Genomic DNA, 41,450 nt, shown 5'->3' on the forward strand with positions numbered 1-41,450 from the left:
AGTAGGTCATCGCCAGGCATCTAATTACGCTCATGTAGCTCAGTTGGTAGAGCACACCCTTGGTAAGGGTGAGGTCGGCAGTTCGAGTCTGCTCATGAGCTCCATATAGAATGAAGCCCTTGATGAAAATCAGGGGCTTTTTCTTTTTCTACTCCGACTACACTTCTACTGGTAATCTGCAGTCAGCTCTCAGGAGGTGAAACATGAAGCAGATGCTGCTGGACTGGTGGCGTATTGTCCGGAGTGTTCTCTCCGCATTTCTCGGCGTGCAGAATGAGCATAGTCGTCAGAGAGACTTTGCCTCCGATAGCCCTTGGCCATTCATTATTGCTGGTGTTGTTCTGGCCTTGATACTGGTTATTGCGCTGGTTCTGATAGTCCATGTTGTTCTTGCATCTGGCTGATGTATAGAAATTGGACAACTATTGATCACTGTCTATACTCCAAAAATACTAGCACTGAGCTGAATGTTGTGGTCGGCCGTTGCTAGTTCAACGGACGCTAGCCTGCGCCTGTTTATAACAAGAACAAGATCAGAGTAGGTGACATATGGTGGAGCTCAATCTTACGAAGGGCTATTGGCTCTTTATTGCTCTTTACCTTGTTGTACCTCAGGTATCAGCTGACTTGAAGTACAACATGCCTGTCGGAGTAACAGAGGTCAGCCACGCAGTTCACAGTCTCCACATGACTATATTCTGGATATGTGTTGCGATTGCTGTAATTGTGTTTGGTGTGATGTTCTGGTCTATTTTTCATCATCGTAAATCCAGAGGCGCGAAAGCGGCTCAGTTTCATGAAAATACCCTAGTAGAAATTATTTGGACGCTAATTCCATTAGTGATTCTTGTTGCTATGGCGGTACCCGCCACGGCGACGTTAATAAAAATGTACGATACTTCTGATGCTGATGTTGATATCCAAATAACGGGTTATCAATGGAAGTGGCATTACAAATACGTCAACGACGATATTGAATTCTTTTCTACTTTATCCACTCCAGCAGATCAGATTAAAAACGAAGCACCTAAAGATACCAACTATCTGTTAGAAGTGGATCAGCCACTAGTATTGCCTGTAGGTAAAAAGGTGCGCTTTCTGGTGACCTCTAATGATGTTATCCACTCTTGGTGGGTACCTGATCTGGCAGTAAAAAGAGATGCCATTCCTGGGTTTATTAACGAAGCCTGGACTAAGATCGAACGGTCGGGTACTTACCGTGGGCAATGTGCTGAACTTTGCGGTAAAGACCATGGTTTTATGCCTATTGTGGTCGAGGCAAAGTCAGAGCAGGAGTACAGCGCTTGGGTTGCTAACAAGCAGGCAGAGAAGGAGGCTGCAAAGCAAGCTGCTGCTGCCTCGGCAACAAAAGAATGGAGTCATGATGAGCTGATGGCAGAGGGGGAAAAGGTTTATGCCCGAATCTGCGCAGCGTGTCATCAGCCGACCGGAATGGGAATCCCCTCGGTGTTCCCTGCACTGAAGGGCAGCCCGGTAGCCACTGGGAATGTGCAGGAGCATATCAACATTGTTCTGCATGGACGACCGGGTACGGCAATGCAGGCCTTTGCCCAGCAGCTCAGTACAACAGAGCTGGCAGCAGTCATAACATATGAGCGGAACGCCTGGGACAATAACACCGGCGACACCGTATTACCGCAAGCCATTCAAGCCGTGTTGGACAAACAATAACAGGAGACCATCATGGATGTAGCGAGCGAACACAGTACTGATCACGACGCCCATCATGGTCCGGCTAAAGGCTTCACCCGCTGGGTTTATACAACTAACCACAAAGATATTGGCACGATGTATCTGTGGTTGGCGTTTGCCATGTTCCTTATCGGTGGCTCAATGGCAATGGTCATTCGGGCAGAGTTGTTCCAACCGGGACTGCAATTAGTCCAGCCAGGCTTCTTTAACCAGATGACGACCATGCATGGTCTGATCATGGTTTTCGGTGCGGTGATGCCTGCTTTTGTCGGACTGGCCAACTGGCTGATTCCCATGATGATCGGTGCGCCTGACATGGCGTTGCCAAGGATGAACAACCTGAGCTTCTGGATCCTGCCATTTGCTTTCGGACTGCTGTTGCTGACGTTGTTTATGGATGGGGGAGGGCCAAACTTCGGCTGGACATTCTATGCGCCTCTTTCTACTCAGTATGCGCCGCCCAGTGTGACGTTCTTCATATTCTCAATTCACCTGATGGGTCTGTCATCGATCATGGGGGCAATCAATGTCATTGCTACCATCATCAACATGCGTGCGCCGGGGATGACCTTGATGAAAATGCCGCTGTTTGTATGGACCTGGTTGATTACCGCTTTCTTATTGCTTGCTGCCATGCCAGTGCTGGCTGGCGTGGTGACGATGATGCTCATGGATATCAACTTTGGCACCAGCTATTTCAGTGCAGCGGGCGGTGGCGACCCGGTACTCTTCCAGCATTTGTTCTGGTTCTTCGGGCATCCCGAAGTTTACATAATGATATTGCCCGCGTTCGGAATTATTTCTCATATTGTTCCTGCCTTCAGTCGCAAGCGGCTATTTGGCTATTCCTCGATGGTTTATGCCACTGCCTCAATTGCCATTCTGTCTTTCATGGTATGGGCCCACCATATGTTTACCGTGGGATTGCCGCTGGCGGGTGAATTGTTCTTCATGTACGCGACCATGATGATCGCCGTACCCACCGGGGTGAAAGTATTCAACTGGATTAGCACCATGTTCCGTGGTTCCCTGACATTAGAAACGCCAATGCTGTTCGCTATCGCATTTATTGTGTTATTTACTATCGGTGGTTTTTCTGGACTGATGCTGGCTATTTCACCTGCAGACTTTCAATATCAGGACACCTATTTTGTTGTGGCGCATTTTCATTATGTATTGGTGCCAGGTGCCATATTCTCCATTATTGCCGCTGCCTACTTCTGGCTACCTAAATGGTGTGGCCGAATGTATGACGAGAAGCTGGGCAAGATTCATTTCTGGTGGTCTTTCGTCGGTTTGAATCTGACATTCTTTCCCATGCATTTCGTAGGGCTGGCTGGAATGCCAAGGCGTATACCAGACTATGCACTGCAATTTGCTGACTTCAATATGATTTCTTCTATAGGTGCTTTCATATTTGGTACAGCTCAATTGTTTTTTCTTTATATCGTAGTGAAGTGCATATTGACGGGTGAGAAAGCGCCAGCGTGCCCATGGGAGGGAGCTGAAGGTCTGGAATGGACGCTGCCATCACCCGCGCCTTATCACAGCTTCACTGTTCCTCCGAAGTTTGAGGATTGACTGGTGGACGCCCGCACTCAGAGGTCTCTGGTATGGCTGGTGTTACTGCCGGTTGCCATGTTTGGTTTCGGCTTTGCGTTGGTGCCGTTGTATGACGTGTTTTGCCGGGTGACGGGATTGAACGGCAAGGTGAATACCAGCCCTCTGGCAATGCCCGTGTCGGCAAAGGTTGATTTGTCTCGCAGTATCAATATCCAGTTTGTTACCCAGAATAATGCCAACATGCCGTGGACCTTTCAGCCTCTGAGTACAGAAATGGAGATTCACCCCGGAGCGGACAGCCGGGCGGTATTCAGGGTGAAAAATGTCACAGACCATCCAATGAGTGCCCAGGCTATACCCAGTATCAGCCCGGCAGAGGCCGCACAGTATTTTCACAAGATTCAGTGCTTTTGCTTTAACCAGCAGCACTTAGCGGCCAGAGAGTCGCTGGATATGCCAGTCATTTTCTATGTTGACCCAGAGCTACCGGACTACATTCATACCATTACGTTGGGCTATACCCTATTCGATGTAACCAAATTAGCGGCCAGAGCCAACTAGTTTGAAAGAGATGTAAAACAATCAGTCAGGATGACATTTACAAGCCGGGATGACTTCAACAGGCCAGCAGCTCATGCTGACCGGAGGGCTTGGATATGAATCACCAGCACTACTACGTTCCTGAGCAAAGTCACTGGCCCATAGTCGCTGCCTTTGCCCTGTTTTTCCTCGCTGCGGGTACCGCACACACCATTATTCACGGCCAGCCACTGCTTCTCATTATTGGTCTGGGGGCGATTGCCTATCTGTTCGTCGGCTGGTTTGGCGAGGTGATCAGAGAGAATCAGGCAGGCCTGCTTGATAACGATCAGGTTGATCGTTCATTCCGGTTAGGCATGGGCTGGTTCATCTTTTCGGAAGTGATGTTCTTTGCCGCCTTTTTCGGCGCCCTGTTTTATATTCGCCACTTTTCTGTGCCGTGGCTGGCTGGGGAAGGAGCAAAAGGGATATCCCATATGCTGTGGCCTGCTTTCGAGGCTAGCTGGCCAGTCATGTCACCCCCTGACAGTGCACGCTTTCCGGGCCCTGAGGAAACGGTAGATCCCTGGCACCTGCCCTTCATCAATACCCTGCTGCTGGTGTCTTCCAGTATCACACTGACGATTGCTCACCATGCCTTGAAAAAAGGCCATCGTGCGGTGGTCATTGCCTGGATGTTTGTCACCGTAGCCCTGGGGGTATCGTTCCTGGTTGTGCAAGGCTACGAGTATCACGAAGCCTATACCCAGATGGGCTTGACCCTGCATGCCGGAGTCTATGGCGCCACGTTCTTCATTCTTACCGGGTTTCACGGGATGCATGTCACGTTGGGGACCATCATCCTCATCGTGATGCTGAGCCGGATTCTGCGTGGCCATTTCTCTGCGCGACGTCACTTTGGCTTCGAGGCCAGTGCCTGGTACTGGCACTTTGTCGATGTCGTGTGGCTGGGGTTGTTTATCTTTGTCTATGTGCTCTGAAGCCAAAGTAAAGTGATTCTGCTTGTGGTTACCATGGCGCCTGACTGTGCAACTGGCCGGTGTAGAAACCGTAAAAGATAAGCAGCAGAAGCAGGGCTGCAAGCGTGACGCGTAATGTAAGGGAGGTCAGCAGGCGCTTTTGGTGAGCCTTACCCTGATCAACCATCAGAAAGTACAGGCCGCTACCCAGACTGATCAGCATGAGCACTACCAGCAGGATAATAAGAGACTTCAGGAACATGGCTGCTACCTCGTTACGATCCTGGGGTGATAGAGCATGAGTATAGCCGGGGACAGGAGACTTAACCTGTGGCTGTTAGGGTTGCTGCTGTTAGGTGCTGCCGGTGTGGCTCTGGGCAGATGGCAATGGCATCGGGCTGAGCAGAAGTTGCTGTGGGAGCACACACTGACTTTGCCGATCATGTCGTTTGAGACCCTTAAGACTGACTGGCAGGGCGCCGATCAGTGGCTGGGCCGACAGGTAAGGGTAGAAGGGGAGTTGATGCCACACATCGTCGCTTTCATTGACAACCAGTTGCTCAAGGGGCGGCCCGGTCTGGATGTGCTTGGGGTGATGCGGCTGAGTGATGGCCGTTATGTACTGGTCAACCGGGGGTGGTTAGCCTGGTCGGAACGTAACACACTCCCCAGCGTAGTAGTGCCTGCAGGACGCGTTGCAATAAGTGCCAGGGTTTACCCGTTTAGCCGACCGGGTCTGGAGCTGGGGGATTACCCTGATGTGAGCCGCGGACTGCACGTTCGCCTGCCGTGGGTGGATGGTGACAAGCTGGGAGCTGCACTGGGAGTCTCCCTGCTACCGGTTGAGCTGAGAGTTGAAGACAACCAGCCAGGTATGTTTCAGGCGCATTGGAAGATATCGGCAATGTCGTCTGCCACTCACCGTGCTTATGCCTGGCAGTGGTGGGGATTAACAACAATGACGTGGAGTTATGCGCTATGGCTGTTTCTACGACGTACAAAGCAGACCCGCAGGCAGCACGAGGCAGAAGTAAACTCTTCATCCTCTTACTGATAGGGTTTGCCCCGGTGGTCATGGCCTGGGCACTGTTTTTGAGTGGTTGGCGACCAGTACATACGGTTGCCAATGGGCAGCTGCTGACGTCTCCTCTCACCATTGATCAATGGTGGCGGGGAGGCGCAGAAAAGTCGGAGTGGATGGGGCACTGGTCTCTGGTCATGGTGTTACCTGAGCAGTGCAGCAGTGAGTGTCGTCAGCGGCTGGATGTGTTAACCCGTATGCATATGGCGCTTGGCAAGGATGCCAGTCGGGTGCGCAGGGTCTGGCTTGGTCAGGTCAGCTGGCAGGCAGATCCGTATCTCTCTATCTATCCGGAATACCAGCTTGGTGTTAACGGGGAGCCGACCTGCTTTGTTGTCGACCCGCTGGGTAACTTGATTTTGGTGTACCAGAAGGAGCAGCCAGCCAGGGATATTTTGAAAGATCTGAAGAAACTGTTGGCAGCTTCAAACATCGGTTAGCGGGATTCTGCTATTCGGACCCGGTACTAACTGCTCTGCAACTCTCCACTCATAACAATAATGAATGATGGAGGTGGCCGATGACCGCGAAACAAGTCATCCCGTATCGAGCCTGCTGGTTGGCTGTGGTGCTGGCATCTATTGTCGTTGCACTCGGCGCCTATACCCGTTTGTCAGATGCCGGGCTGGGGTGCCCTGACTGGCCTGGATGTTATGGCTTCGCCATTGTTCCGCACAGCTATGAGCACATGGTGCTGGCTGCCGAGCGTTTCCCGGGCGTGCCTGTCGAGTCGGCAAAAGGTTGGGCAGAAATGGTTCATCGCTATGCCGCAGGTGGCTTAGGAGTACTGATTTGCTATCTGGCGGCGGTCGGTTTGTCTCGTAATGATCCTCGTTACCCACGCTGGCACAGCCTGATGCTGCTTTGCATGGTGTTGCTGCAGGCGATGTTTGGCATGTGGACGGTGACACTCAAACTCTGGCCCCAGGTAGTGACAATGCACCTGCTTGGAGGCATCTCGTTACTGACGTTGCTGTTTCTGCTGTTATTGCGGCTTCGCACGCTGATGCATGTCAGGACTGCGCTGTCTGCACAGGTGGCCTCGCCGCTGCTGGAGTCGGATATTTCGCTGCGCTGGTTACGTGGCCTCGCCTGGGCCGCCTTGTTCATGTTGATCTTTCAGGTCGCCCTTGGGGGGTGGACCAGCTCCAATTATGCCGCCATGGCCTGCCCTGATTTTCCTACCTGTCAACAGCAATGGTGGCCAGCCACGATGGACATTGGCCACGGGATGAATGTGCTGCAGCATGTGGGCCCCAATTATCTGGGAGGCCAGCTGACAGGGCCCGGTCGTGTGGCAATCCATGTGCTGCACCGGGTGGGAGCGCTGCTTGTCAGTGGCGGCGTCATTGTGCTGGTGGTGTTGCTGTGGCGGGCACGGGTGCAGGCCATGGCAGTTACACTCGGTGCCATGCTAGTCATGCAGGTGTGTCTGGGTGTCGCGAATGTGTTCTGGCAGTTCCCGATTTTTCTTGCGCTGGCTCATAACACCGGGGCGGCCCTGTTGATGCTGACGCTGGTGTCAGTGCTTTATCACCTCTACCGTCTACGCCAGTTATAGGGGGATGTCATGAAGGAGACTGTACATGGAGGGGCTTCTGCCATAGGCGTACCGCTTGCTACGCTCTGGCATGATTACTACGCCTTGACCAAGCCCAGAGTCGTGGCAGTGATGCTGCTGACGGCGGTGGTGGGGATGCTGCTGGCGACTCAGGATGGCAATATACCCTGGCATGCGCTGTGCTGGGGAACGCTGGGTATCGGACTGGCTGCCAGCTCAGCCGCTGCGATCAATCAGATTGTGGATCGTCGTTTGGATGCGCTGATGGCTCGTACCCGCCAGCGGCCTATCCCTCAGGGACATATTCCAGCCCATCATGCTTTGCTGTTTGCGGCAGTGTTAGGTATAGCGGGCATCGGTATTCTGGCCATTCTGGTCAACTCTCTGACTGCCTGGCTCACTCTGGGTTCGCTGCTTGGGTATGCGGTTGTCTATACGGCTTTTCTGAAACGTGCCACTCCGCAAAATATCACTATTGGTGGCCTGGCGGGTGCGGCGCCCCCACTACTTGGCTGGACCTCAGTCAGCAATCAGATCGTGCCGGAAAGTTTGCTGCTGGTACTGATCATTTTTGCCTGGACGCCACCCCATTTCTGGGCGCTGGCGATTCATAAGAAGACTGAATATGCCAAAGTAGGGATACCCATGCTGCCGGTCACCCATGGTGAAGCGTTCACCCGCCTGCACATCCTGCTTTATACCCTGCTGATGGTGCTGTGTACCTTGTTGCCTTATCTCTACGGTTGCAGCGGCGTAGTGTATTTGGTCGGGGTGCTGATCCTGAATGGCCTGTTCCTGCAGAAGGCGCTGTGGCTGTGGTTATATCGCCGTCCTGCTGATCCCTATGGGCTTTTCCGTTATTCGATTAACTACATCATGCTGCTGTTCGTGGTCCTCTTGCTGGATCACTATCTGGCCCTATAAGAACCGAAAGGTCTCAGCTGTACCTGACAAGACTGAGGAGGTCGCCACAAAGGTAAGCATGTACCAAGACGCCGGTTGGGGCCGAAGAAGACGTACCGACAGAGACATTGGCGCAGGACTGGTCGTCAAGTTGTCGGACGGTTATCACTCTGGGACGAAAGAAGTGGGGAAGTAACTGACGATGAGAACATCCGGAGGCGCCTATGTTCTTTCAACACATGTTCGGGCTGATCTATCACCCGAAGCAGGAGTGGGATTCCATCCGTGAAGAGAAATACACGCTTGGTTATCTCTATAAGCATCACATACTCTGGCTGGCTGCGATTCCAGCATTGTCTTTGTTCATTGGCACCACTCAGATGGGGTGGAGCATTGCAGGTACCAACTACGTCAAGCTGACCGTATTGAGCGCCATCCCTATTGCGGCGGCATTTTATATCGCCCTGATGGTTGGCGTGGGGCTGATGGCCTGGGGTGTCTTCTGGATGGAGAAGACCTACGGGGCCGATGCCAGCTTTGACCGCTGTATGGTGCTTACCACCTTTACCGCTACCCCCTTGTTTATGGCGGGTCTGGCGGGGTTGTTGCCCATCCTCTGGTTTGACGTCTTTGTGGTGCTGGGCGCTGTGTCCTACACCGTCTATCTGCTGTACGTTGGCGTGCCTATCGTCATGCGTATCCCGGAAGAGCGCGGCTTCATGTTTTCCACCTCGGTGCTGACGGTTGGGCTGTGCCTGTTGGTGGGAGGATTAGCGATGACTGCAGTGCTGTGGGGGAGTGGGCTAGGGCCGGTATTTACCCGCTAGTTCTGTTGTTAGTAGATTCAAGGTTGAACACAGGAGCCTGACCTTCACTGTAATGAATATGCTTCACTGACTGCAGTGAAGGTTGTGAATTGAGCCCGGTATGCGCGAGTATAGCGGGCTTTTTATTTCCGTCGTTTGGAGCAGCAACATGGTAAGGCAGCTATTGATGCCGCAATTGACAGGTGAAAGGGTCCGGTTGTCTGCCGTCCAGCGTGCCGATGTTCAGCAGGTGCAGGACTACTACCAGCGTAATCGCCAGTTTCTGCAACCCTGGGAGCCTCTGCGTGATGCGCATTTCTATACCCATGAATTCTGGATGACAGAGCTGGCCGCGCGTGAGCAACGCCTGGCTGAAGGCGCAGGTATCAGTTTTGGGGTGTTTCATCAGCACAGCAATGAGCTGATCGGGTTCTGCAATTTCTCCAACATAGTGCGTGGTGTGTTTCAGGCATGCCATCTGGGTTATGCCCTGGATCAGCGCTTTGAAGGGCAGGGGTTCATGTCGGAAGCGCTGGCACTGGGGATTGGCTATGTATTTGAGCAGCTGCACCTGCATCGGGTAATGGCCAGTTACATGCCCGCCAACCTGCGCAGTGCAGCCGTGCTGGCGAGGCTGGGGTTTGTCAGAGAGGGCTATGCCAGTCGCTATCTGAAGATCAATGGTGTCTGGGAGGATCATATTCTCACGGCATTGATCAATCCTGATTCGACCCTGTGACACGTAATCAGCTATGCAGGCCAAGCTCCTTCAAGCGTTTATAGAGTGTGGTACGACTGATGCCGAGATGGCGAGCCAGCATGGAAATGTTGCCCTCATAATGCTGGTACAGCTTAGGGAGTGACTGCTCTGGGAATAACTGTTCCGGGAATGACTGCCCGTTGGCAGGTGTGGCTTCTGCCTCAGACGTTTCACCCATTTCTACAGCTTCTGCAGCCGTCTCCGCAGCCAGTGTGGTGGGTACTGTTACATGAGGCTGTTCCTGCAGGTCGGCGAAAAAGTCATCGGGCAGGTGCTCGGCGGTAATCAGGTCAGTATCCGCCATCGCCAGAGCAATCTGCAGTACGCTGACCAGTTGGCGGACATTGCCGGGCCAGGGGTGGCGATGAAACAGTGCCAGCACTTCTTCGCTCAGACCTGCTTCCTGATCGGCTTCGCGGTAACGATCCCAGAGCGCATGGAACAATGCGGTCTTGTCCTGGCGCTCACGCAATGGTGGCAACTCCAGGTTGAGGCCGGTTACCCGGTAGTAAAGATCCTGGCGGAACAGCCCCTGTTCGACATCCGTCTTCAGCGACCGGTTCGTGGCTGACACCAGCCGGATATCTACCGGGTAAGACTCTGTGCTGCCCAGTGGCGTGACCTTGCGCTCCTGTAATACCCGCAGCAGACGCGCCTGTACCTTTAGCGGCATATCTCCCAGTTCATCGAGAAACAAGGTGCCTTTGTGGGCTTTGCGAATAAGCCCCATGCTGCCTTTCTGACTGGCACCGGTGAAGGCGCCTTTCTCATAGCCAAACAGCTCTGACTCCACCAGATCTCCCGGAATGGCTGCACAGTTAACGGCGACCAGCGGATAGGCCGCACGGTCACTGGTTTCATGCAGAGCCTTGACGAAAACCTCCTTGCCCACCCCGGTTTCGCCATGAATCAGAATGGGAATGTCTTTATCGAGAATACGCTTGGCCTGCCGCACAGCCTTGCTGATGCGCGGATCTCCGAGATCAATGGCATCCAGAGTAAAGGGCTGATTGGCTGGCAGGCGTTTGTGCTGGGCAAGCAGGTTGGGCAGAGGTACTTCCCTTAGAGGTAAGGATGGTTTGGCGGGCTCCGTGGCTGCAGCCCGGTGATTCTGGCGGAAGTCGCGAGGGATCACTCTGACATGGACCGGCCGTTTGACGGTGGCATAGAAACGGTACTTACCACTGGCAGTCAGTTGCATCGGTAAGCCTTCAGGGTGGTTGATGAGATTACGCAGGGTCGTGTCGAACAGACTTTCAATGTTGACCATCGACAGTTCCAGGCCAAGCAGGATATCTGCGCGCCGGTTGGCGGAAATGACCTGCCCCTGCTCGGTGAACACCAGGATGCCTGCCCATTGACTGTCCAGACTGTCCAGATTGGTGTTAAAGGTCAGGAAAAAGTGTTCACCCTTGAACAGGTTGATGATCAGACGGTTCTCCACCGACTGGGTCATCATCTTCACCATGCCGAGTGTATGGGTCTGTGGCAGATAGGTATCGCTCGATACGTCCAGCACGCCAATCAGGCTGCGGCTGGCATCGAAGATCGGTGCCGCAGAGCCGGTCATAAAGCGATTGGCCTTGAGAAAGTGTTCATCGCGGTGAATCTGGATAGCCTGCCCCGTTGCCAGTGCCGTACCTATGGCATTGGTGCCGGTATAGCGCTCGATCCAGCTGGTACCCGCCTCGAAGCCCTGGGTGTATCCCGGCTCCAGAAAACGCTGGTCACCCCATGATTGCAGCAGCTGTCCACGGCCATCTGCCAGCATGATCAGGCAGTGGGAGTTGGACAGAATGTGCTCATAGTAGGGCAGCACCTCATGATAGGTGGTTTGCACCAGAAACTGATGGGCTTCCAGCAGCACGCCGACATCACCGGCAGAAGGGCGGTGCAGCTCCGGTTGCGTACTGGGGGTCAGGCCGTAGTCACGGCAGCGTGCCCAGGAGTCGAGAATCAATTTTTCATGGTTGGCGCCGTCGGAATGCGGAGCCACTGAATTGCTGTTACTCACGTCGTGCCATCGCCTCTGTACAGCATATGCCTGTGTTTATTGTTGTGTTGGCGGTTGTCCATCCGTGTTCAGCCTGAAGTGACAGCTGAACAGCATCCATGGGCAGATGAACAACTGGACAGATTCTGTAAAGAGATGTGTGCAGTGTCAATGTGTTTCTGTGCTGGCTGTTGTAAAGCGAACATCAAATTTACGCATGTGAAAATTTTAGAATTCTTATAACTTATTGAAAATAAATAATTTTTAATTTTTTATCAGAAAATAGCCGATGACTGGTCACATTTGGCATGGCGTTCGCTTTCGTATAGGTACATTTGTCTTCTGGACAGTCGGTGTGGGCACAGTCTGACTGTGTTGATGCCGGTGCGATAACAACAATAAGGACACGCCATGTCGTTAGTACTTGAGCATGTCAGTCGGAGGGTGGATCGCACTCTCTATATTGACGATGCAAACCTGACCTTTGAGCCAGGGTCTTTCAATGTTCTGCTGGGGCGTACTCTGGCAGGAAAAACCTCACTGATGCGTCTCATGGCTGGCCTGGACCGGCCAACCGCCGGACGCATTCTGATGAATGGCGCTGATGTGACGGGCGTTCCGGTGCGTCAGCGCAACGTCTCCATGGTCTATCAGCAGTTTATCAACTACCCCAACATGACGGTGTTCGAGAATATCGCCTCGCCGCTGCGTCTGTCGGGGGAGTCCAATGCCGTGATCGACCGCAAGGTACGAGAAACCGCCGAAATGCTGCGTATCGACCCCTTCCTCAGCCGCCTGCCGCTGGAGTTGTCGGGTGGTCAGCAGCAGCGCACGGCCATGGCGCGGGCACTGGTCAAAGAGGCGGACATCATTTTATTTGACGAGCCGCTGGTCAACCTCGATTACAAGCTGCGCGAAGAGCTGCGTCAGGAAATGCGCGAGCTGTTCAAAGCACGCCGCACGATTGCCATTTATGCCACCACGGAGCCCAATGAGGCGCTGGCGCTGGGCGGTACCACCACGGTATTGCATGAAGGTCGCATCGTGCAGAGCGGCCCCACTGCCGAGGTTTATCACCGGCCTAACTCTGTGCTGGCCGCTGAACTGTTTTCAGAGCCTCCCATCAACTTACTTGAAGGGCGCATTACTGACAGTGAAGTGACCTTTGATGAAACCGTGCACTTTCCCCTGAATCAGGATCTGCAGGGCATCGGCGCTGGCCAGTATCGTTTTGGCGTACGGCCAAGCCATCTGGGGCTGGTGCCTTCCAATGATGATGATCTGGAGCTGTCGGTACTGGTCGAGCTGGCGGAAATCAGTGGCTCGGAGACCTTCCTGCATGTCCGTAATGATCATTTCTCCCTGGTGCTGCATTTGTCCGGTGTTCACGAGTATGACGTCGATGAACCCATCCGGGTCTATGTGCCGACCCACAAGCTGTTTGTCTTTGCACAGGACGGACGCTTGATTCAGGCACCACAGCGGCAGCGATAAGGAGGCACCATGGCAGAAATACGTTTACAGGCGCTGGCGCACAGCTATAGCCGCACCCCTCAGGGGCCGCAGGATTACGCCATTCGGCAGATGACCCATGTCTGGGAACAGGGGGGCGCGTTTGCGCTGCTGGGCCCCTCCGGCTGTGGCAAGTCGACACTGCTCAACATCATTTCCGGTTTGCTCAGCCCGTCCGAAGGCAAGATTTTATTTGATGGCCGTGAGGTCAACCGCCTGTCGCCGGAGCAACGCAACATTGCTCAGGTGTTTCAGTTCCCGGTGGTGTACGACACCATGACGGTGTTCGAGAACCTGGCATTTCCTCTGCGCAACCAGGGGCTGGCAGAGGGCAAGATTCGCTCCAAGGTCAATGAGATTGCAGATGTGCTGGAGTTGCATCCGGTGCTGCACAAGCGCGCCAAAAACCTGACTGCGGATGAAAAGCAAAAGGTATCCATGGGGCGTGGTCTGGTACGCGATGATGTGTCCGCCATTCTGTTCGATGAGCCGCTGACGGTCATCGATCCCCATCTCAAATGGAAGCTGCGTCGCAAGCTCAAGCAGATCCATGAGCAGTTCAACATCACCATGGTGTATGTCACCCATGATCAGCTGGAGGCATCGACCTTCGCTGACAAGATTGCGGTGATGTACGGCGGCCAGATTGTCCAGTTCGGAACGCCCCGGGAGCTGTTCGAAAAGCCGGCGCATACCTTTGTGGGATTCTTCATTGGCAGCCCCGGGATGAACCTGATTCCGGTGCAACGCTGTTCCGGCGGAGTGCAGTTCGACACCATCAAGGTGCCACTGAGCCCGCGCCTGCAGGAGCAGCTGGAGCAACTGCCGTCCAGTCAGATCAAGATCGGTATCCGGCCTGAGTTTGTTCACGTCTGGGACGTGCCTTTTGAAGAAGGCTACGAATGCGACGTGCTGCACGTTGAAGACCTGGGCACCTACAAGATCCTCACTTTGCGTCTGGGCGAGCATACCCTGAAGGCGCGCTTGCAGGAGGATCAGAAAGTGCCGCAGCGACGGGTGCATATCAGCTTCCCTGAGCAGTGGCTGAAGGTGTACGTGGACGAGTTTCTGGTGGAGTAAGGACCATGAGCAATAAAGTCGAAAATAATAAGGCCTGGTTCCTGGTATTGCCGGTGTTCGTGCTGGTGGCCTTCAGTGCCATCGTGCCAATGATGACGGTAGTGAACTACTCGGTGCAGGACATCTTCGATCAGTACACCCGCGTTTTCGTGGGGACTGACTGGTTCCGTGACATTCTGCGTGATGATCGTCTGCACGATGCCCTGCTGCGGCAGGTGATCTACTCCCTCTGTGTACTGCTGATCGAAATCCCGCTGGGTATCGGTGTGGCGCTGTGCATGCCGAAGAAAGGGATATGGTCATCAGCCTGTCTGATCCTGCTGGCGTTGCCGCTCCTGATCCCATGGAACGTGGTCGGTACTATCTGGCAGATTTTCGGTCGTGCTGACATCGGCCTGCTGGGCTGGTCACTGAATGCCATGGGGTTGGAGTACAACTATGCCGGTAATCCGGTGGATGCCTGGCTAACGGTATTACTGATTGATGTCTGGCACTGGACATCACTGGTGGCGCTGCTGTGCTATTCCGGTCTGCGCGCCATTCCCGATGTCTATTATCAGGCGGCACGCATTGACCGGGCCTCATCCTGGGCGGTGTTCCGCTACATCCAGCTGCCCAAGCTCAAGAGTGTGCTGCTGATCGGCGTCATGCTGCGCTTTATGGACAGCTTCATGATCTACACCGAGCCCTTTGTACTGACCGGCGGCGGTCCGGGCAATGCCACCACCTTCATGAGCCAGACGCTGACCACGATGGCGGTGGGGCAGTTCGATATCGGCCCTGCAGCTGCCTTCTCTCTGGTGTACTTCCTTATCATTCTGCTGGTGTCCTTCGTGTTCTATACCGCGATGACCCACGCGGACAAAGACGCCTGAGGTGTGACATGACTACAAGAAAAAGCGTCCTGCTAGCGTTGTTTATTCTGTTCCTGCTGCTGCCGATCTACTGGTTGCTGAACATGTCGTTCAAGACCAACACGGAAATCCTGAGTGGGCTGACACTGTGGCCGGAAAACTTCACTCTGCATAACTACAAGGTGATTTTTACTGACCCCAGCTGGTACAGCGGTTACATCAATTCGCTGTACTACGTGTCCATGAACATGGTGATTTCCCTGCTGGTAGCCTTGCCTGCGGCCTATGCCTTTTCCCGCTATCGCTTTCTGGGGGACAAGCATCTGTTTTTCTGGCTGCTGACTAACCGCATGGCTCCACCCGCTGTCTTCCTGCTGCCGTTCTTCCAGCTGTATTCCTCCGTGGGGTTGTTCGATACCCATATAGCGGTGGCGCTGGCGCACTGTCTGTTCAACGTACCGCTGGCGGTATGGATTCTTGAAGGCTTTATGTCCGGGGTGCCGAAGGAAATAGATGAAACCGCTTATATCGACGGTTACAGCTTTCCGCGTTTCTTCCTGAAGATCTTCGTGCCCCTGATCGCTCCGGGGATCGGTGTGACGGCGTTCTTCTGCTTCATGTTCTCCTGGGTTGAGCTGTTGCTGGCGCGCACGCTTACTTCCGTAGAAGCCAAACCTATCGTGGCAGTGATGACCCGTACCGTTTCTGCGTCGGGTATTGACTGGGGAGTGCTGGCGGCAGCCGGAGTGTTGACCATTCTGCCGGGCATTCTGGTGATCTGGTTTGTGCGTAACCACGTTGCCAAGGGCTTTGCCCTGGGCCGGGTATAAGGAGCAGCGATATGAACTGGATGGCGTGGACTCTGCCTACTGTAGCTTTCTTTTCCATCATTGCCGTAATTCTGGTGTGCATGACGGTATGGGAGGTGCGTTCTCCCTGTGTGGATCGTCGTGGCTTTCTGCCCATCAGCACCACCCGTGGTGATCGGCTGTTTATCGGTTTACTGGTGAGCGCCTATATCCATCTGGCGGTTATAGGGCTGACTGAATGGAGCATCTGGATCGCCTTTGGCGTGTCTCTGGTGTGGATGTTTATCGTGATGAAATGGGGGTAACTGACGGTCGGAAAACAGGCAGATAGCCTGGTAGTGCAGTCGCCGCAGGAAGGGTTGCGGTACTGATGGTGAACGAGGGTGCGGCTGTCGTCCCTGAGGCGTGCGCTGGCACCGAGAGAGAAGTGTTTTCCTAGACAAACAACGAGATGAGGTGCATATGCACGACAATAAAAACAAAATGAAGCGCGCCGTTGTACTGAGCGCGATGTTGGTGATGTCAGGTATCAGCTGGGATGCGCTGGCAGACCAGTATCAGGATGCGGCGAAGAAGTGGGTTGGCTCTGAATTCAGTCCTTCGACCTTGTCCAAGGATGACCAGATGAAAGAGATGCAGTGGTTTATCGATGCCGCCAAGAAATTCCGCGGCATGGAAATCAATGTGGCCTCCGAAACTCTGACCACCCACGAGTACGAGTCCAAGGTGCTGGCGAAAGCCTTCACCGAAATCACCGGGATCAAGATTCATCATGATCTGATTCAGGAAGGTGATGTGGTTGAGAAACTGCAGACCCAGATGCAGTCAGGCAAGAACATCTATGATGGCTACATCAACGACTCTGACTTCATTGGTACTCATTTCCGCTACGGTAAAGTCGTCCCCATCAGCGATATGATCGCCGGTGATGGCAAGGATTACACCCTGCCAACCCTGGATCTGAAAGACTTTATCGGCCTGTCATTTACCACCGGTCCTGATGGCAAACTCTACCAGCTACCTGATCAGCAGTTTGCCAACCTGTACTGGTTCCGTGCTGACTGGTTTGCCCGTCCTGATCTGCAGGCCAAGTTCAAGGAAATCTACGGTTATGACCTGGGTGTACCCAAGAACTGGTCAGCCTATGAAGACATCGCTGAGTTCTTCACTGATAAGGTGAAAGAGATCGATGGTCAGCGTGTCTATGGTCACATGGATTACGGCAAGAAAGATCCCTCACTGGGCTGGCGCTTCACTGATGCGTGGTTCTCCATGGCCGGTGAAGGCGACAAAGGCCTGCCCAATGGCTTGCCTGTGGATGAGTGGGGTATTCGTGTAGAAGGTTGCCGTCCCGTTGGCTCCAGCGTTTCTCGTGGCGGTGCGACCAATGGCCCGGCTGCGGTATACGCCACCACCAAATATGTTGACTGGCTGCGTAAGTATGCGCCACCAGAAGCGCCCGGGATGACTTTCTCTGAAGCAGGTCCTGTTCCTGCGCAGGGTAACGTTGCCCAGCAGATTTTCTGGTACACCGCCTTTACCGCCGATATGACCAAACCAGGCTTGCCTGTGGTCAATGCCGACGGTACGCCCAAGTGGCGCATGGCACCTTCACCTGTCGGCCCATACTGGGAAGAGGGGATGAAGAAAGGGTATCAGGACGTAGGTTCATGGACCTTCATGAAGTCCACACCGGATGATCGTCGTCTGGCGGCGTGGTTGTATGCCCAGTTCGTGGTGTCCAAAACCGTATCCCTGAAGAAAACGCTGGTGGGTCTGACACCGATTCGTGAATCGGATATTACCTCACAGGCGATGACTGAAGTGGCGCCAAAGCTGGGTGGTCTGGTGGAGTTCTATCGTAGCCCTGCTCGTACCGAGTGGACGCCTACTGGAACCAACGTACCGGACTATCCAAAGCTGGCTCAGCTGTGGTGGCAACATATTGCTGAAGCGGCGAACGGCGACAAGACTCCTCAGGAAGCGCTGGATGGTCTGGCTGCTGATCAGGACAAGGTAATGGAGCGTCTTGAGCGCGCCAAGGTACAGGGTGACTGCGGACCCAAGCTGAATGAGCCGAAGGATCCCGAGTACTGGCTGAGTCAGCCAGGCGCGCCCAAGCCCAAGCTTGCTAATGAGAAGCCAAAAGGCGAAACCGTCTCCTATGACGAGCTGATTAAGTCCTGGCAGAAATAAGTGCCATAGCTCGAACGCGTTCACGTTCTAGCAGGCTCAGGTCAGACCAGGCGAAAAGCACTGAGGATACGAGCGTAGTGACCCTGCATAAGTATTCCGAGGTGTGTTTTCAACGAGGTGTGGCTAATGCGCAGCTGATCGTGAACATGTTCTGAGGCTTATTAGGTCTGAACAGGCAAATCTGGCCGCAGTTCCAATGGCAGCGTCATTGGGGCTGTGGCTTTTTTGTTGGTGTGACAGGTTGGAGAAGTGAGAAGAGCCAGACGATCGCCCTGAACAGGAGCAGAGGCAAGGCAGAGCCGATTTTGCCGGTATAACGGGCTGATTGATTTAAAACGAGGGCGTCTTAAGAGATTTAACTAAGTAAAAACAGACGCTAGAGGTATTTGGGATAGCTGACTGATGTAGTCAGAAAATCATGTTACTAAGGGGGGAAGTAGTAGATGAAGGATTCATCTGGTGGTGGGGGGTGGATTCGAACCACCGAAGCTCACGCGTCAGATTTACAGTCTGATCCCTTTGGCCACTCGGGAACCCCACCAGGATGAACACTTGTACGTTTGCTGGATTCCAGTTCAAGGAGGCTTAATGAACTGTCATTTTTGCGGTAGTGATGTCGTTGACATCACTTGGTGGTGGGGGGTGGATTCGAACCACCGAAGCTCACGCGTCAGATTTACAGTCTGATCCCTTTGGCCACTCGGGAACCCCACCGCGTCAAGTGAGGGCGCATAATATTGATTTCAGAGGACTTTGTAAATAGTCGTGTGCTGATTTTGTCTTGGTGCATTCGTCAGCAGAAGAAGAGAGAGCGCCTGTCAGATTGGGAATAAAGGGGTATTGAGCATTCCCTGAACAATGGTTTTTTTGATTACATAAAATAACAAAAAGGTCTTCAGGGGCTAATCTCCGATGAATCCTGACGTTGCTCTCCCTGCCCGCCGGAATACCCCAAAAGAGCTAAAAATCAAGTCTTGATGTGAGGTGGATGTACTCCTATATTTGCTGCCTATTGAATCCCTTGATACTACATCTTGTGCTTCTTCCTGATAGTGACTACTAGATAGAAGAGGCGCAAAGCTATTTGTGCGATGCTGATCAAGGTTTGAGCATTCTGGCAGCATACGTTGAGGACGGAAGACTTGAGCATGCAAGATATTATGGTGACCAAACGCGACGGGCGTAAGGAATCGATTGACCTGGACAAGATTCACAAGGTAATCGCCTGGGCCGCGGAAGGGTTGGAAAATGTCTCTGTTTCTCAGGTCGAGCTGAAAGCTCACTTGCAGTTCTTTGATGGTATTCGTACCAACGACATCCATGAGACGCTGATCAAGTCGGCAGCGGATCTGATCTCTGAAGATGCACCTGACTATCAGTATCTGGCAGCTCGTCTGGCAATCTTCCATCTGCGCAAGAAGGCATTCGGCCAGTTTGAACCGCCTCACCTGTTTGAGCATGTTTCCAAGTTGGTGGATTCAGGTCGTTATGATCGTCATCTGCTGGAAGATTACAGCCCTGAAGAGTTTGATCAGCTGAATGGTTTTCTTGACCACTGGCGTGATATGAATTTCAGCTATGCCGCCGTCAAGCAGCTGGAAGGCAAGTATCTGACCCAGAACCGTGTCACCGGCGAAATCTACGAAAGCCCGCAGCAACTATATATGTTGGTCGCAGCCTGTCTGTTTGCGCACTACCCCAAGGCTACCCGTCTGGATTACGTGCGTCGCTTCTACGATGCCTGCTCCAACTTCAAGCTGTCGCTACCAACCCCCATCATGTCTGGTGTGCGTACGCCTACCCGTCAGTTCAGCTCCTGTGTACTGATTGAGGCGGCGGATTCGCTGGACTCTATCAATGCCACTGCTTCTGCGATTGTGAAATATGTCAGTCAGCGAGCGGGCATCGGCGTCAATATGGGTAACATCCGTGCACTGGGCAGTCCGATCCGTGGTGGCGAAGCGTTCCACACTGGCATGATTCCTTTTGTGAAACACATCCAGACCGCCGTTAAGTCCTGTTCACAGGGCGGTGTTCGCGGTGGCGCAGCTACCGTGTTCTACCCCATTTGGCATCTGGAAGTAGAGTCGCTGCTGGTGCTGAAAAACAACCGTGGTGTGGAAGAAAACCGTGCCCGTCATGTGGATCACGCTTTCCAGTTCAACCGTCTGATGTACCAGCGCTTGATCAAAGGCGAGAACATTACCCTGTTCAGTCCTTCAGACGTCCCTGGCCTGTACAAGTCTTTCTTTGATGATCAGGAAGAGTTTGAGCGTCTGTACGTGCAGTACGAGCAGGATGCCAGCATCCGCAAGAAAACGGTGAAAGCGGTCGACCTATTCAGCATGTTTGCTCAGGAGCGTGCGCAAACCGGGCGTATCTACCTGCAGAACGTCGACCACTGCAACACCCGCAGTGCTTTCAACCCCAAGAAAGCGCCAGTACACCAGAGCAACCTGTGCATGGAAATCACCCTGCCAACCAAGCCGTTGTTCGATGTGCGTGATGCAGAAGGGGAAATTGCCCTCTGTACGCTGTCTGCGTTCAACCTGGGTGCGCTGGAGAACCTCGACGAGCTGGAAGAACTGTCTGAGCTGATCGTGCGTGCGCTGGACAGCCTGCTGAGCTATCAGGACTATCCGCTGCCTGCAGCCCACAGTGCTTCCATGAAGCGCCGCACTCTGGGTGTAGGCGTGACCAACTTTGCCTATTATCTGGCCAAGCATGGAGTGAAGTACTCTGATGGTTCTGCCAATGCGCTGACTCATCGCACTTTTGAAGCGATGCAGTATTTCCTGCTGAAAGCGTCCAATAAACTGGCCATCGAACTGGGGCAGTGTGAGGCATTTGCCGATACGTTCTATGCGGAAGGCCTGATGCCTATCGACACCTATAAGAAGGATGTTGATGGTTTCTGTCAGGAGCCTCTGCATCTGGACTGGGACAGTCTGCGGGACTCAATTGTGACCCATGGCCTGCGTAACAGCACCGTGACGGCAATCATGCCCTGTGAGACATCATCACAGATTACCAACTCCACCAATGGCATTGAGCCTCCCCGCGGCTTTGTTAGTGTCAAGGCAAGCAAGGACGGTATTCTCAAGCAGGTGGTGCCTGAATATGAGCGTCTGAAAGATAACTATGAGTTGTTATGGCAGATCCCTAACAATGAAGGTTACCTGCAGCTGGTGGGGATCATGCAGAAGTTTGTCGACCAGTCGATTTCTGCCAATACCAACTATGATCCTTCCCGTTTTGAAGGTGAGAAAGTGCCCATGAAGCAGCTGCTGAAAGATCTGCTGACGGCATACAAATACGGCGTGAAAACACTGTATTACCACAATACCCGTGATGGCGCGAAAGATGATCAGAGCGACTCTGGCTGCGAAGGCGGAGCGTGCAAGCTGTAACAGCTGATCGTACTACTGCAGGGGGCTTCGGCCCCTGTACGGCAGCGAATCTCGCCCCTGTATGGCAAGCCTGTGCAGGTTCTGCGTTTCCCGGACTTTTCAGAATAGTTTTAACATCATCATGGCCTACTCAACCTTTAACCGAAACGTTTACGACCACCTGCGTCAACCCATGTTCTTCGGTGAGAACGTTAACGTTGCCCGTTATGATCAGCAGAAGCATCCGATCTTTGAAAAGCTGATTGAGAAACAGCTGTCTTTCTTCTGGCGCCCGGAAGAGGTCGACCTGACCACTGATCGCAAGGATTTCGTCAATCTGCCTGCCCATGAACAGCACATTTTCCTGAGTAATCTGAAATACCAGACACTGCTGGACTCGGTACAGGGGCGTTCACCCAACGTGGCATTCCTGCCTGTGGTGTCGTTACCAGAGCTGGAAACCTGGCTGGAAACCTGGTCGTTCAGCGAAACCATCCACAGCCGCAGTTACACCCATATCATTCGCAACGTGGTCACTGATCCTTCCAAGGTGTTTGATGACATCCTGCTGAACGAGGAGATCACCAAGCGCGCTATTTCTGTCACGGCGTACTACGACGATTTTATTGAGGTGTCCTCGCTGTATACCCTGTATGGCGAAGGCTGCCATGTAGTGAATGGCAAAGAGATCGATATCAGTCTGCGAGAGCTGAAAAAGAAACTCTACCTGACGCTGGCCTCAGTCAACGTGCTGGAAGCGATCCGCTTCTACGTCAGTTTTGCCTGTTCTTTTGCTTTCGCTGAGCGGGCTCTGATGGAAGGCAATGCCAAAATCATCAAGTTCATCGCCCGTGATGAGGCGCTGCATTTGTCTGGTACGCAACAGATGCTGAGCCTGATGGCTTCTGGCAGTGATGATCCTGAAATGGTGGATGTTGCGCGCGAATGCCGTGATGAAGTTATCGAAATTTTCCGGCAGGCTGCAGAGCAGGAAAAAGAGTGGGCTCAGTACCTGTTCAAGGATGGCTCCATGATCGGTCTGAACGCCAACATTCTCGGTCAGTACGTGGAGTACATCACCAATGTCCGTATGCGGGCGCTGGGGCTGGAACCTCTGTTCAGTGTGCACAGTAATCCGCTGCCCTGGATCAACAGCTGGCTGACCAGTGATAACGTTCAGGTAGCGCCGCAGGAGTCGGAGATCAGCTCTTATCTGGTCGGTGCTATCGACAGTAGCGTGGATAGTGATGACTTCGATGATTTCGACCTGTAATTGAAGCGCTGATGAGTGTGATGGGCAGGGCTCGGTGAATGGATGCAGTGCGCCGTATTCGAGTAAATGACAGCCTGGAGTTTGACTACCAGCAGGAGTTCTCTCTGCTGGATGCCCTCGAGGCGCGGGCAGTTCCCGTCCTGCATAGCTGCCGTGGCGGTTATTGTGGTTGCTGTAAGGTGCGCTTGAGTGAGGGTCGTGTCAGCTGGCATCAGGATAGCCTGGTGCCTTTGCAGGATGATGAAATCCTGTGCTGTTGTTGCACACCCCTGACGGCCATTGCCATCAATGTGCCGGAATGCTGAGGATGAAGATGGCCTGGTTCTGGTTGCTGGCGGTGGTAATGATTGCCGCAGGTGTCTATCACAGCCTGCGCATCAAGGATCAGGTGAAGTTAGTCGAGCAAACTGGCTTTCATATTGATAAACGCTTCTTTTCTTCGCCGTCGTTGGCGCTGGATGATCAGCATCAACAGCTGGCACTTATCTATTCTCAGCGACTTGAAGTGCGGCCTTATAAGGATGTGGTTGCGTTTCAGCGGCACTATCGCACTCTGGATCATGGTAACAATCAGGGGCTTTATATTGCCCTGTATTGGCAGCAGAGTGATGACCCCATGCTGCTGAAAGCGGATCGTGAGTCGGAGTGGGATGCCTTGTCTGCCGAGTTGCGACAAAGATTTGATGAGAGGCCAACGGTAAGGGCATTGCATTAGCCCGAACAGCTTGGCGATATGTACAAAAACGCCGCTGATTGATGAGATCAGCGGCGTTTTTTTCTTGTACAGCTATGACTAGCGCCGAGCGTCTTTCAGTGTGTCTGCAATCAGGAATGCAAGCTCCAGAACCTGATCAGCGTTTAGGCGCGGATCACAATAGGTGTGATAGCGATCGCCCAGCTGCTCTTCAGTGATCTGGTAGGCGCCGCCGATGCATTCTGTCACGTTCTTGCCAGTCATCTCGAAGTGCACGCCACCAGCATAAGAGCCTTCTGCCTTGTGAATCTGGAAGAAGGATTTCACTTCCGACAGCACCTGAGCTACTGAGCGGGTCTTGTAGCCGCTGCTGGCTTTAATGGTGTTGCCATGCATGGGGTCGCTGGACCACAGAACCTTACGCCCTTCGCGCTGAATGGCGCGAATCAGTGCTGGCATGTGCTCCTCAACCTTACCCGCACCCATGCGCACAATGATATTCAGGCGGCCAGGATCGTTGTCAGGGTTAAGGATGTCGATCAGATGCAATAACTCATCCGGATCGGTAGTGGGGCCTGCTTTGATGCCTATGGGGTTGTGCACACCACGCAGAAACTCAACATGAGCACCATCTGGCTGACGGGTACGGTCACCAATCCACAGCATGTGGGCCGAGCAGTCATACCACTGACCGGTCAGGCTGTCCTGACGGGTGAGAGCTTCCTCGTAAGGCAGCAGCAGTGCTTCATGTGAAGTATACAGAGCGGTTTCCTTCAGTTGAGGCGTGTTGCTGGCATGAATGCCACAGGCCTCCATAAAGGTAAGCGCTTCATCGATACGGGTGGCCAGGCTCTGATAGCGCTCACCAAGGGGGCTTTTCTCAACGAAGTCGAGGTTCCACTGATGAACCTTGTGCAGGTCTGCCATGCCGCCCTGGGCAAAGGCGCGCAGCAGGTTCAGTGTCGCTGCCGCCTGATTGTAGGCTTTGACCATACGCTCAGGGTCAGGGGTGCGAGACTCTGCCGTGAAGTCAATGTTGTTGATGATGTCGCCACGATAGCTGGGCAACTCAATACCATTGATGGTTTCAGTGTCTGCAGAACGTGGTTTGGCAAACTGACCCGCCATGCGTGCTACTTTTACGACTGGGCAGCTTCCGGCGAAGGTAAGTACCACTGCCATCTGTAGCATGATTTTGAATGTGTCACGGATATTGTTGGCGCTGAACTCAGCGAAGCTCTCGGCACAGTCTCCGCCCTGCAGCAGGAAGGCTTTGCCTTCAGTAACGAGCTGAAACTGGCGGCGCAGTTCGCGCGCTTCACCGGCAAATACCAGTGGGGGAAGTGCTGCCAGTTGCTGCTCAGCCTGATGTAACGCATCGGCATTAGGGTACTGGGGGATTTGGCGAATCGGATGACTACGCCAGCTGGAAGGCGTCCACGGCTTCATTGCGGGGTATCCTGTCGTGTCTTTACGTACGTCTGGGGAGCCGAACATAGTTCCAGAGTTACTGTAGATACGCAAGGTTCGAGGTCAGATAAATCAACGATCTTTTAACTGAACGTAGCTTTTTGTGAAAGCGTAACTATTGAGTATAATTCCCCAAACATTTATAAGCTGTAGTGCGCTATATTCACTTTTTGTTCACTGCGCTTACATCAATCCGTACTCACTATAACGGTGAGCATACACTTTCCAGCATCACGGATAAGAAATGGAAACACAAGATACCAGTCATATCCTGATCGTCGAGGATGACGAGCGCTTGGCGGCGTTGACTAAGGAATATTTAGAGAACAATGGCCTCACGGTGACCGTCGAATCCAATGGTGCTCAGGCAATAGAACTGATCAAGCGTGCTGCACCTGATCTGGTTGTACTTGATCTGATGTTGCCCGGTGAGGATGGTCTCAGTGTTTGTCGACAGGTGAGACCGGGATACTCCGGCCCCATTCTGATGCTGACATCACGCAACGATGATCTTGATCAGGTGCTGGGTCTGGAGATGGGAGCTGACGATTATGTCACCAAGCCCGTGCGCCCACGTGTTCTCCTGGCTCGTATTCGCGCGCTGCTGCGTCGGGCACAAGGTAGTAAAGAAGCCCAGACCCCTGCGCCCGTGGTCCCTGCATCGGAGCAGAACTACTACGAGTTTGGCAATCTGGTGCTGGACAACGGCAAGCGTGAAGCCTGGCTTAACGATGAAAGCATTGATCTGACGAGTGCTGAGTTCGACCTGTTATGGCTGCTGGCAAGTAATGCTGGAAGAGTGCTGACCAGAGAGGAAATCTTCACTGCACTGCGTGGTATTGCCTACGACGGGCAAGATCGCTCTATTGATGTGCGCATTTCCCGCATTCGTCCCAAGATTGGTGATGACCCTATCCATCCTCGTCGTATTAAAACTGTACGTAGCCGTGGTTATCTGTTTGTAAAAGAAGCGTGATCAAACTTCGTATATTTCTCCTTATGCCCACACTCTTGTGGGCAGCATTAGGACTTCCCACTGTTTCTGCTGACACCCCGCTTGCGACAGCTCCTGCCGAGGCGAGGGTGTTTGGTTTGTATCTGGGCTCGACAGATCGTGATGAGTTCTATCGAGCTATTGTTAGCTCTGGTGGGAAGCGTCTGTTCCGGCGCAGTAGTTCTGATGTCTATCTGATTACTTCTATCTATCCTAAGGCTGCTAATTGTCGGGTAATCTTCGACGCAGATGAGCTTGTACAGGAGGTCATATTCAACTTTAATCCAGACTCCTTGAGTAAGGAGGAGTTGCTGGCCATCGTTGAGCAGCGTTATGGGAAACCACAGAGCTATGAGCCCGGCTTGCAAGGGGAGGGGAGTTATTACTGGCTGTTTCCTCACTCGGGAATAAGGCTCTACTACCTGCCGACATCAACCAGTCAGATCCAGTACTATCTTCGCTAAGCTGTGCTCGGCAGTGCAAGCAAAGGTTGATCTCTGCCTGGTAGAGGAGGTTACTTGCTGCTATCTGGCGGGCGAATCCCATGCAGAGTCTTGAAGGACAGGTCTTGTGCAGAGCGGATGAAGTCCTGAATATATTCTGCCTCTTTCTGCTCTTCTCTCACCGCTGCGTAGAGTGTTGACCACACCCCTTTGTTTCCTAGCGGACGTGCAACCACATAATCTCTTTCCAGGTACTCAGTAAGGGCCCAGTTCGGTAAGGCGCAGACGCCACGGCCACTGGCGACCAGCTGAATCATCATCAGTGTGAGTTCGGCATTGCGAATGGCGTCGGGCTCGACATCTGCCGGGTCAAGAAAGCGAGTGAAGACATCCAGCCGATCACGCTCAATGGGGTAGCAGATTAGCGTTTCGTTCTCTAAATCTGTTGGCTCGATATGGCTCTTGCGAGCCAGTGAGTGGCGTTTGCCTATGGCCAGCAGCATCTCGTAGCTGAACAGGGGGATATAGGCAAGTGTGGGCGTTACGACTGGATCGGAAGTAATCACCATATCCAGCTCGCCTCTAACCAGTGCCTGCAGCGGGGTAAAGCTGAAGCCACTCATCAGGTCCATTTCAACTTCAGGCCAATTATCACGATACTGATCGATCGTTGGCATTAGCCACTGGAAGCAGCTATGGCATTCGATAGCTATATGCAGACGCCCGGTTTCTCCCCCTGCCAGACGGGCGATATCACGCTCTGCGTTTCTTGCCATAGGTAAAATGTCGTCAGCTAGTACCAGTAGACGCTGTCCGGCGCTGGTGAAGATCAGTGGTTTGGTCTTGCGAATAAACAAAGAGCAGTTGAGTCTGTCCTCCAGATCTTTGATCTGATGAGACAGAGCCGACTGGGTGAGATGTACACGTTCTGCTGCCTCAACCAAACTTCCGGTTTCTCTTAAGGCAACCAGGGTACGTAAGTGACGCAGTTCAATCATGCCTGACAATCTAAAGCTAACCTAAGGCAGTTATGAATGAGATTTATAGATCTGTCAAAGCCAAAGCAGCAGAAATGCCCGTTACAGGCATAACTTGTCGTGCTTCTTTACAGAACATTATGAATGGAAGTGTAGCTGAAGCGGTTACCAAGACTGGTAAGGGTAACGGCTTCAGCCAGTGGCGATAAGGTATATCGCTATATTGGGTGGGATCAGGTGAGCAGAAACTCCAACAGAGCCTTTTGTGCATGCAGTCGATTTTCTGCTTGAGTAAACACAGCTGAGCGAGGATCGTCCAACATGTCTTCGCTGATCTCCTCTCCACGGTGGGCCGGCAGGCAATGCAAAAATATGGCGTCAGGGTCGGCAATATCCATCAATGCAGGTGTAACCTGATAGGCGGCAAAATCCAGTTTGCGCTGCTTGGCTTCTTCTTCCTGACCCATTGAAGCCCAGACATCAGTCGTGATGAGATGGGCGCCTTTTACTGCCTCTTCAGCAGAGGTGAAAAGTTTCACTCGGTCACCTGCTTTTTCAAGCATGGCGGCGTCAGGTGCGTATCCCTGCGGGCAGGCAATATGAAGTTTAAAGTCGAATAGGTTGGCAGCATTGATGTAGGAGTTGCACATGTTATTGCCATCCCCAATCCATACAGCGACTTTATCTTTGATGTCGCCACGCAATTCAAAGTAGGTCTGCATGTCTGCCAATAGCTGACAAGGATGGTAATCGTCTGTCAGACCATTGATTACAGGCACACTCGAATACGCTGCAAAGCGTTCTACCATGGCGTGATCAAAGGTGCGGATCATGACTGCATCCACCATGCCAGACAGGACGCGGGCGGTGTCCTCAATGGGCTCGCCGCGGCCTAACTGTGTGTCTCGTGGTGAAAGGAAAATGGCACCACCACCAAATTGAATCATGCCAGCTTCAAAAGACACTCGAGTCCGGGTGGAGGATTTTTCGAAAATCATCCCTAACACTCGATTTTTCAACGGCTCGTAGACTTCTCGGCGTCGGTGCATGGCTTTCAGTTCCAAGGCGCGCGCAATCAATTGGCGCAGTTCCGCTGAGTTAAAGTCTGTAAGGGTTAAAAAATGCCGAGTATTCATGGTCTCTCTTCACAGTCCGAGCGCTGTCAGAAATAAAAATCCCAACCGTCATGCCCGTTTGGGGACAGTCTCTTCATGCCCAGGTTTGGTTGATTCGCTGTTTGCTGGAAAGCTGATAGCACCGTTGGATTTGGTGCGCAGGTAACCAGCAGTGATATTGAAATCAGGCGAATGTAATTCAGTAGTGCGTCTACTGCTTTTTGAACGGCTTCATTTTCCAGAGGTAAAAGGCAGATACAGAAGCCGAGCAGTATTATTCTCATGCCGTGAGGGATTAATCAATACCCCTAAATATTCGAAACTGCATGTATATCAAAGCTAAGTGATAGAAACTGACTGCCAGTCGGCTGGTCGTATGTAGGTGAGTTGAACTCTTGGATGAGGCTGTATATTGAAAGTTAACAGCGCGCTTCTTGGGCTGCATACGGTGCTTGCGGTGTGATACATCGCTACTGGGAATTCTTCTCTGTTGCTCTTGTAAAGCGGCCACTTTGCCCTGATATCTTGCACAGCGAGAGCGGTATGCGATGACTGACTGCCAAGTTTGGTCTTGTTATACTGCGGTCCAAACCAGCCTACCGAGTCTGTGACCATGGATATTGTTGAATCAATCAAAAAGCAAATCAGTGAAAACTCAATCCTGCTTTACATGAAGGGCACTCCCCAGTTCCCGCAGTGTGGCTTCTCTTCTCGTACTGTTGAAGCGGTCATGGCCTGTGGGCACAAGTTTGCCTACGTCAATATCCTTGAGCATCCCGATATCCGTTCAGAGCTGCCCAAATTTGCAAACTGGCCAACCTTCCCTCAGCTGTGGGTGAACGGTGAACTGGTTGGCGGCTGTGACATTGTCACTGAAATGGCTCAAAGCGGCGAGCTGCAACCGTTGTTGGATGCAGCGGTTAAAGCCTGATCTGGATTGCTGCAATGGCGGAGCGATCTCAGCTTTGAGGTTGCTCGGTTGTCCAGTAATACAATTGCAGCGCGAAGCGTTGATACTTTGGAAACGTCCCATCGCCGGGATGTTTTTGTCATTAAAACACGGAGAATATTGACCCATGAGCGTACTCGTTGGTAAGCAAGCCCCTGATTTTACTGCTGCTGCTGTACTTGGTGATGGTCAGATCGTTGACAGCTTCAACTTGAAAGAAGCCATCAAAGGTAAATATGGTCTGGTGTTCTTCTATCCCCTGGACTTTACCTTTGTATGCCCTTCAGAGCTGATTGCTCTTGACCATCGTGTAGAGGCTTTCCAACAGCGTAATGTGGAAGTCATTGGTGTATCGATCGATTCTCAGTTCACGCACAATGCCTGGCGTAACACTGCAGTAAACGATGGTGGTATCGGTCCAGTCAAATACACCCTGGTTGCTGATACCAAACATGAGATTTGCCGCGCTTACGACGTTGAAGCTGATGAAGGCGTTGCGTACCGTGGTGCTTTCCTGATCGATCAGAACGGTGTTGTTCGTTCACAAATCGTCAATGACCTGCCGCTGGGTCGTAACATGGAAGAGCTGCTGCGTCTTGTCGATGCGCTGCAATTCCACGAAGAGCACGGCGAAGTATGTCCTGCTAACTGGAAGAAAGGTGATGCCGGCATGCAGGCTAGCCCCGATGGCGTCGCCAGCTATCTGGCAGGTAATGCAGACAAGCTGTAATAGCTCTGTCTGGTTTGCATTAAAACAAAACCCGGCCTTGAGCCGGGTTTTGTTTTATAGAGAAGAGCGAATGCAGTGTGTGCCAGCGAGATGGGTGTTACAGGTTCCAACCGCCCAAAGTGCGCCACTGATTGACGATTCCGCAAAACAGATGGGCCGTTTTTTCAGCATCGTATCGCGCTGAATGGGCTGAGCGGCCATCAAACTCGATAGATGCAGCCTCACAGGCTTTTGCCAGTACGGTCTGGCCATAAGCCAAACCTGCGAGGGTCGCGGTATCGAAGCTGGAAAAGGGATGGAATGGATTACGCTTGTGGTCACAGCGAGCCACTGCTGCATTCAGGAAGTTCAAGTCAAATGAGGCGTTATGGCCCACTAATATGGCGCGTTTGCACCCATAGGCTTTGATAGACTTACGCACGGGTCTGAAAATGGTGTCCAGTGCTTCAAGCTCGCTGACGGCGATAGCCTTGCGCTCCTCACTCCAGGGATCGATGCCCGTGAATTCCAGTGCGCTGTTTTCGAGGTTGGCGCCTTCAAAGGGGCTGACATGACAGTCGATGGCTTCCATTGGGTAGAGCCAGCCTTGTTCATCCATACCTATGACCACTGCAGCTACTTCCAGCAGAGCATCTGTCTGGTGATTGAAACCCGCGGTTTCAACGTCGATTACGACCGGAAGATAACCGCGAAAGCGGTTGGCCATCAATGCATCAGGTGTGGACACAATATTACCTTTGTCAATTAATCCATCGCGCGCGCAGGCATTCTAACAACTCCATTGAGCGCAAACAAATTGCCAGCAAGGCGCTGCATTAAACTGGCCAGGTGGTGTTTAACAGAGAGTGGCATTGTCGATCTCAAGAGATTCGAATTGACGCCGATAAATGGGGGTAGTTGTAAAACACATGCTTCGTCAGTCATTCCAGCTGCGCAGGCATTGTTCCGTAACCCCTGAATGGTGAGTAACAGCACGTGATGCAATATTGCCGCATTCTGATGTGTGGACTGCTGATGACATGGGTGCCCAGCACCTATGCTGTTACCTTTGCTGCAGGTATGGAAAATACCAAATGGAATATTGAAGCATCGCCGTTCACCTGCAAGCTCAGCCAGGATATTCCTGCCTTCGGCAAGGCAATATTTGAGCACGAGGCAGGCGAGCCCGTATTGTTTTATCTGGAGGCGCGGCAGCGCGACATGTTGCGTGGAAATGCTGAACTTTTGGCGGAGTCCCCTTCCTGGCGTCCCGGTGATGCCAACTTGCCGATTGCCAGAGTCAATCTCGATCAGGGAGAAGATCGGGTGATGGTGGCCTCGAAAGATGCAGAGGTCATGCTGGCGGCCCTTTATCAGGGCAAATTTCCTACCTTTAACTCTCCCAAATGGTTAGGTAGCCCGAGCAGCCTGAAAGTGCAGGTATCGTCAGTCAATTTTCAGAAAGCTTATGACGATTATCAGACCTGTGTGGCAGGCCTTCTTCCAGTTAACTTCCGACAGATTGCCAGAACCGCAGTGCTGTTCAACTCAGCTGGCACGGATCTGTCTGATGAGGCGAAAGAAAGACTGGAGCTGATTTCCCGTTACGTCAAAGTGGATAAGTCCGTTGTTTCTATCTACATCGATGGTCACACGGATAGTCAGGGACGGCGCCTGCAGAACCGCGATTTGTCCAAGCGTCGGGCACAGGCTGTGACCGATTTTCTGGAGAAAAAGGGTGTCCCGAACAGCATGATCGTTACCCGCTTCCACGGTGAGCGCTATCCCGTAGTAGATAACAAGACTCCCGAACATCGTGCCCGCAACCGTCGTGTTACTATCCGGCTGGACAAGGAGGCTGAAGATAACGGCGACTTCCCTGAAGAAAGTCCTACCGACACCAGCCAGCAATAGAGCGAGTAGCGGGCGAGCCTTTCTTTCCTCAGGTCAAGTGATGCGGGCTGTGTTTTGAGCAAGCGCCTGCTTTGGACTTGGAAAACCCTATTCTGATCCTTACCTTACAGTCTTCGTGAAAGTGACGGCCTGCTAAGGCTCAATGAGGAAAGCTGAATGCGTATTCTGCATACCATGCTGCGAGTGGGTGACCTGCAGCGTTCAATCGATTTTTATTCCAGCGTGCTGGGTATGCGCCTGCTGCGTCAATCCGAAAATGCCGAGTACAAATATACTCTGGCCTTCATGGGCTATGGTGAAGAGACTGAAACGGCCGTTATTGAGTTGACCTACAACTGGGGTGTAGACAGCTATGACCTGGGCACTGCTTATGGTCATATCGCCATTGAGGCGGATGATATCTATGCCATGTGCGACGCGATCAAAGCCCAGGGCGGTAAAGTGACACGAGAGCCTGGTCCGGTTAAAGGAGGCTCAACGGTAATTGCCTTTGTTGAAGATCCTGATGGCTACAAGATTGAGCTGATTGAGAAAAAAGGCGCAGGAAAGGGCCTGCAAGGCTAATCGGTAGTAGTTAACTGCAGAATCAGATGTAAATGAGCGAGGCCCTGGCCTCGCTTTTTGCCTCTTGGGCATCGATGCATCAAGCTGCAGCGGGTGTGCACTGCAATTGTTGGCTGCGCAGGCGCAGGTGATAGGAAAAGCCCAACACCATGAGAGTCAGCCAGACTGAACCTATGGGAATCATCCAGTAGGCTTGCTTCAGTCCAAGGTGTTCTGCCAGGAAACCAGTAATGAAGGAGAAAGCCTGTGCACCTATGGAGACGGAGATAACTGCAATCCCAGACAAAATAGGGCCGCTGTCCTGATCCAGTCCCATGGCATTGGACAGAATAAGGGGGAAGAGCCCGCCTAAACCGAGGCCCAGCATGAAGTTGCCATACTGCATCAACTCGGTTGAGTCAGCCAGTTTCAGCATCGCTCCACCCACCCCCGCCAGAATGGCCATGCCAATCATCAGCACGTACAGGTTGATGATACGCAGCAGAAAGATAAAGCCCAGCCGGCTCAGGACCATGCCACCCGTAAAGAACGCAAAACTGTAGCGTGCAGCCTCGCCATCCATGCCGACACCGTTCTGGGCATAGCTTACGAACCAGTTGCCATTTCCCCACTCCACCGCGCCATAACTAAACATTGCCAGTGCCATCAGCAGAAAGACCGGCTGCGACAAGACCGGGCCGTAGCTCAGTGTCTTGCCATGCTGTTTGCTGGAGGCGCCGCCGTAGCTATCCAGCTCGCTGGAGTGATTAAGCCAGGCCCAGATACCCATCAATGCAAGGCCAGCACCTAAGACACGAATCGGCCAGCGCCAGTCCAGATCCAGCAGATACAGACCTGTTACCAGAAAGGGAACTGCCATCGTGCCGAGACTGTAAGCAAAGTCTCCCAGCCCCATCATGGTTGAGCGGCGCCTGGCGTGCAGGCTGGCTGTCAACGTATGGCCAATGGTGAACATGATCGAGTTCAGGGTGCCGATAATAAAACTCAGGATCAGCAGCAGTTGCCAGCTGCTAACCCATGACAGAATCATCAGGAAACCACAGACCATCCAGGCCAGAACAGCAAACAGGCGCATAAAGGGGAAGCGCTGGATGTACTTTCCTCCAAGGAAGGCGCCGGCCACCATGCCGAAGGAAAAGAGGGTGAAGAAACTACCGGATATCACATCACTCATGTGCAGCTCGGTTGCCAGCTCAGGCAGTACCACGCCCCATGCCAGAGCTACACAACCAAGTAAAAAGTAACCGGTATAGATAATGATGGTCACCACTAAAGGGTTCATGACCAATATGCTCCTGAAGTTCACAGATTACTGCGTCTGCAAAGACGGCAGCTAACATCAATCAAGCGCAACCTACGGTGGATATCCGTGGTGGCACACATCTGCTGCGCGAGCTGGACTCAACCACATCATGAGTAGCCATACGCCATCAGGGCGTCGAGCTATTAGGTTGTGGAGGAGTGTTCAGGGGGATTGTTATTGGTATGAACGGAGGCGCAGGCCTGATCGTCATGCAGAAGTGCAAATATTCCGTATCTGAGGGAGTTGGAACAGACGTTTTAGGCTGGCTGTATTTTAGTCGAGGGGCTGCTGCAGGGTAAGAGCGGAAGCTCTTCTGTGTGGTTATTTTTAATGAAAATTTGTATCTGAAGCGGTTGAAAAGGTGATGCCCGTCGACGGAGCATCACCACAGGTGTTACTTCTTCTGCCACTGGCCGCTGCTGTTCTGGATATATTCACCCGGAGCGGCCTTCTCGTTCAGGCGCTGGCCGATACGGACTTCCATAACGTCCAGGCTCACGCCTGCTTTCTTGGCGTTGTCGAGATACACCGCTTTGCGTTTGCTGTTGATGTCATTTACCAGAGCATCGACCTCACCGTTGCCTTTGACGATGGCCACCAGATAGCCGCGATTACCTTCACCTACCAGCCCCTGACTTTTAGCGGCATCAAGACTGATGGCAAAGGCCGGTAGTGAAAGGAACAGGCTGAGAAAGGGAATAAGCCAGAAACGTTTGCTATTGCTGATCATAGGGCTACCTCAGAACAGATCACTATTCTTGTCGAGCAGGGTATCAATCTGGCGGTCCAGTTTGACGAGTACTTCATGCTCAATCTTGACGTTCAAGTTGATAGTGATGGGTTTGTCAGGGGCTTCAACCTTGACGCTGGGGGTGCAGCCTGCGACAACGATCAGGGCACCCAACAGAGCCGTGAGTGTTGGCATTGTCTTCATGTTTTCTCACTTTACTGTGCCGTTAAGGAAGCATGCCGCCATGTCCGACATCATGTCGAGACGAGATGCTTGCACCAATGAGTGGATCGACTCAGCGTGACAGCTGTTGCTGAATTCGTTCTCCCAGAACGGTATTGAGCTTGCCGGTAACCTGCAGGGAGCGCAAGAGCTGCAGCAGGTTTTCCTCCACACTGATATTGAAGTTTACTGCCCGTCCTTGCTCAAAAGCCGGGTTACTGCCCTCCAGGTGAGTCTGCAGTAGCAACTTACCATCGGCTGCATAATCGACATTGGCATCAAGAGAGTTGAAGTGGAAGTCACCCAGCAGAGCGGAAACGGAGGCCAGTTGTGGATAGGTCTGGCTCATGGCTTCCAGACCCAGGTTGCCGGTATAGCTGAGCTTGCCGCCTGAGCCACTGGCCGACAGATAACCCTGTTCTATACGCAGACCCTGCTGATCATAGTGGAAGGGGAGCGTGCCACTGATACGTCCTTGCCCCTGCAGTGGCGAGGAAGGGTGGGTGGCCATGATTGCCGCCAGCGACATATCGCTCAGCAGTAGCCGTCCGTCAACAGGGCCCGGGTAGCTGAAGCTGGTGGGATTGACGCGAATATTGCCGTCAAGAATATCGCTGCTCAGCTGATTGAGAGCAACCTGATAACGGTTTGGGTTATAGCGGATGTCGGCCTGTCCGCGGAAGTTCTTGATGCCTAACAGTTCATAGCGAGGTAAGGAGCTGGTCAGCGACAGGGTGCCTGTATCGGGTGATCCTTGCAGTCGGTAGTTAACCTTGAAGTCACTCCAGGCCGGGTAACCATCCCACTCTCCGTCGCTATCCAGCTCGCCACGGCCGTTAAAGGTCAGGCCGCCAGTAAGATTGTACTGTCCGCTCCAGCTCAACTGGCCAGACAGCTGGCGGAGTTCGGGCTGGTTGAGATACGGACGCAGAGGAGCCAGTGCCAGATTAAGCTGGGCTGTGCCGGTATGGGCGGTGTCGCTGATATCGCCTGCCAGTGACAGCGATGACTGCAAGGCATTCACTGTGACGTTGTAGTTGCCGTGGTTGGCGACCTGCAGGGCCTGAGCTGAGACCATGGCTGATACTGGTTGCTGCCTGATCGTCAGCGGCAGTGTCTGTTGTGGCAGGGAAACGTTAAACGCGACCGGGTGTTCTGGTTGCAGCAAGAGTCGCTCCAGCTGGAGGGTCCAGGCAAAGGCAGACGCTTTTAACTGAGCGGCAGGCAGTTGCAGTCCCTGACTGCGCCACTGCAGGCTGGCAGGTACCAGAGTGATGTCGTGGCTCAGACTGTTCCAGTTAAAGCTGATCGGAGCCGGCCAGTTCAACTGACTGGGCGCCAGTTGCAGTGTATCCAGTTGAGCCCGGCCCAGGTTGATCTGGCCATTGCTGTCTAGTTGCAGCTGCAAGCCCTGATCGGTATCGACCAGACTCCAGGGCAGTGCGGCATGCACAGAGTCGAGGAACATATTGCCCTGGAACCAGTGTGGCAAGGACAGCAGAATGGTACCGCCCAGTTGCTGGTCATCAATTTGCTCCAGCGACGCCACCAGCTGCTGGCCGCTGTTGTCGGGAAAGTTGGCTGTCAGGCTGATGTCGCCATTGAGCCGTGGACGCGGATGGGCGAAGTCCCAGGTCAGAATTGATCCTTCGCCAACACTGGCATTGAGATAGGTGAGAGGGGGCAGCGACAGGTCCAGTTCACGGGTATCCAGTGGCCATTCAACGGCGGAGGGCTGAGCAAAGCGCACTTCCATGCCCTCATTGTTGGCATCGATGTCTGCTACGACTTCTCCGTCAATCGGCTGCTGGCTCCACTGAGGTAACTGCCAGTGCCCGCGCACCCGGGTGTTTATCCGCAGTGGATAGCTGTCATTGCCTTCCAGCCAGTGCAGGCTGAGTTGCAGCTGATTGCGATTAGCCTCTGTACTGGCCTCCTCACGAGGCTGGCTGAGGGTCATATCCAGACTGGCGGCACCGGTCAGCCTGGCCTGTACATCGAAAGGGTCATTGATGGCATCCAGCTTCAGCTGGCCATCCAGCGTGCCGCCATCCAGGTCCAGACCCAACTGACCCTGCAAGGTCCAGCCTTGTGCATCGATCTCCAATGCGTCAATTTTCAGATGGTTGGAGGGAATACGGCGCAGCCAGTCACGCGGGGGGAGCGGCGGTATTACCGTTGTACTGGCCTGTTGCTGAGGTTTGAGGCTGAGTTTGGCCTCTCCAATGTGCAGATTCTCGACATAGCCCTGAGCCAGAGTGGGAGGGGCATACTGGATGCCCACCTGATTCAGGGACAGGCTGGCTTCCCCATTCTCCAGCACCAGATAGTCCAGATACCAATGGCGCAGATCGGGATGGCCGACCTTTACCCCGGTTACCTGCCAGCCAGGCAAAGCGCGTTGCACCAGCAGATCGAGCACTGGCGGCAGGGTGGTCGGCAGCGTCAGGTAAAGAGCCAGGACGACAAAGACCAGCCCCAGTAGGACGTACCCGATTCGCTGCATGTAACCCTCCCTGATGAAACATTTATGGACGCACCGATTATGCCTATTCGCCCAAAAAGCATAAATGTCTTATAGCGCAAGAATCGGCGAAAGGTCTTTATATTTCAGTTTTCTCTTTGAACTCACACAGATCGGCAATAATGCAGGCGCCACAGCGTGGTTTGCGGGCCACGCAGACATAGCGACCATGCAGGATCAGCCAGTGATGGGCATCCAGGCGGAATTCCCGTGGTACATGACGCATCAGCTTGTCTTCGACCTCCACCACATCTTTGCCGGGGGCAATGCCTGTGCGGTTGGAGACGCGGAAAATATGGGTATCTACCGCGATGGTTGGCTGGCCAAAGGCGGTGTTCAGCACCACATTGGCTGTTTTGCGGCCCACTCCCGGCAGGGATTCAAGTGCCTCGCGTACAGGAGGGACTTCCCCCTGATAATTCTCCAGCAAAATACGGCAGGTTTTGATGACATTCTCGGCCTTGCTGTTAAACAGGCCGATGGTCTTGATGTAATCCCTGATACCATCAACTCCAAGATCCAGCATGGCTTGAGGAGTATTGGCGACAGGAAACAGCCGAGCAGTGGCCTTGTTGACGCTGACATCGGTGGCCTGGGCTGACAGCAGTACGGCAATCAGCAGCTCAAAGGGGGTGGTGTAGTTCAGTTCTGTGGTGGGGTGAGGGTTGTCGTCGCGCAGGCGGGTAAAAATTTCCAGACGTTTGATTTTATTCATTGGCCATTAATCACGGTGGTCGGAAGCGATGAAAAAACGTTCACGATCAACCCTGTGTCCCTGTACTGTCAGCCCTACAAGGTTCAATCGCCAAACAGGCATTCAGGGTGGCGATTGCCACCCTGAATGTCAAAGCCTGGATCACTCAACATGGCCGGTAACGCGCACACGTTTGCTACCGGTACTGGCGGTGTCTGTATGAGTATGGGCTTGCGCTGCACGCTCTTTCAGATGACGGTCGATAATGTTCTTCAGGGAAATCAGCAGGCCTAAAGCGACAAAGGCGCCGGGTGGCAGCACCGCGAACAGGAAGCCTGGGTAGTTATGGAACACCACAATCTTCCAGTGTGCGGCCACGGGACCAAACAGCAGCTCCATCTGATTGAACAGGGTGCCCTGACCAATCAGCTCACGAATACCACCGAGAAGCACCAGTACCAGCGTAAAGCCCAGGCTCATGGTGAAGCCATCCCAGGCGGACGCCAGTACACCATTCTTGCTGGCAAAGGCGTCTGCGCGGCCAAGAATGACGCAGTTGGTCACGATCAGCGGAATGAAAATACCGAGAATCTCATACAGCTCATAGGTGAACCCCTGCATCAGCAGCTCTACGCAGGTCGTAAGGGAAGCGATGATCATTACGAAGGCGGGCAGGCGAATGGCGTCGGTCACCTGATTACGAATTAGCGACACCACCAGATTGGAGCTAGTCAGTACCGCCATAGTGGCGAGGCCCAGACCGAGGGCATTGACGACTGATGCCGATACTGCCAGCAAGGGGCACAGACCCAGCAGCTGCACCAGCGCAGGGTTGTTCTTCCACAACCCCTGCAGGGTAATTTCCTTGAAATCACTCATTATTTGGGGGCTCCTGCCAGGGTCAGCAGCTGACCCTTGTTAGCCTGAAAATATTCCAATGCGTCGTGAATAGCGCCGACAACCGCGCGGGGGGTAATGGTTGCCCCGGTAAACTGATCAAACTCGCCGCCGTCTTTCTTGACGTGCCACTGTTCGCCCGTGGTATTGGCCAGCGATTTACCGGTAAAGTTCTCGATCCAGCTGGATTTGCGGGTTTCGATCTTGTCCCCCAGCCCCGGGGTTTCCTTGTGCTCTACCACGCGGACGCCCGCCAGATCGCCGTTGGACCACACGCCGACGATGATGCGAATGTCGCCACTGTAGCCTTTGTGTGTCACCACCGGCAGAAATACTGCATTGACTTGTCCCTGCAGCACGGACTGCAGCACTTCAGCGGCGTGCTCATTACCCAGGGTGCCGGCAGGCAGGGTAATGACATGCTTGAAGAAGGGGCTGTCATGTTTGGCCGCTGGGACCATTTCATCCAGCGCCTTGGTTGCTGCTGACAGTTTATTCGCCTCAATGCGCGGTGCCGTCAGGGTCTGGGTCAGGGCAATGGTCCCTGCGGTAATGACCGCGAAAATACCGAGGCCGATACTGTTACGTCTAATGGAATCAATCAGCATCTGGCACTTACCCTTTTTTCGGCAGGCCGCGTCTGGCTTTCTTGTGGCCGTAGGTGCGCGGTTGGGTGTAGTAATCGAGGAAAGGGGCAGCCAGGTTCATCAGCAGCACGCCAAAGGCCATGGCATCAGGGTAGTTACCCCAGGTACGGATAACATAAAGCAGAATGCCAATGCCGGCACCATAGATCAGCTTGCCCTTGTTGCTGGTCGCAGCGGTCACCGGGTCGGTGGCGATAAAGAATGCCCCGAACATGGTGGCACCGGCCATCAGATGGAATATCGGGCTGCTGAAATTACTGGTATCACCTGCGTAGAACAGGCCGGAAATGATCAGCAGGGCAGCCAGCAGGCTGACCGGGATATGCCAGGTGATCACGCGGCGATACAGCATGTACAGGCCACCCAGTACCCACGACAGACTGAGCCAGATCCAGGTGGGCCAGGCGCTGTTCAGATCAGCGTTGTGTTGCCATACCTCTTCATTGGTCAGGCTGCCTTTGTGACGGATGACATCCAGTGGCGTGGCGGAAGTGATGGCGTCAGGCAGCGCCAGGCTGCCCTGAAAGATCAGATGCAGGCCTTCGGCAAAGCTCGGTGGGGTGGTCAGGTTGGCTGAGGCTGCCCATTGCGTCATGGGAACAGGCAGGGCAATCAGCAGCAGGGCGTACCCGATCATGGCGGGGTTGAAAGGGTTGTAGCCCATGCCGCCATAGAGTTGCTTGGCAAAGATAATGGCAAAGGCGGTCCCCAGTACGGTCAGCCACCAGGGCGCATAGCCGGGCAGGGACAGTGCCAGTAACCAGGCGGTCACCAGTGCGCTGGCATCTTTCAGATAGAAGCTTACCGGCCGTTTACGCAGCTTCATGATGGCGGCTTCGCACACCAGAGCGGTGACGGAGGCTATCACCAGCTGGATCAGGCTTCCCCAGCCAAAGAACCAGGTCAGGGTGGCCAGACCGGGCAGGGTAGCCAGCAGCACTGTCTGCATGACCTGCGATGTGCTGATGGGCTTATGAGTAAAAGGTGAACTTGCGTGAATCATGTCTCTCAACCCTGTGCAGCAGTCAGTGCCTGACTGGCCTGTTCTGCCTGTGCTTTGGCCTGTTCAACGGCCGCCTGCTGGGCACTGATGTCCGTCCCGTCGGCTTCAGCCTGACTCAAGGCCCGCTCGGCTTTTTTCAGCGCAGCATTGGCCATCGCGGCATTGATCTTCAGCTGTTTGATATCGGCGGCTGGTGCAGCAGGCACAGGCGCGTCGACCGTCGTACTGCCGTTTTCCGCCTGTTCCAGAGCCTGCTGGGCTTCGTCGGCTTTCTGCTGCAATTGCTTGACGGTATCGCGCAGTGGCTCGCAGCCATCCAGGCCTTTTTCTTCGGCATTCTTTAATGCCTGCTCAGCCTTCTTCAGCTTGGTACGGGCAACCGCCGCTTCTGTCTTCAGGGTCTTGAGATCCTTGACCGCAACAGTAGCGGCTTCAGTCGCTGTCGCTCCCGACTCCGCCTGTTGCAATGCCTTTTCTGCCTGTTGTGCGATATGGTTCAGCTGATTGAATTCGGCTTCCAGCTGAGCAATATCGCCTTCACCACTTTCCCGTGCGGCAGCCAGTGCTTTCTCGGCTTTTTTTGCTTTGGTGCGGGTAATGGCGGCATCA

The 41,450-nt window shown here is 53.4% G+C and carries 41 protein-coding genes, 3 tRNA genes and 1 pseudogene; 28 read left to right on the forward strand and 17 right to left on the reverse strand.

Going from position 1 to position 41,450, the window contains the following annotated elements; all coding sequences use genetic code 11:
• Positions 1-28 precede the first annotated feature (28 nt).
• From WH50_RS24375 to WH50_RS24400, 6 genes are all read left to right on the forward strand, one after another.
• Positions 29-104: transfer RNA gene (locus WH50_RS24375), tRNA-Thr, on the forward strand.
• A gap of 99 nt (positions 105-203) precedes the next feature.
• Positions 204-404, forward strand: coding sequence for a DUF2970 domain-containing protein (locus tag WH50_RS24380; protein ID WP_243410265.1), 201 nt, complete (start codon positions 204-206; stop codon positions 402-404).
• Between the two features lie 145 nt (positions 405-549).
• Complete coding sequence (gene coxB, locus WH50_RS24385; protein WP_110189931.1) at positions 550-1,692, forward strand: cytochrome c oxidase subunit II; 1,143 nt, start codon at positions 550-552, stop codon at positions 1,690-1,692.
• A gap of 12 nt (positions 1,693-1,704) precedes the next feature.
• Complete coding sequence (ctaD, locus tag WH50_RS24390; RefSeq protein ID WP_110189933.1) at positions 1,705-3,294, forward strand: cytochrome c oxidase subunit I; 1,590 nt, start codon at positions 1,705-1,707, stop codon at positions 3,292-3,294.
• A gap of 3 nt (positions 3,295-3,297) precedes the next feature.
• Positions 3,298-3,837, forward strand: coding sequence for a cytochrome c oxidase assembly protein (locus WH50_RS24395; protein ID WP_243410266.1), 540 nt, complete (start codon positions 3,298-3,300; stop codon positions 3,835-3,837).
• A gap of 95 nt (positions 3,838-3,932) precedes the next feature.
• Positions 3,933-4,796 (forward strand): cytochrome c oxidase subunit 3, encoded by an 864-nt coding sequence (locus WH50_RS24400; RefSeq protein ID WP_110189935.1) that lies wholly within the window; start codon positions 3,933-3,935, stop codon positions 4,794-4,796.
• Positions 4,797-4,824: 28 nt separating this feature from the next.
• On the opposite strand, the gene WH50_RS24405 is transcribed toward WH50_RS24400, so the two are convergent.
• The gene (locus WH50_RS24405) at positions 4,825-5,037 is read right to left on the reverse strand and encodes a twin transmembrane helix small protein (RefSeq protein ID WP_104155008.1); all 213 of its coding nucleotides are present in this window, start codon (positions 5,035-5,037) and stop codon (positions 4,825-4,827) included.
• Positions 5,038-5,073: 36 nt separating this feature from the next.
• Here WH50_RS24405 and WH50_RS24410 point away from each other — a divergent pair, with 36 nt between their 5' ends.
• The 6 genes from WH50_RS24410 to rimJ all read left to right on the forward strand — a co-directional run bounded on the left by WH50_RS24410 (position 5,074) and on the right by rimJ (position 9,865).
• On the forward strand, positions 5,074-5,829 hold the full coding sequence (locus WH50_RS24410) for an SURF1 family protein (protein WP_110189937.1): 756 nt from the start codon (positions 5,074-5,076) through the stop codon (positions 5,827-5,829).
• A 20-nt stretch (positions 5,830-5,849) separates the two neighbouring features.
• Positions 5,850-6,296, forward strand: coding sequence for a hypothetical protein (locus WH50_RS24415; RefSeq protein ID WP_110189939.1), 447 nt, complete (start codon positions 5,850-5,852; stop codon positions 6,294-6,296).
• An 80-nt stretch (positions 6,297-6,376) separates the two neighbouring features.
• On the forward strand, positions 6,377-7,417 hold the full coding sequence (locus WH50_RS24420) for a COX15/CtaA family protein (protein ID WP_110189941.1): 1,041 nt from the start codon (positions 6,377-6,379) through the stop codon (positions 7,415-7,417).
• Between the two features lie 9 nt (positions 7,418-7,426).
• Positions 7,427-8,341, forward strand: coding sequence for a heme o synthase (gene cyoE, locus WH50_RS24425; RefSeq protein WP_110189943.1), 915 nt, complete (start codon positions 7,427-7,429; stop codon positions 8,339-8,341).
• Between the two features lie 203 nt (positions 8,342-8,544).
• Positions 8,545-9,147: a Yip1 family protein gene (locus tag WH50_RS24430; protein WP_104155003.1), complete on the forward strand. Its 603-nt coding sequence runs from the start codon at positions 8,545-8,547 to the stop codon at positions 9,145-9,147.
• 166 nt (positions 9,148-9,313) lie between these two features.
• Positions 9,314-9,865 carry a ribosomal protein S5-alanine N-acetyltransferase gene (gene rimJ, locus WH50_RS24435; protein WP_110189945.1) on the forward strand — a complete coding sequence of 184 codons (552 nt, stop codon included), beginning with the start codon at positions 9,314-9,316 and terminating at the stop codon, positions 9,863-9,865.
• Positions 9,866-9,872: 7 nt separating this feature from the next.
• Here the strand turns inward: rimJ and WH50_RS24440 are convergent, their stop codons facing one another.
• On the reverse strand, positions 9,873-11,900 hold the full coding sequence (locus tag WH50_RS24440; protein WP_207780473.1) for a sigma-54-dependent Fis family transcriptional regulator: 2,028 nt from the start codon (positions 11,898-11,900) through the stop codon (positions 9,873-9,875).
• 390 nt (positions 11,901-12,290) lie between these two features.
• On the opposite strand from WH50_RS24440, the gene WH50_RS24445 reads away from it, so the two are divergent.
• The 6 genes from WH50_RS24445 (at position 12,291) to WH50_RS24470 (ending at position 18,330) form a co-directional block, all read left to right on the forward strand.
• Positions 12,291-13,373, forward strand: coding sequence for an ABC transporter ATP-binding protein (locus WH50_RS24445; protein ID WP_104155000.1), 1,083 nt, complete (start codon positions 12,291-12,293; stop codon positions 13,371-13,373).
• Between the two features lie 9 nt (positions 13,374-13,382).
• Positions 13,383-14,471, forward strand: coding sequence for an ABC transporter ATP-binding protein (locus WH50_RS24450; protein ID WP_104154999.1), 1,089 nt, complete (start codon positions 13,383-13,385; stop codon positions 14,469-14,471).
• A 5-nt stretch (positions 14,472-14,476) separates the two neighbouring features.
• On the forward strand, positions 14,477-15,346 hold the full coding sequence (locus WH50_RS24455; protein ID WP_104154998.1) for a carbohydrate ABC transporter permease: 870 nt from the start codon (positions 14,477-14,479) through the stop codon (positions 15,344-15,346).
• Between the two features lie 8 nt (positions 15,347-15,354).
• Positions 15,355-16,155: a carbohydrate ABC transporter permease gene (locus tag WH50_RS24460; RefSeq protein ID WP_104154997.1), complete on the forward strand. Its 801-nt coding sequence runs from the start codon at positions 15,355-15,357 to the stop codon at positions 16,153-16,155.
• 11 nt (positions 16,156-16,166) lie between these two features.
• Complete coding sequence (locus WH50_RS24465) at positions 16,167-16,439, forward strand: DUF2160 domain-containing protein (RefSeq protein ID WP_110189949.1); 273 nt, start codon at positions 16,167-16,169, stop codon at positions 16,437-16,439.
• Between the two features lie 157 nt (positions 16,440-16,596).
• A complete protein-coding gene (locus WH50_RS24470) occupies positions 16,597-18,330 on the forward strand; it encodes an ABC transporter substrate-binding protein (RefSeq protein WP_104154995.1) in 1,734 nt (577 codons plus the stop codon).
• A gap of 457 nt (positions 18,331-18,787) precedes the next feature.
• On the opposite strand, the gene WH50_RS24475 is transcribed toward WH50_RS24470, so the two are convergent.
• Positions 18,788-18,871 (reverse strand) — tRNA-Tyr (locus tag WH50_RS24475).
• Between the two features lie 89 nt (positions 18,872-18,960).
• Positions 18,961-19,044, reverse strand: a tRNA-Tyr gene (locus tag WH50_RS24480).
• 434 nt (positions 19,045-19,478) lie between these two features.
• On the opposite strand from WH50_RS24480, the gene nrdA reads away from it, so the two are divergent.
• From nrdA to WH50_RS24500, 4 genes are all read left to right on the forward strand, one after another.
• Positions 19,479-21,740 carry a class 1a ribonucleoside-diphosphate reductase subunit alpha gene (nrdA, locus tag WH50_RS24485; RefSeq protein WP_110189951.1) on the forward strand — a complete coding sequence of 754 codons (2,262 nt, stop codon included), beginning with the start codon at positions 19,479-19,481 and terminating at the stop codon, positions 21,738-21,740.
• 121 nt (positions 21,741-21,861) lie between these two features.
• Entirely contained in the window at positions 21,862-22,992 is a 1,131-nt protein-coding gene (gene nrdB, locus WH50_RS24490; RefSeq protein WP_110189953.1) for a class Ia ribonucleoside-diphosphate reductase subunit beta, read from the forward strand.
• 38 nt (positions 22,993-23,030) lie between these two features.
• Positions 23,031-23,297 carry a class I ribonucleotide reductase maintenance protein YfaE gene (gene yfaE, locus WH50_RS24495; protein ID WP_104154992.1) on the forward strand — a complete coding sequence of 89 codons (267 nt, stop codon included), beginning with the start codon at positions 23,031-23,033 and terminating at the stop codon, positions 23,295-23,297.
• Positions 23,298-23,299: 2 nt separating this feature from the next.
• Positions 23,300-23,707: a hypothetical protein gene (locus tag WH50_RS24500; RefSeq protein WP_133251423.1), complete on the forward strand. Its 408-nt coding sequence runs from the start codon at positions 23,300-23,302 to the stop codon at positions 23,705-23,707.
• Between the two features lie 78 nt (positions 23,708-23,785).
• Here the strand turns inward: WH50_RS24500 and WH50_RS24505 are convergent, their stop codons facing one another.
• On the reverse strand, positions 23,786-25,135 hold the full coding sequence (locus tag WH50_RS24505; RefSeq protein WP_110189957.1) for a class II 3-deoxy-7-phosphoheptulonate synthase: 1,350 nt from the start codon (positions 25,133-25,135) through the stop codon (positions 23,786-23,788).
• Between the two features lie 265 nt (positions 25,136-25,400).
• On the opposite strand from WH50_RS24505, the gene WH50_RS24510 reads away from it, so the two are divergent.
• Both WH50_RS24510 and WH50_RS24515 read left to right on the forward strand, forming a co-directional pair.
• Positions 25,401-26,132 (forward strand): response regulator, encoded by a 732-nt coding sequence (locus tag WH50_RS24510; protein WP_110189959.1) that lies wholly within the window; start codon positions 25,401-25,403, stop codon positions 26,130-26,132.
• Positions 26,129-26,614, forward strand: a complete 486-nt coding sequence (locus tag WH50_RS24515) for a hypothetical protein (protein WP_110189961.1) — start codon at positions 26,129-26,131, stop codon at positions 26,612-26,614. Before WH50_RS24510 ends, WH50_RS24515 begins: the two co-directional genes overlap by 4 nt.
• Before the next feature lie 50 nt (positions 26,615-26,664).
• Here WH50_RS24515 and WH50_RS24520 read toward each other — a convergent pair whose 3' ends face one another.
• Together WH50_RS24520 and argF are read right to left on the reverse strand one after the other, a co-directional pair.
• Positions 26,665-27,591 carry a LysR family transcriptional regulator gene (locus WH50_RS24520; protein ID WP_104154987.1) on the reverse strand — a complete coding sequence of 309 codons (927 nt, stop codon included), beginning with the start codon at positions 27,589-27,591 and terminating at the stop codon, positions 26,665-26,667.
• A gap of 212 nt (positions 27,592-27,803) precedes the next feature.
• Positions 27,804-28,706, reverse strand: a complete 903-nt coding sequence (argF, locus tag WH50_RS24525) for an ornithine carbamoyltransferase (RefSeq protein ID WP_110189963.1) — start codon at positions 28,704-28,706, stop codon at positions 27,804-27,806.
• A 592-nt stretch (positions 28,707-29,298) separates the two neighbouring features.
• Between argF and grxD the strand changes: the two genes are divergently transcribed.
• On the forward strand, positions 29,299-29,616 hold the full coding sequence (grxD, locus tag WH50_RS24530) for a Grx4 family monothiol glutaredoxin (RefSeq protein ID WP_104154985.1): 318 nt from the start codon (positions 29,299-29,301) through the stop codon (positions 29,614-29,616).
• 145 nt (positions 29,617-29,761) lie between these two features.
• Positions 29,762-30,364 carry a peroxiredoxin gene (locus WH50_RS24535; protein ID WP_104154984.1) on the forward strand — a complete coding sequence of 201 codons (603 nt, stop codon included), beginning with the start codon at positions 29,762-29,764 and terminating at the stop codon, positions 30,362-30,364.
• Positions 30,365-30,461: 97 nt separating this feature from the next.
• On the opposite strand, the gene rnt is transcribed toward WH50_RS24535, so the two are convergent.
• The gene (gene rnt, locus WH50_RS24540) at positions 30,462-31,070 is read right to left on the reverse strand and encodes a ribonuclease T (RefSeq protein ID WP_110189965.1); all 609 of its coding nucleotides are present in this window, start codon (positions 31,068-31,070) and stop codon (positions 30,462-30,464) included.
• 308 nt (positions 31,071-31,378) lie between these two features.
• Between rnt and WH50_RS24545 the strand changes: the two genes are divergently transcribed.
• Together WH50_RS24545 and gloA are read left to right on the forward strand one after the other, a co-directional pair.
• Entirely contained in the window at positions 31,379-32,257 is an 879-nt protein-coding gene (locus WH50_RS24545) for a flagellar protein MotY (RefSeq protein WP_243410267.1), read from the forward strand.
• Between the two features lie 156 nt (positions 32,258-32,413).
• Positions 32,414-32,821: a lactoylglutathione lyase gene (gloA, locus tag WH50_RS24550; RefSeq protein ID WP_104154981.1), complete on the forward strand. Its 408-nt coding sequence runs from the start codon at positions 32,414-32,416 to the stop codon at positions 32,819-32,821.
• Between the two features lie 79 nt (positions 32,822-32,900).
• Here the strand turns inward: gloA and WH50_RS24555 are convergent, their stop codons facing one another.
• From WH50_RS24555 to WH50_RS26485, 9 genes and pseudogenes are all read right to left on the reverse strand, one after another.
• On the reverse strand, positions 32,901-34,103 hold the full coding sequence (locus WH50_RS24555) for an MFS transporter (RefSeq protein WP_110189967.1): 1,203 nt from the start codon (positions 34,101-34,103) through the stop codon (positions 32,901-32,903).
• A gap of 415 nt (positions 34,104-34,518) precedes the next feature.
• Positions 34,519-34,854, reverse strand: a complete 336-nt coding sequence (locus WH50_RS24560; RefSeq protein ID WP_110189969.1) for a YdbL family probable chaperone protein — start codon at positions 34,852-34,854, stop codon at positions 34,519-34,521.
• Positions 34,855-34,863: 9 nt separating this feature from the next.
• Complete coding sequence (locus WH50_RS24565; RefSeq protein WP_104154978.1) at positions 34,864-35,058, reverse strand: YnbE family lipoprotein; 195 nt, start codon at positions 35,056-35,058, stop codon at positions 34,864-34,866.
• Positions 35,059-35,149: 91 nt separating this feature from the next.
• Positions 35,150-37,582, reverse strand: coding sequence for an intermembrane phospholipid transport YdbH family protein (locus WH50_RS24570; RefSeq protein WP_110189971.1), 2,433 nt, complete (start codon positions 37,580-37,582; stop codon positions 35,150-35,152).
• Positions 37,583-37,679: 97 nt separating this feature from the next.
• Positions 37,680-38,315 (reverse strand): endonuclease III, encoded by a 636-nt coding sequence (nth, locus tag WH50_RS24575; protein WP_110189973.1) that lies wholly within the window; start codon positions 38,313-38,315, stop codon positions 37,680-37,682.
• A 141-nt stretch (positions 38,316-38,456) separates the two neighbouring features.
• A complete protein-coding gene (locus WH50_RS24580) occupies positions 38,457-39,173 on the reverse strand; it encodes an electron transport complex subunit E (protein ID WP_104154975.1) in 717 nt (238 codons plus the stop codon).
• Positions 39,173-39,799: an electron transport complex subunit RsxG gene (gene rsxG / locus WH50_RS24585; protein WP_110189974.1), complete on the reverse strand. Its 627-nt coding sequence runs from the start codon at positions 39,797-39,799 to the stop codon at positions 39,173-39,175. Before rsxG ends, WH50_RS24580 begins: the two co-directional genes overlap by 1 nt.
• 7 nt (positions 39,800-39,806) lie before the next feature.
• Positions 39,807-40,841, reverse strand: coding sequence for an electron transport complex subunit RsxD (gene rsxD / locus WH50_RS24590; RefSeq protein WP_110189976.1), 1,035 nt, complete (start codon positions 40,839-40,841; stop codon positions 39,807-39,809).
• A gap of 5 nt (positions 40,842-40,846) precedes the next feature.
• Positions 40,847-41,450: pseudogene (locus WH50_RS26485) on the reverse strand (electron transport complex subunit RsxC); the annotation flags it as partial.

The organism is Pokkaliibacter plantistimulans (assembly GCF_003194385.1).
Taxonomy (GTDB): Bacteria; Pseudomonadota; Gammaproteobacteria; order Pseudomonadales; family Balneatricaceae; genus Pokkaliibacter; species Pokkaliibacter plantistimulans.

Excerpts from the sequence above, each read along its gene's own strand:
- rimJ (WP_110189945.1), top strand. The coding sequence starts at position 9,314 with ATGCCGCAATTGACAGGTGAAAGGGTCCGGTTGTCTGCCGTCCAGCGT.
- WH50_RS24445 (WP_104155000.1), top strand. The coding sequence starts at position 12,291 with ATGTCGTTAGTACTTGAGCATGTCAGTCGGAGGGTGGATCGCACTCTC.
- WH50_RS24570 (WP_110189971.1), bottom strand. The coding sequence starts at position 37,582 with ATGCAGCGAATCGGGTACGTCCTACTGGGGCTGGTCTTTGTCGTCCTG.
- WH50_RS24560 (WP_110189969.1), bottom strand. The coding sequence starts at position 34,854 with ATGATCAGCAATAGCAAACGTTTCTGGCTTATTCCCTTTCTCAGCCTG.
- WH50_RS24565 (WP_104154978.1), bottom strand. The coding sequence starts at position 35,058 with ATGAAGACAATGCCAACACTCACGGCTCTGTTGGGTGCCCTGATCGTT.
- WH50_RS24460 (WP_104154997.1), top strand. The coding sequence starts at position 15,355 with ATGACTACAAGAAAAAGCGTCCTGCTAGCGTTGTTTATTCTGTTCCTG.
- rsxG (WP_110189974.1), bottom strand. The coding sequence starts at position 39,799 with ATGCTGATTGATTCCATTAGACGTAACAGTATCGGCCTCGGTATTTTC.
- WH50_RS24470 (WP_104154995.1), top strand. The coding sequence starts at position 16,597 with ATGCACGACAATAAAAACAAAATGAAGCGCGCCGTTGTACTGAGCGCG.
- rnt (WP_110189965.1), bottom strand. The coding sequence starts at position 31,070 with ATGGCCAACCGCTTTCGCGGTTATCTTCCGGTCGTAATCGACGTTGAA.
- argF (WP_110189963.1), bottom strand. The coding sequence starts at position 28,706 with ATGAATACTCGGCATTTTTTAACCCTTACAGACTTTAACTCAGCGGAA.
- cyoE (WP_110189943.1), top strand. The coding sequence starts at position 7,427 with ATGAAGGAGACTGTACATGGAGGGGCTTCTGCCATAGGCGTACCGCTT.
- ctaD (WP_110189933.1), top strand. The coding sequence starts at position 1,705 with ATGGATGTAGCGAGCGAACACAGTACTGATCACGACGCCCATCATGGT.
- nth (WP_110189973.1), bottom strand. The coding sequence starts at position 38,315 with ATGAATAAAATCAAACGTCTGGAAATTTTTACCCGCCTGCGCGACGAC.
- nrdA (WP_110189951.1), top strand. The coding sequence starts at position 19,479 with ATGCAAGATATTATGGTGACCAAACGCGACGGGCGTAAGGAATCGATT.
- WH50_RS24555 (WP_110189967.1), bottom strand. The coding sequence starts at position 34,103 with ATGAACCCTTTAGTGGTGACCATCATTATCTATACCGGTTACTTTTTA.
- WH50_RS24455 (WP_104154998.1), top strand. The coding sequence starts at position 14,477 with ATGAGCAATAAAGTCGAAAATAATAAGGCCTGGTTCCTGGTATTGCCG.
- WH50_RS24410 (WP_110189937.1), top strand. The coding sequence starts at position 5,074 with ATGAGTATAGCCGGGGACAGGAGACTTAACCTGTGGCTGTTAGGGTTG.
- coxB (WP_110189931.1), top strand. The coding sequence starts at position 550 with ATGGTGGAGCTCAATCTTACGAAGGGCTATTGGCTCTTTATTGCTCTT.
- WH50_RS24400 (WP_110189935.1), top strand. The coding sequence starts at position 3,933 with ATGAATCACCAGCACTACTACGTTCCTGAGCAAAGTCACTGGCCCATA.
- WH50_RS24535 (WP_104154984.1), top strand. The coding sequence starts at position 29,762 with ATGAGCGTACTCGTTGGTAAGCAAGCCCCTGATTTTACTGCTGCTGCT.
- WH50_RS24380 (WP_243410265.1), top strand. The coding sequence starts at position 204 with ATGAAGCAGATGCTGCTGGACTGGTGGCGTATTGTCCGGAGTGTTCTC.
- yfaE (WP_104154992.1), top strand. The coding sequence starts at position 23,031 with ATGGATGCAGTGCGCCGTATTCGAGTAAATGACAGCCTGGAGTTTGAC.
- WH50_RS24510 (WP_110189959.1), top strand. The coding sequence starts at position 25,401 with ATGGAAACACAAGATACCAGTCATATCCTGATCGTCGAGGATGACGAG.
- WH50_RS24465 (WP_110189949.1), top strand. The coding sequence starts at position 16,167 with ATGAACTGGATGGCGTGGACTCTGCCTACTGTAGCTTTCTTTTCCATC.
- WH50_RS24520 (WP_104154987.1), bottom strand. The coding sequence starts at position 27,591 with ATGATTGAACTGCGTCACTTACGTACCCTGGTTGCCTTAAGAGAAACC.
- WH50_RS24505 (WP_110189957.1), bottom strand. The coding sequence starts at position 25,135 with ATGAAGCCGTGGACGCCTTCCAGCTGGCGTAGTCATCCGATTCGCCAA.
- rsxD (WP_110189976.1), bottom strand. The coding sequence starts at position 40,841 with ATGATTCACGCAAGTTCACCTTTTACTCATAAGCCCATCAGCACATCG.
- nrdB (WP_110189953.1), top strand. The coding sequence starts at position 21,862 with ATGGCCTACTCAACCTTTAACCGAAACGTTTACGACCACCTGCGTCAA.
- gloA (WP_104154981.1), top strand. The coding sequence starts at position 32,414 with ATGCGTATTCTGCATACCATGCTGCGAGTGGGTGACCTGCAGCGTTCA.
- grxD (WP_104154985.1), top strand. The coding sequence starts at position 29,299 with ATGGATATTGTTGAATCAATCAAAAAGCAAATCAGTGAAAACTCAATC.
- WH50_RS24450 (WP_104154999.1), top strand. The coding sequence starts at position 13,383 with ATGGCAGAAATACGTTTACAGGCGCTGGCGCACAGCTATAGCCGCACC.
- WH50_RS24415 (WP_110189939.1), top strand. The coding sequence starts at position 5,850 with ATGGCCTGGGCACTGTTTTTGAGTGGTTGGCGACCAGTACATACGGTT.
- WH50_RS24420 (WP_110189941.1), top strand. The coding sequence starts at position 6,377 with ATGACCGCGAAACAAGTCATCCCGTATCGAGCCTGCTGGTTGGCTGTG.
- WH50_RS24500 (WP_133251423.1), top strand. The coding sequence starts at position 23,300 with ATGAAGATGGCCTGGTTCTGGTTGCTGGCGGTGGTAATGATTGCCGCA.
- WH50_RS24405 (WP_104155008.1), bottom strand. The coding sequence starts at position 5,037 with ATGTTCCTGAAGTCTCTTATTATCCTGCTGGTAGTGCTCATGCTGATC.
- WH50_RS24580 (WP_104154975.1), bottom strand. The coding sequence starts at position 39,173 with ATGAGTGATTTCAAGGAAATTACCCTGCAGGGGTTGTGGAAGAACAAC.
- WH50_RS24430 (WP_104155003.1), top strand. The coding sequence starts at position 8,545 with ATGTTCTTTCAACACATGTTCGGGCTGATCTATCACCCGAAGCAGGAG.
- WH50_RS24545 (WP_243410267.1), top strand. The coding sequence starts at position 31,379 with ATGACATGGGTGCCCAGCACCTATGCTGTTACCTTTGCTGCAGGTATG.